The 55901-nt window shown below is 58.6% G+C and carries 57 protein-coding genes and 1 pseudogene (1 of these 58 running past the window's edge); 19 read left to right on the plus strand and 39 right to left on the minus strand.

Translation table 11 applies throughout. From position 1 onward, the window contains the following. Window positions 1-133: 133 nt before the first annotated feature. Window positions 134-334: a hypothetical protein gene (locus ORL50_RS18110; RefSeq protein WP_266016984.1), complete on the minus strand. Its 201-nt coding sequence runs from the start codon at window positions 332-334 to the stop codon at window positions 134-136. A gap of 93 nt (window positions 335-427) precedes the next feature. On the opposite strand from ORL50_RS18110, the gene ORL50_RS18115 reads away from it, so the two are divergent. Further along, the gene (locus ORL50_RS18115; protein ID WP_266016986.1) at window positions 428-1399 is read left to right on the plus strand and encodes a L,D-transpeptidase family protein; all 972 of its coding nucleotides are present in this window, start codon (window positions 428-430) and stop codon (window positions 1397-1399) included. Window positions 1400-1523: 124 nt separating this feature from the next. On the opposite strand, the gene oprI is transcribed toward ORL50_RS18115, so the two are convergent. Beyond that, window positions 1524-1775 (minus strand): outer membrane lipoprotei OprI, encoded by a 252-nt coding sequence (gene oprI, locus ORL50_RS18120; protein ID WP_003199355.1) that lies wholly within the window; start codon window positions 1773-1775, stop codon window positions 1524-1526. Between the two features lie 638 nt (window positions 1776-2413). On the opposite strand from oprI, the gene ORL50_RS18125 reads away from it, so the two are divergent. Beyond that, window positions 2414-2701: a GNAT family N-acetyltransferase gene (locus ORL50_RS18125; protein WP_020800382.1), complete on the plus strand. Its 288-nt coding sequence runs from the start codon at window positions 2414-2416 to the stop codon at window positions 2699-2701. Window positions 2702-2776: 75 nt separating this feature from the next. Here the strand turns inward: ORL50_RS18125 and ORL50_RS18130 are convergent, their stop codons facing one another. Together ORL50_RS18130 and ORL50_RS18135 are read right to left on the minus strand one after the other, a co-directional pair. Continuing rightward, window positions 2777-3853 carry a 3-deoxy-7-phosphoheptulonate synthase gene (locus ORL50_RS18130; protein WP_266016990.1) on the minus strand — a complete coding sequence of 359 codons (1077 nt, stop codon included), beginning with the start codon at window positions 3851-3853 and terminating at the stop codon, window positions 2777-2779. Window positions 3854-3981: 128 nt separating this feature from the next. Beyond that, window positions 3982-4425, minus strand: coding sequence for a PilZ domain-containing protein (locus ORL50_RS18135; protein WP_266016991.1), 444 nt, complete (start codon window positions 4423-4425; stop codon window positions 3982-3984). On the opposite strand from ORL50_RS18135, the gene ORL50_RS18140 reads away from it, so the two are divergent. From ORL50_RS18140 to cysB, 5 genes are all read left to right on the plus strand, one after another. Continuing rightward, complete coding sequence (locus tag ORL50_RS18140) at window positions 4424-4810, plus strand: thioredoxin family protein (protein WP_266016992.1); 387 nt, start codon at window positions 4424-4426, stop codon at window positions 4808-4810. The genes ORL50_RS18135 and ORL50_RS18140 overlap by 2 nt on opposite strands. Further along, a complete protein-coding gene (locus ORL50_RS18145; protein ID WP_266016993.1) occupies window positions 4807-5763 on the plus strand; it encodes a putative 2-dehydropantoate 2-reductase in 957 nt (318 codons plus the stop codon). Before ORL50_RS18140 ends, ORL50_RS18145 begins: the two co-directional genes overlap by 4 nt. Window positions 5764-5787: 24 nt before the next feature. Then, window positions 5788-6693: a 5'-nucleotidase gene (locus ORL50_RS18150; protein WP_266016995.1), complete on the plus strand. Its 906-nt coding sequence runs from the start codon at window positions 5788-5790 to the stop codon at window positions 6691-6693. A gap of 94 nt (window positions 6694-6787) precedes the next feature. Further along, complete coding sequence (locus tag ORL50_RS18155) at window positions 6788-7291, plus strand: universal stress protein (RefSeq protein ID WP_266016997.1); 504 nt, start codon at window positions 6788-6790, stop codon at window positions 7289-7291. A gap of 112 nt (window positions 7292-7403) precedes the next feature. Next, the gene (gene cysB, locus ORL50_RS18160) at window positions 7404-8378 is read left to right on the plus strand and encodes an HTH-type transcriptional regulator CysB (protein WP_008148549.1); all 975 of its coding nucleotides are present in this window, start codon (window positions 7404-7406) and stop codon (window positions 8376-8378) included. Window positions 8379-8386: 8 nt separating this feature from the next. On the opposite strand, the gene ORL50_RS18165 is transcribed toward cysB, so the two are convergent. Both ORL50_RS18165 and ORL50_RS18170 read right to left on the minus strand, forming a co-directional pair. Further along, on the minus strand, window positions 8387-8869 hold the full coding sequence (locus ORL50_RS18165) for a GreA/GreB family elongation factor (protein ID WP_266017004.1): 483 nt from the start codon (window positions 8867-8869) through the stop codon (window positions 8387-8389). An 11-nt stretch (window positions 8870-8880) separates the two neighbouring features. Continuing rightward, on the minus strand, window positions 8881-9297 hold the full coding sequence (locus ORL50_RS18170; RefSeq protein ID WP_266017006.1) for a hypothetical protein: 417 nt from the start codon (window positions 9295-9297) through the stop codon (window positions 8881-8883). 124 nt (window positions 9298-9421) lie between these two features. Between ORL50_RS18170 and earP the strand changes: the two genes are divergently transcribed. Together earP and ORL50_RS18180 are read left to right on the plus strand one after the other, a co-directional pair. Next, window positions 9422-10564, plus strand: a complete 1143-nt coding sequence (gene earP, locus ORL50_RS18175) for an elongation factor P maturation arginine rhamnosyltransferase EarP (RefSeq protein WP_266017007.1) — start codon at window positions 9422-9424, stop codon at window positions 10562-10564. A gap of 48 nt (window positions 10565-10612) precedes the next feature. Further along, complete coding sequence (locus tag ORL50_RS18180) at window positions 10613-11182, plus strand: elongation factor P (RefSeq protein WP_007943632.1); 570 nt, start codon at window positions 10613-10615, stop codon at window positions 11180-11182. A gap of 74 nt (window positions 11183-11256) precedes the next feature. Here the strand turns inward: ORL50_RS18180 and ORL50_RS18185 are convergent, their stop codons facing one another. From ORL50_RS18185 to ORL50_RS18195, 3 genes are all read right to left on the minus strand, one after another. Next, window positions 11257-11676 carry an organic hydroperoxide resistance protein gene (locus tag ORL50_RS18185; protein ID WP_266017012.1) on the minus strand — a complete coding sequence of 140 codons (420 nt, stop codon included), beginning with the start codon at window positions 11674-11676 and terminating at the stop codon, window positions 11257-11259. 229 nt (window positions 11677-11905) lie between these two features. Further along, complete coding sequence (locus ORL50_RS18190; protein WP_266017014.1) at window positions 11906-12367, minus strand: MarR family winged helix-turn-helix transcriptional regulator; 462 nt, start codon at window positions 12365-12367, stop codon at window positions 11906-11908. A 69-nt stretch (window positions 12368-12436) separates the two neighbouring features. Beyond that, window positions 12437-13393 (minus strand): LysR family transcriptional regulator, encoded by a 957-nt coding sequence (locus tag ORL50_RS18195; protein WP_266017182.1) that lies wholly within the window; start codon window positions 13391-13393, stop codon window positions 12437-12439. 107 nt (window positions 13394-13500) lie between these two features. On the opposite strand from ORL50_RS18195, the pseudogene ORL50_RS18200 reads away from it, so the two are divergent. After that, window positions 13501-14249 (plus strand): annotated as a pseudogene (locus tag ORL50_RS18200) (sulfite exporter TauE/SafE family protein). Here ORL50_RS18200 and ORL50_RS18205 read toward each other — a convergent pair. Continuing rightward, a complete protein-coding gene (locus tag ORL50_RS18205) occupies window positions 14239-15093 on the minus strand; it encodes a LysR family transcriptional regulator (protein WP_266017015.1) in 855 nt (284 codons plus the stop codon). The pseudogene ORL50_RS18200 and the gene ORL50_RS18205 overlap by 11 nt on opposite strands. A gap of 96 nt (window positions 15094-15189) precedes the next feature. On the opposite strand from ORL50_RS18205, the gene ORL50_RS18210 reads away from it, so the two are divergent. The 3 genes from ORL50_RS18210 (at window position 15190) to ORL50_RS18220 (ending at window position 17089) form a co-directional block, all read left to right on the plus strand. Further along, complete coding sequence (locus ORL50_RS18210) at window positions 15190-15411, plus strand: DUF1127 domain-containing protein (RefSeq protein WP_266017017.1); 222 nt, start codon at window positions 15190-15192, stop codon at window positions 15409-15411. A 171-nt stretch (window positions 15412-15582) separates the two neighbouring features. Continuing rightward, window positions 15583-15792, plus strand: coding sequence for a DUF1127 domain-containing protein (locus ORL50_RS18215; protein WP_266017183.1), 210 nt, complete (start codon window positions 15583-15585; stop codon window positions 15790-15792). Between the two features lie 67 nt (window positions 15793-15859). After that, window positions 15860-17089 carry a winged helix-turn-helix domain-containing protein gene (locus ORL50_RS18220; RefSeq protein WP_266017019.1) on the plus strand — a complete coding sequence of 410 codons (1230 nt, stop codon included), beginning with the start codon at window positions 15860-15862 and terminating at the stop codon, window positions 17087-17089. Between the two features lie 127 nt (window positions 17090-17216). On the opposite strand, the gene ORL50_RS18225 is transcribed toward ORL50_RS18220, so the two are convergent. Beyond that, entirely contained in the window at window positions 17217-18563 is a 1347-nt protein-coding gene (locus ORL50_RS18225) for a class II 3-deoxy-7-phosphoheptulonate synthase (protein ID WP_266017020.1), read from the minus strand. Window positions 18564-18725: 162 nt separating this feature from the next. Between ORL50_RS18225 and ORL50_RS18230 the strand changes: the two genes are divergently transcribed. Then, window positions 18726-19481 (plus strand): spermidine synthase, encoded by a 756-nt coding sequence (locus ORL50_RS18230; RefSeq protein ID WP_266017023.1) that lies wholly within the window; start codon window positions 18726-18728, stop codon window positions 19479-19481. 69 nt (window positions 19482-19550) lie between these two features. Here ORL50_RS18230 and ORL50_RS18235 read toward each other — a convergent pair whose 3' ends face one another. Beyond that, on the minus strand, window positions 19551-20342 hold the full coding sequence (locus tag ORL50_RS18235; protein WP_266017025.1) for a crotonase/enoyl-CoA hydratase family protein: 792 nt from the start codon (window positions 20340-20342) through the stop codon (window positions 19551-19553). 433 nt (window positions 20343-20775) lie between these two features. On the opposite strand from ORL50_RS18235, the gene ORL50_RS18240 reads away from it, so the two are divergent. Continuing rightward, the gene (locus tag ORL50_RS18240) at window positions 20776-22449 is read left to right on the plus strand and encodes a DEAD/DEAH box helicase (RefSeq protein ID WP_007943712.1); all 1674 of its coding nucleotides are present in this window, start codon (window positions 20776-20778) and stop codon (window positions 22447-22449) included. 206 nt (window positions 22450-22655) lie between these two features. Here the strand turns inward: ORL50_RS18240 and ORL50_RS18245 are convergent, their stop codons facing one another. The 7 genes from ORL50_RS18245 to minC all read right to left on the minus strand — a co-directional run bounded on the left by ORL50_RS18245 (window position 22656) and on the right by minC (window position 29459). Continuing rightward, window positions 22656-24812, minus strand: coding sequence for a mechanosensitive ion channel domain-containing protein (locus ORL50_RS18245; RefSeq protein ID WP_266017028.1), 2157 nt, complete (start codon window positions 24810-24812; stop codon window positions 22656-22658). 77 nt (window positions 24813-24889) lie between these two features. Next, window positions 24890-25066, minus strand: a complete 177-nt coding sequence (locus ORL50_RS18250) for a hypothetical protein (RefSeq protein WP_163019418.1) — start codon at window positions 25064-25066, stop codon at window positions 24890-24892. A 139-nt stretch (window positions 25067-25205) separates the two neighbouring features. Beyond that, a complete protein-coding gene (locus ORL50_RS18255; RefSeq protein WP_266017030.1) occupies window positions 25206-26495 on the minus strand; it encodes a M18 family aminopeptidase in 1290 nt (429 codons plus the stop codon). Between the two features lie 200 nt (window positions 26496-26695). After that, the gene (locus ORL50_RS18260; protein ID WP_266017031.1) at window positions 26696-27331 is read right to left on the minus strand and encodes an RluA family pseudouridine synthase; all 636 of its coding nucleotides are present in this window, start codon (window positions 27329-27331) and stop codon (window positions 26696-26698) included. Window positions 27332-27452: 121 nt separating this feature from the next. Continuing rightward, window positions 27453-27707: a cell division topological specificity factor MinE gene (gene minE / locus ORL50_RS18265; RefSeq protein WP_007944431.1), complete on the minus strand. Its 255-nt coding sequence runs from the start codon at window positions 27705-27707 to the stop codon at window positions 27453-27455. Then, on the minus strand, window positions 27707-28519 hold the full coding sequence (gene minD / locus ORL50_RS18270; protein WP_045060222.1) for a septum site-determining protein MinD: 813 nt from the start codon (window positions 28517-28519) through the stop codon (window positions 27707-27709). The genes minE and minD overlap by 1 nt, the downstream gene beginning before the upstream one ends. Window positions 28520-28721: 202 nt before the next feature. Beyond that, window positions 28722-29459, minus strand: coding sequence for a septum site-determining protein MinC (gene minC / locus ORL50_RS18275; protein WP_045060241.1), 738 nt, complete (start codon window positions 29457-29459; stop codon window positions 28722-28724). 118 nt (window positions 29460-29577) lie between these two features. Between minC and ORL50_RS18280 the strand changes: the two genes are divergently transcribed. Continuing rightward, a complete protein-coding gene (locus tag ORL50_RS18280) occupies window positions 29578-30510 on the plus strand; it encodes a lipid A biosynthesis lauroyl acyltransferase (RefSeq protein ID WP_266017035.1) in 933 nt (310 codons plus the stop codon). A gap of 27 nt (window positions 30511-30537) precedes the next feature. Next, window positions 30538-31695, plus strand: a complete 1158-nt coding sequence (locus ORL50_RS18285; protein ID WP_266017036.1) for a patatin-like phospholipase family protein — start codon at window positions 30538-30540, stop codon at window positions 31693-31695. A gap of 59 nt (window positions 31696-31754) precedes the next feature. On the opposite strand, the gene ORL50_RS18290 is transcribed toward ORL50_RS18285, so the two are convergent. The 9 genes from ORL50_RS18290 to puuE all read right to left on the minus strand — a co-directional run bounded on the left by ORL50_RS18290 (window position 31755) and on the right by puuE (window position 39779). Next, a complete protein-coding gene (locus ORL50_RS18290; protein ID WP_266017038.1) occupies window positions 31755-32540 on the minus strand; it encodes an outer membrane protein OmpK in 786 nt (261 codons plus the stop codon). Window positions 32541-32566: 26 nt separating this feature from the next. Continuing rightward, window positions 32567-32914 carry a hypothetical protein gene (locus ORL50_RS18295; RefSeq protein ID WP_266017039.1) on the minus strand — a complete coding sequence of 116 codons (348 nt, stop codon included), beginning with the start codon at window positions 32912-32914 and terminating at the stop codon, window positions 32567-32569. Between the two features lies 1 nt (window position 32915). Next, the gene (locus ORL50_RS18300; protein WP_266017041.1) at window positions 32916-33701 is read right to left on the minus strand and encodes an outer membrane protein OmpK; all 786 of its coding nucleotides are present in this window, start codon (window positions 33699-33701) and stop codon (window positions 32916-32918) included. Window positions 33702-33776: 75 nt separating this feature from the next. Next, on the minus strand, window positions 33777-35129 hold the full coding sequence (locus ORL50_RS18305; protein ID WP_266017042.1) for a nucleobase:cation symporter-2 family protein: 1353 nt from the start codon (window positions 35127-35129) through the stop codon (window positions 33777-33779). A gap of 137 nt (window positions 35130-35266) precedes the next feature. Then, on the minus strand, window positions 35267-36565 hold the full coding sequence (locus ORL50_RS18310) for a urate hydroxylase PuuD (protein ID WP_266017044.1): 1299 nt from the start codon (window positions 36563-36565) through the stop codon (window positions 35267-35269). Window positions 36566-36615: 50 nt separating this feature from the next. Next, window positions 36616-37119, minus strand: a complete 504-nt coding sequence (locus ORL50_RS18315; RefSeq protein ID WP_008005655.1) for an ureidoglycolate lyase — start codon at window positions 37117-37119, stop codon at window positions 36616-36618. A gap of 136 nt (window positions 37120-37255) precedes the next feature. Further along, window positions 37256-38251 (minus strand): allantoicase, encoded by a 996-nt coding sequence (gene alc, locus ORL50_RS18320; protein ID WP_266017046.1) that lies wholly within the window; start codon window positions 38249-38251, stop codon window positions 37256-37258. Between the two features lie 89 nt (window positions 38252-38340). Then, window positions 38341-38856, minus strand: a complete 516-nt coding sequence (gene uraD / locus ORL50_RS18325) for a 2-oxo-4-hydroxy-4-carboxy-5-ureidoimidazoline decarboxylase (protein ID WP_266017047.1) — start codon at window positions 38854-38856, stop codon at window positions 38341-38343. Further along, complete coding sequence (puuE, locus tag ORL50_RS18330; protein WP_266017048.1) at window positions 38853-39779, minus strand: allantoinase PuuE; 927 nt, start codon at window positions 39777-39779, stop codon at window positions 38853-38855. Before puuE ends, uraD begins: the two co-directional genes overlap by 4 nt. Before the next feature lie 418 nt (window positions 39780-40197). Between puuE and uraH the strand changes: the two genes are divergently transcribed. Further along, the gene (uraH, locus tag ORL50_RS18335; protein ID WP_008031462.1) at window positions 40198-40551 is read left to right on the plus strand and encodes a hydroxyisourate hydrolase; all 354 of its coding nucleotides are present in this window, start codon (window positions 40198-40200) and stop codon (window positions 40549-40551) included. 82 nt (window positions 40552-40633) lie between these two features. Here the strand turns inward: uraH and ORL50_RS18340 are convergent, their stop codons facing one another. From ORL50_RS18340 to ORL50_RS18390, 11 genes are all read right to left on the minus strand, one after another. Next, the gene (locus ORL50_RS18340) at window positions 40634-41647 is read right to left on the minus strand and encodes a hypothetical protein (protein WP_266017050.1); all 1014 of its coding nucleotides are present in this window, start codon (window positions 41645-41647) and stop codon (window positions 40634-40636) included. Between the two features lie 663 nt (window positions 41648-42310). Further along, entirely contained in the window at window positions 42311-43924 is a 1614-nt protein-coding gene (locus ORL50_RS18345) for a hypothetical protein (protein WP_266017052.1), read from the minus strand. 260 nt (window positions 43925-44184) lie between these two features. Further along, window positions 44185-45771, minus strand: a complete 1587-nt coding sequence (locus tag ORL50_RS18350; RefSeq protein WP_266017053.1) for a hypothetical protein — start codon at window positions 45769-45771, stop codon at window positions 44185-44187. Between the two features lie 419 nt (window positions 45772-46190). After that, window positions 46191-49670, minus strand: a complete 3480-nt coding sequence (locus tag ORL50_RS18355; RefSeq protein ID WP_266017054.1) for a calcium-binding protein — start codon at window positions 49668-49670, stop codon at window positions 46191-46193. Window positions 49671-49834: 164 nt separating this feature from the next. Then, window positions 49835-50464, minus strand: a complete 630-nt coding sequence (locus ORL50_RS18360; protein WP_266017056.1) for a LysE family translocator — start codon at window positions 50462-50464, stop codon at window positions 49835-49837. Between the two features lie 72 nt (window positions 50465-50536). Beyond that, window positions 50537-51886, minus strand: coding sequence for an NCS2 family permease (locus ORL50_RS18365; protein WP_266017057.1), 1350 nt, complete (start codon window positions 51884-51886; stop codon window positions 50537-50539). A 485-nt stretch (window positions 51887-52371) separates the two neighbouring features. Continuing rightward, window positions 52372-52743: a glutathione S-transferase N-terminal domain-containing protein gene (locus ORL50_RS18370; RefSeq protein ID WP_266017058.1), complete on the minus strand. Its 372-nt coding sequence runs from the start codon at window positions 52741-52743 to the stop codon at window positions 52372-52374. A 103-nt stretch (window positions 52744-52846) separates the two neighbouring features. Next, entirely contained in the window at window positions 52847-53392 is a 546-nt protein-coding gene (gene folE / locus ORL50_RS18375) for a GTP cyclohydrolase I FolE (protein WP_045059149.1), read from the minus strand. A 77-nt stretch (window positions 53393-53469) separates the two neighbouring features. Continuing rightward, a complete protein-coding gene (locus ORL50_RS18380) occupies window positions 53470-54027 on the minus strand; it encodes a Smr/MutS family protein (protein WP_266017059.1) in 558 nt (185 codons plus the stop codon). Between the two features lie 85 nt (window positions 54028-54112). Then, window positions 54113-54433, minus strand: a complete 321-nt coding sequence (locus ORL50_RS18385) for a hypothetical protein (RefSeq protein WP_266017060.1) — start codon at window positions 54431-54433, stop codon at window positions 54113-54115. A gap of 131 nt (window positions 54434-54564) precedes the next feature. Next, on the minus strand, window positions 54565-55155 hold the full coding sequence (locus tag ORL50_RS18390; RefSeq protein ID WP_266017061.1) for a cysteine hydrolase family protein: 591 nt from the start codon (window positions 55153-55155) through the stop codon (window positions 54565-54567). 240 nt (window positions 55156-55395) lie between these two features. Between ORL50_RS18390 and prmB the strand changes: the two genes are divergently transcribed. Then, window positions 55396-55901 carry the 5' portion of a 50S ribosomal protein L3 N(5)-glutamine methyltransferase gene (gene prmB / locus ORL50_RS18395; protein WP_266017062.1) on the plus strand. It continues 403 nt past the right edge of the window, so 506 of the gene's 909 nt are visible here — the first part of the coding sequence; it begins with the start codon at window positions 55396-55398; its stop codon lies off the right edge, out of view.

Here is a 55901-nt window from a genome sequence, read left to right on the forward strand (position 1 = left end):
TTTTCAAAGTAACCCGCCGTAAGGGCGGAACCAATACAAGCCATGACCGCAAAACCGGATATGTACACCTGAAACCGCCATCGCGAGCAAGCTTTGCTCCCACAGACCCACAGACCCACAGACCCTACAGACCCTACAGACCCCACAGATCCCACAGACCCCACAGATCCAGCAGATCCAACAGATCCAACAGATCCAACAGATCCAACAGATCCAACAGATCCAGCAGATCCAACAGATCCCACACGCCCAACCATCCCAAAAGCCCAGGGGTAAATTCGTTAGCAGGGGTTTCCAAAAAACCAAACACCCCACCCAGCAAGCCCCCAGCCAACGCGCGCTCTATCGGTGCGACTCCCCGAATACCGAAGCGCCAGTGTACAATCGCGTTCTTATACCCTTGTCGATCATGCGAAGGATTTTCCGGATGTTGCCGCGCTTTCCCGCCGTCACCCGCTGCCTGACACTTGCCGCGCTCTGTGCCGCAGGTCCCGTGGCAGCCTTGGAGTTGCCTCTTCCGCCACCCGGTGAAGACATCATTGGCCAGGTCCAAGTGATCAAGGCCAAGTACGAAGATACCTTCGCCGACCTTGGTACCGCCTACGACCTGGGCTATTCGGAAATGGTCGCCGCCAACCCGGGCGTTGACGCCTGGCTGCCTGGCGCCGGCACCGAAATCATCTTGCCGACGCGCTTCATCCTGCCGCCGGGGCCGCGTGAAGGCATCGTGATCAACCTGGCCGAATACCGTCTCTACTACTATCCAAAAGGTCGGGACGTGGTGTACACCTTTCCGTTGGGCATTGGCCGTGAAGGCTGGGGCTCACCGATTGCCCACACCACGATCACTGCCAAGACCCCCAACCCGACCTGGACGCCGCCGGCGTCGATCAAGGCCGAGCACCTTGCCGATGGTGATCCGCTGCCGAACGTCGTGCCGGCGGGTCCGGACAACCCACTGGGCCCGTTCAAGTTCAACCTGGGCACCCCGGGCTACCTGATCCACGGCTCGAACAAGAAATTTGGTATCGGTATGCGCACCAGCCATGGCTGCTTCCGCATGTTCAACAACAACGTCCTGGAAATGGCGAGCATGGTGCCGGTGGGCACCTCCGTGCGCATCATCAACGACCCGTACAAGTTCGGCGTGAGTGGCGGCAAGGTCTACCTCGAGGCGCATACGCCGCTGGACGACAACGGCAACCCGTCGGTGGTCGACAAGCACACGGCAGTGATCAACGCGATGCTCAAGCGTGAGGACATCACCAACAACCTGCGCATGAACTGGGACGTGGTGCGTGATGTAGTTGCCGCCGAAGATGGCTTGCCAGTGGAGATCGCCATACCCAATGGCGCGGCGCCGATGGTGAGCAGTTCGCCGATCGACCTGCAGCAGTAAGCGTCTCTAACAGCCCGTCGACGTGAATCGCGTCGACGGGTTTTTTATTGCCCGCAGGAAAATTCGGGCAATAAAAAAGCCGACCCAAAAAATGGGTCGGCTTGATAACAATCCCGAAGGACTATTACTTGCGGCTAGCTTTGTCGAGCATGCGCAGAGCGCGCTCGTTAGCTTCGTCAGCAGTCTGTTGTGCTTTTTGAGCAGCAGCCAGAGCTTCATCAGCTTTACGGTAAGCTTCGTCTGCACGAGCCTGGGAGCGAGCTGCTGCGTCTTCGGTAGCAGTCAGACGTGCTTCGGTTTCTTTCGATGCGCTGCTGCAACCGGTAGCCAGAACTGCGGCCAGGGCCAGAGCAGAGAATTTCAGAACGTTGTTCATCGTGTTCCCCTTCAAGGACTTTCTATTAAGTAGCTGTCTCCTCAGAGTGAGGAAATAGCCGGCGTACATACTACCCATTACTTGTAGTAAGTAAACTGACGTGTAGCAAGAAGCAAAAAAAATTGTAGGCGTTGATTCTTTTTCGAGCAACTTTTAACTGCGTTGTTTAAAAAATATCCAGCTGCAAGCCCCGATCTGAGCGAGCCGCCCGGAAAAAGTTCCCGGACCCCAGCGCTGTTTTTGCGGTCTTGGCTAAAGTCTTTCTAAATGATTTCGTCTACTCTTTTGTTCGGGATTTGAGCAGCGCCTCGCATATCTTTCTGCTAGTTGAGGTGACTTTAACAACGGGCGCTCGTCTTAAGTCTCAACATCCGGCAATGTTCAGGTAATCGACCGCGGGGAATCCCTGGTCCAGAAGTCCCTGCCTCACCCCGGAGCAGCACCCGCCAACCTGCGTGATGACGAGCGTACCTTGAGCATTTTTGCCAATGGTGCCTACTATTTGTACGTGCCCGGTTGCGCGAGATTGGTGCGGCTCTTCTCGGTGTCCTTTCAGGCACGGGGTGGCGTAGATGTTCCTTCGCCGGAAAAACATCGGTAAGGTAGGGGTCAGAATTCAAGACCCGCGAGGAGTAGTGATGAGCGAGGCGTTGTCCATCCACCATGACCAGGCTGGTCATCAGTTCGAGACCAATGTGGACGGTCATCGTGCCTACCTGACCTATATGGACCTGGGTAAACAGACCCTGGATATTTATCGTACATTTGTGCCCAACGCGCTGCGTGGTCGTGGTATCGCCGCAGCGTTGACCGAGCAGGCGCTGCAATACGCCGAGGAAATGGGCTACACGGTCATTCCATCGTGCTCCTATGTCGAGCGTTACATGGAACGTCACCAGCGGCATGCCGCCAAGCTGAGCCAGTAAACGCAACGCAAAAAAAACGCCGGGCTCCCCCGGCGTTTTTTTATGCTCGACTTTTACTGATCAGCTTGGCCGCGATCAGTTGCGAGAGCGTTTTGGCAACACATCCTTGAGCTTGGCGTGCATGCTGCGCAAGGTGGTCTCGGTGGCAGACCAATCGATGCAGGCATCGGTGATCGAAACGCCATATTGCAGATCGGCCAGATCCTTGGGGATGGCTTGGCAACCCCAGTTCAGATGGCTCTCGACCATCAGGCCGATGATCGACTGGTTGCCTTCGAGGATCTGGTTGGCGACGTTCTCCATCACCAGCGGTTGCAGGGCCGGGTCCTTGTTGGAGTTGGCGTGGCTGCAATCGACCATGATGTTCGGCTTGATCTTCGCTTTGTTCAGCGCCTGCTCGCAGAGCGCGACACTGACGGAGTCGTAGTTGGGCTTGCCATTGCCACCGCGCAGGACCACATGACCGTAAGCATTGCCCTTGGTAGTGACGATCGACACGCCACCTTCCTGGTTGATCCCCAGGAAACGGTGCGGGCTGGAAACCGACTGCAGGGCGTTGATTGCTACGGTCAGGCCACCGTCAGTGCCATTCTTGAAGCCGACAGCCGAGGACAGGCCGGAGGCCATTTCCCGGTGAGTCTGGGATTCGGTGGTGCGCGCGCCGATGGCCGACCAGCTGATCAGGTCCTGCAGGTACTGCGGGGAGATCGGGTCCAGGGCTTCGGTGGCGGTGGGCAGGCCCATCTCCGCCAGGTCCAGCAGCAATTGACGACCGATGTGCAGGCCGTCCTGGATCTTGAAGGAGTCATCCAGGTATGGATCGTTGATCAGGCCCTTCCAGCCAACGGTGGTGCGTGGCTTCTCGAAATACACGCGCATGACCAGATACAGGGTATCGGACACTTCAGCGGCCAGCACCTTGAGGCGCTCGGCGTATTCGTGGGCGGCCTTGAGGTCGTGGATCGAGCAAGGCCCGATAACGACGAACAGGCGGTGGTCGGTCCCATCAAGAATGTTGCGAATGACTTCGCGACCCTTGGTGACGGTGCTCAGGGCAGCGTCGCTCAGGGGAATATCACGCTTGAGCTGGTCAGGAGTGATCAGCGTCTCGTTGGAGGCGACGTTTAGGTCGTTGATCGGTAAATCAGCCATCGTTTACTCGTCAGGTCACGGGTGCCGGCCGCCAGCGAACCCGCGCGGCGGAGCACAGCAAATTAAGCGCGTCGGGGAGCGGAACCTTAGCGCGTTACACCGTGGCTCGACAATGGGCAGAAGTGGCTTTAATCCAGCACAGGCTGTGCAAAAGCCTTACACACCGTGTCGTGGGAGAACTCGTCGGCATGCTGCTGGACCCACTCAAGCGCCAGGGCCTGATTGTCCTGACGCTCGCTTTGCGGCTCATGCAGACGGCAATAGCGCTCGATCTGGCAAGCCTGCTCGCCCATTCTTGCGCTGAACAGCATCTGCTCGTCGACGAACGCAATGCCCACCAGGTAGCCGCGCTTGCGGCGCAGGCACCAGGCTACATAGCCCAGGTAGCGCAGGTCCGGGTTGAGGGTTGGCATGCGCACTTCCAGCGCCGTGCCATGGCGCCACGCGCGGTGGTAATTGCAAGCCATGCCGCCGAGGCTGATAGTGTGCAGCCGTTGCCGTGATATGCATTCATGTTTGAGCAACGTTAATTCAACGGGCACATCGTCAGGGTGAGGAAGAAAACGTCCCATGAACACGGACTCCATGTGTCGGTCATCTGACTGTGTTTCCCCCAGTATAGTGGTCGAATCGGAACTGACCGATTTCGATGCCGACCAACGGCTGCTGGCGCTTGGCGGCATTTCCCTGGTGATTTTCACCAGCGTCGGCTGCGCCAGTTGCCGGTTTGCCCGCGCCCGATTGCCCCAGTTGCAGCTGGCGATAGATCGGCTGTGCTGGATCGACGCCGGCAGCAATGGCGGCGTGGTCGAGCGTTACCAGGTTTTTCACTTGCCAGCGCTGTTTGTAGTGCGCGACGGTGAGTTCTTCGGGGCAGTGAATGCGCGCCTTGATGCGACCGAGCTTAACGAAGCGGTGGCCGTGGCGCTGACCAGAACAGCGGAGGAGTTGCCTTGATGGGAGCAGTAGCCAAGCCGACAATCGGCATTATCGGCACCGGGGCGATCGGTGGATTTTACGGAGCGATGCTGGCGCGGGCCGGTTTCAATGTGCACTTTCTGTTACGTAGCGAGTTCCACGCCGTGGCCGAGCGTGGCCTGCAAGTGCGCAGTGCACAGCATGGCACGCTGAACGTTTACCCGGTCCAGGCCTACTCCTCGGCGCAGGACATGCCGCCCTGTGACTGGTTGCTGGTCGGGACAAAAACTACCAGTAACGCCGACTTGGCGGCGACCATCGTTGGAGCAGCCGCCCCAAACGCCAAGGTGCTGCTGTTGCAAAATGGCCTGGATGTCGAAGACAGCCTGCGCCAATCGCTTTCGGATTCGCTGCATGTGCTCGGTGGGCTCTGCTACATCTGCGTCCACCGCGAGGCGCCCGGAATCATTACTCATCAAGCCCTTGGCGCGGTGCACGTCGGCTACCACAGCGGCCCAGCCGCCGACCCGCAGTCGCGCCGGGCCATAGTCGAAGAGGGTGCCGGGCTATTCCACGACGCCGGCATCGATTCCCAGGCCATGTCCAACCTGCATCAGGCTCGCTGGCAGAAACTGGTCTGGAATATCCCCTACAACGGGCTCTCCGTGCTGCTCCGCGCGAGCACCACGCCGTTGATGGCCGATGCCGACAGCCGGGAATTGATCAAGGCGTTGATGGCCGAAGTGGTGCAGGGCGCCACCGCGTGCGGGTATCAGGTGCCCGCCGGGTACGCCGAGCATCTGTTCACGATGACCGAGAGGATGCCCGATTATTGGCCGAGCATGTACCACGACCACCTGCATGGGCGGCCTCTGGAGCTGGAGGCGATTTACGCCCGGCCCCTGGCTGCCGCGAAGGCGGCAGGCTGCGACTTGCCGCGAATCGAAGCCCTGTTTCGCAGTTTGGCTTTCATCGATCGACATGCCGTTTGAGTCGATCATCCAGAGAGGGAAGGTATGGCGAAGAATATCGATGACAAACTGGTGCTGGCGATTTCCTCGCGAGCGCTGTTCGACCTGAGCGAAAGCCATAAGGTGTACTTGTCCAGCGGCGTGGAAGCGTATCGGCAGTACCAGATCGAGCACGAAGACGAAATCCTCGAACCCGGCGATGCATTTCCCCTGGTGCAGAAACTGCTCAACCTCAACAACAGCCTGGGTCGCGCCCGGGTCGAGGTGATCCTGGTGTCGCGCAACAGTGCAGACACCGGGCTGCGGGTGTTCAACTCGATCCACCATTATGGCCTGGCGATTTCGCGTGCGGCATTTGTCGGCGGGCGCAGTCCTTATCCCTACCTCAAGGCGTTCGGTTGCGACCTGTTCCTGTCGACTCATGCCGAAGACGTGCGCAGTGCGCTGGACGCCGGTTTTGCTGCGGCGACAATCCTGTCCGGCGGTGCCAGCCGCGCGGCCAGCGACGAACTGCGCATCGCCTTCGACGGTGACGCGGTGCTGTTTTCCGATGAATCCGAGCGGGTGTACCAGGCTGGTGGTCTGGAAGCCTTTCAAGCCAGTGAGCGCGAGTCCGCCCGGGAACCGTTGCGCGGCGGACCGTTCAAGGGCTTTCTTGCGGCTCTTAATTTGCTGCAGCGTGAATTCCCGGATGACGCCTGTCCGATCCGCACTGCCCTGGTGACTGCACGTTCGGCGCCCGCTCATGAACGGGTGATCCGCACGTTGCGCGAATGGGATATCCGCCTCGATGAGTCGCTGTTCCTTGGCGGCCTGACCAAGTCGGCTTTTCTCGAAGCCTTCGCCGCCGATGTGTTTTTCGACGATCAGGCCGGGCATTGCGAGTTGGCCCGGGAAGTGGTGGCCACCGGTCATGTGCCCCATGGCATAAGCAATGAGCAAAAAGTTTAAGCCCGCCGTTCAATGCGTTACGCCGGCCGCCGTACTCGCCAAGGCACTGCTAAGCTGAATCAATCTCCGCCATGTTGGCAGACGAGGAGGTCATATGATTCGTTCGATGCTGTATGCCACCGACCTCGGCCTGTACGCACCGTTAGTGATGCAGCACGCCTTGGCCTTGGCTCGGACATTCGATGCCGACTTGTATGTAGTGCATGCGGTGGAGCCGATGGGCCTGTTCGCCGAGTCGGTATTGCAGAGCTACCTTGATGAGCAGGCGTTGAACGATTTCCACAGCCAGGGCCTGAATACGGTAATCGCCAATATCGAGCAGCGGGTACTCGACAGCTTTCGCGAGGAGCTGGGAGAGGAGGGGGACCAGGACCTGGCGCGAATCCAGGCGGTGCGGGTGATCCAGGGCGACCCCTCGCAGGTGATTCTCGAACAGGCGCAGAAACTCTCTGTGGATTTACTGATCGTAGGTAGTCACAGCCACGGTGCGGGTGCGGAAACGCCATTGGGCCGCACGGCTGCGCGGGTGTTGCAACTGGCGAGGGTGCCGGTCTACCTGGTGCCGCTGGTTGAGCGTCGTCGGCAAGGGGATCGCTAGGACACGAATAGTGGCACACTGATAAAAAGTTCTAGATTTATTCTTCAAACCATTAATATAGTTATATACCGTCGCTGATGCCCGTGGCGTCTACCTGCTTTGAGGGATTCATATGAAGCTTCAACAATTGCGCTACATCTGGGAAGTGGCGCACCACGACCTCAACGTTTCAGCTACAGCCCAAAGCCTATACACCTCGCAACCGGGCATCAGTAAACAGATCCGACTGCTGGAAGACGAACTGGGCGTCGAGGTCTTCGCCCGCAGCGGTAAACACCTGACTCGCGTTACCCCGGCCGGCGAGCGCATCATCACCACCGCTGGCGAGATCCTGCGCAAAGTCGAAAGCATCAAGCAGATCGCCCAGGAATTCTCTAACGAGAAAAAGGGCACCCTCTCGATCGCCACCACCCATACCCAGGCGCGCTACGCATTGCCGCCGGTGATCAGCAACTTCATCAAGCAATACCCCGATGTGGCCCTGCACATGCACCAGGGTTCGCCGATGCAGATCGCCGAAATGGCCGCAGACGGCACCGTGGATTTTGCGATAGCGACCGAAGCGCTGGAACTGTTCGGCGACCTGGTGATGATGCCGTGCTACCGCTGGAACCGCTGCGTGGTCGTGCCCCAGGGCCACCCGTTGACCAAGCTGTCGAAGCTGACCCTCGAAGCGCTGGCCGAATACCCGATCGTGACTTATGTGTTCGGCTTCACCGGCCGCTCGAAGCTCGACGAAGCGTTCAGTCACCGTGGCCTGACACCGAAAGTAGTATTTACCGCTGCCGACGCCGACGTGATCAAGACTTACGTTCGCTTGGGCCTGGGCGTCGGTATCGTGGCGAAGATGGCCGTCGACGCCAAGCTCGACAGTGATCTGGTGATGCTCGATGCCAGCGATCTGTTCGAGTCCAGCATCACCAAGATCGGCTTCCGTCGCGGCACTTTCCTGCGCGGGTTCATGTGCGACTTCATCGAGAAATTCGCGCCGCACCTGACTCGCGAAGTCATGGCCAAGGCGATCCAGTGCCACAACAAGCAGGAGCTGGAAGAGCTGTTCGACGGAGTCGAATTGCCGGTGCATTGATCCCCGGTCTAGAACACCTCGGTGACAGCAAACTGTTGCCGGGTTCCCGCCACCAGAATGTCCACTTCGTCCCCTTCGAACTTGCCCAGCAGGCTTTTGCCCAGGGGCGAGCGGGGGGTGATGACGGTAATGATCTGCCCCACCATATCGATCTTCAACCCGGCCGCGTCGGGCGCGAGGAACAGCCACTGCTCGCGACCTTTCTCGTCCTCCAACCCCAGCAAGGCACCGACTTCAATGCCGCGTTGTTCGTCATAGGCCCGCAGGTTCAGGTTCTGGCACAGGGCCAGTGACTGCCTGATTTCTTCTACGCGCCTGGCCTGGCCCGCAGCAAGGTAAGACGCTTCCAGGCCCAGGGTGTCGTATTTGTTCTCGGCGATATTTTCTTCGTGTGTGGCGGTCTCATAGGCGGTCTGCGCCGCGCGTTCGGCGATGTCGAGATCGATGCGCAGCTTGTCGAGTATCAATTGGTGAACGGTTTTCTTGTGCATGGCGGGTTTCATCAATCGCAGAATTGCTGGACGTTGGCGCGGCTTTTTTCGCTCGGTGCGTTCTGGTCCTGCTGCAGCCAGAACTGGCATTTCGGGTTGGCCAGGTTGCGGCTGCTGCCACGGGCCTGATCCAGTCGTTGCTGTTGCTCGTTCTTGCGCAGGTTCTCCTCGTATTGCTCGAACAGCGGACTCTGCGGCGGAATGTCGGGCCGCGGTTGCGTCACCTCCGGCACCGGCGGCCTGGCGAGTTGTTCCACTGCTGCAGCCACGGGTGCCAACTGCGTGCTGAACAACAGGCGTGAGGCCAGCCAGCAGGTCAGCGCGATGGCGAGGAATCCAAGCCACAGGCCCAAGGCAATGCTGGCACTCAGTTGCAGCACGTTGAGTCGTACGGCAAGTGCGCGGCGCGGGTTGGGGCGGTAGGGCATGGCGGCCTCCTGGCGGCTGGTTGCGAGCGATGGGCGATTGTCGCATGAAGATTAATCGCCGTCGGCTCTTCTGCGCGGGGTAATTTATGCGGACAATCGCCACCTTTGCCAACGGGAGCCTGGAATGCCTGAAACGAACACCCGCTGGGACATCTTCTGCACCGTGGTCGACAACTATGGCGACATCGGGGTGACGTGGCGGCTGGCCCGGCAACTGGTAGCCGAGCATTCGGTACAGGTGCGCCTGTGGGTCGATGACCTGCGTGCCTTCGAGCGGATGTGCCCGCAGATCGACATCCAGCTGGCGCAGCAATGGCAACAAGGGGTGGAGGTGCGACACTGGCCTGCGCAATGGCAGCCGGTCGAGGCGGCTGATGTGGTGATCGCCGCGTTTGCCTGTCAGTTGCCGACGCTTTACATGGATGCCATGGCTGCGCGCGAGCAGTCACCCCTGTGGCTAAACCTTGATTACCTCAGCGCCGAAGACTGGGTGGTGGGTTGCCACGGTTTGCCTTCGGTTAAATACCGCCACGTGCAGAAGTACTTTTTCTTCCCGGGGTTTCGCAAGGACACGGGCGGCTTGCTGCGCGAGCGCGACTTGCTCGAGCGACGCCGGCAATTCCAGCAAGATGCCCAAGCCCAGAGCGATTTCCTGCGCAGCCTGGGCATCGATCGAGTCCCGGGTAGCCAGTTGATATCGCTGTTCGCCTATGAGAATGCCGGGTTGGCCAGCTGGCTTGATTGCCTTGCGAGCGATTCGACACCCTCGCACATGTTGGTGCCCGAAGGGCGGATCCTTGGCGACGTCGAACGCTGGCTCGGCGTTGCAGGGCTCGCAGCAGGCGACGTGCATGTGCGCGACGCTTTGACCGTGCAGGTGCTGCCATTCGTCCGACAGGATCAATACGATCTGCTGCTGTGGAGCTGCGATTTTAATGCTGTGCGCGGCGAGGACTCGTTCGTGCGCGCCCAATGGGCGGGTCGTCCGCTGCTGTGGCACATCTATCGGCAGGACGAAGATATCCACCTGGACAAGCTCGAAGCTTTCCTCACTTTGTACACCAAAGGCCTGTCGCCAGCGGCGAGTGAGGCGATCAGCGGTCTGTGGCGAGCCTGGAATCACGGTGCAACAATGACCGATCACTGGCATGCCACCCGCAAATGCGCGCCAGAACTGCAGCATCACGCCGAAGCGTGGTGTCTGGAACAGGCCTTGCAAGATGATCTTGCCGCGGCGCTGGTACAGTTTTATGTAAATTGGATATGATACGCGGCCTAGATTTTTGTAAATCCCATCCAAATTCGGATATTCGCAATGAAAACTGGTAAAGAACTGAAACCCGGTACCGTGATCCGTCTCGAAAACGATCCTTGGCTGGTTCAGAAAGCTGAATTCACCAAATCCGGTCGTAACAGCGCGATCATGAAGACCAAGCTGAAAAACCTGCTGACCGGTTACAAGACCGAGATCGTTTACAGCGCCGACGACAAACTGGACGACGTAATCCTCGACCGCAAAGAAGCGACCCTGTCGTTCATCAGCGGCGACACCTACACGTTCATGGACACCACTGACTACACCATGTACGAGCTGAACGCTGAAGACATCGAAGCCGTTCTGCCTTTCGTTGAAGAAGGCATGACCGATGTTTGCGAAGCGATCTTCTTCGAAGAGCGTCTGGTTTCCGTAGAGCTGCCGACCACTATCGTGCGTCAGGTTGACTACACCGAAGGTTCCGCTCGCGGTGACACTTCCGGCAAGGTGATGAAGCCTGCCAAACTGAAGAACGGTACCGAGCTGTCGGTTGCTGACTTCATCGAAATCGGCGACATGATCGAGATCGATACCCGCGAAGGCGGTTCCTACAAAGGCCGTGCTAAATAAGCACAGCTTGAGGAATGAAAAAGCCCGACCATTGAGTCGGGCTTTTTTGTGTCTGCTTGAAAGATAGCTGGCGCTTAAACCGTCACATGCAGACGCACATCCACATTGCCACGGGTCGCATTCGAATACGGGCATACCTGGTGAGCGGCATCCACCAGCGACTGCGCATCGGCCTGCTCAAGGCCCGGCAAGCTGATATGCAGGTCGATGTCCAGACCAAAACCGCCAGGGATCTGGCCGATGCCGACATGGGCGGTAATTGACGCGTCGTTGGGGATGCTGCGCTTGGTCTGGCTGGCCACGAATTTCAGGGCGCCGATAAAGCAGGCGGAGTAGCCGGCTGCGAACAGTTGCTCGGGGTTAGTCGCAGCGCCGCCGGCACCGCCGAGCTCTTTAGGAGTGGCGAGCTTGACGTCGAGGACGTTGTCGCTGGAAACCGCACGACCATCACGGCCGCCAGTGGAGGTTGCGATTGCGGTGTAGAGAGTTTGCATGATGAAAGCCTCGCCAGATCTGATGGATTTCGCGCTAACTGTTTGCGCGCTAAGTAAGTGCGAAATGAATGTATCGCGCTAATAGTTAGCGCGCAAGATAAATTTCGAAAATTGTTATCGCCGGGATCCTACACAATTGTGTTGATCCTTAGGACGCCATCGGGAGCAAGCTTTGCTCCCATAAAGCTTTGCTCTCCCACAAAGGCTTGCTCGCACATTGTGCGCGCTTTCAGAGGCTATCCTGCAAGTGACTGCGCAACTCCTGCAACTCTGCCTGCAGTTTCTGCAGCTGCTGCAAGGTCTGCCCACTCGCCCCCAGGATGCACTGCGGAATATCCCGCGCCTGGTCCCGCAACGCGCGGCCTGGCCCGGTCAACTCGACAATCACCACCCGCTCATCCTCGCGGCTGCGGGTACGGCTGAGCAAACCCTCGACTTCAAGGCGCTTGAGCAGCGGCGTCAGCGATCCGGGATCGGTCAACAGCCGGGCGCTGATCTCGCTCACGGTCAAGCCATCGCGCTCCCACAACACCAGCATCGCCAGGTACTGCGGATAGGTCAGGCCCAGAGCCTGCAGCAGCGGTTTGTAAACCTTGGTCATCATCAGCGAAGTGGAGTGCAGGGCGAAACACACCTGGTTGTCCAGCAGCAGGTGGTCACAGTTATCCGGGGTGTTGCGCTTGTCAGTCATTTCAAAACCTTGATCAGTGATCGTCATCAATCTAGTGGGCGAATCTTTAATGCGCCAGATAATTCGCGGTCAGTGCCGGCCCAGATTGTTCTGCAGCGCCAGATCCCATGGAGGTATCGGGCTGAAACGGGTCTTCAGGTACTCCAGCAGCAAACGACTGCGTGGGTTGGGTTGCTGCTCCAGGCGCAACGCGTAGATCCCCGTGCTTTCCGGAGCCGGCAGGCCGCTGTCGCAAAACAGCGGTTGCAGTTCGCCGCGCAGCAGGTATTCGCTGGCGAGCCAGGTGGGCAAATGGGCGATGCCCAGCCCGGCCAGCGCGCCGCACACCAACGCCTCGGCATTGTTGGCACTCATGCGGATGCGCGCCGGGCGGTGCAGTTGCAGCTGACCGTCACGTTCGAAGCGCCAGGCGAAGGGCGGAGCCAGGCCGTCCCAGTCCAGGCCGTCATGTTCGATCAGCTGCGCCGGGTCGCTCGGTACGCCACGATGCTTGAGGTAGGCCGGGCTCGCACAGGCGATGCGCACCATGCGCGCCAGTGGCGTGGCAACCAGGCGGGTGTCGGCCATTTGCCCGGCGCGTAGCACCAGGTCGACCTTGCCCAGGTTCAAGCCCTGCATATCGACAAAACTGTCGATCAGATGCAGTTGCACGTCGAGGCCAGGGTAGAGCATCAGGAAGTCTGCAATCACCGGCGCCAGATGCCGCCGCCCGAACGCGGCAGGTGCATCAATGCGGATCAAGCCCTCCGGTGCACTGCTCAGGGAAACGGCTTCGGCCCGCGCCAGGCGCAGTTCCGTGACGATCCGCCGTGCACGCTCGGCAAACGCCAGGCCTGCCGGCGTCGCCCGCACCGCGTGGGTGCTGCGAATGAACAGCTGGCTGCCGACGGCGTTTTCCAGGCTATCGATACGCCGGGCCACTGCGGAGGGTGTCAGCGGATATCGGCGGGAAGCGGCGGAAAAACTGCCGGTTTCCAGCACATCGAGGAACAGCGCAAGCTGTTCGGTTAACTGGTTGGGGTTCATCATCAGGCGCTTATGCGGATTTGGCACAGCCATTGTGCGTTGCTGTGCGTTTCACTGCCAGCCATGAATGCGTAGCATGAACCCCTGACTTCGACAGGAATGTGATCGTGATTGAGTTCTTGATGTATCTGCTGTTTGGCGCGGCCCTGGGCACCTTGGGAGGGCTGTTTGGCATCGGCGGCGGGTTGATCGCGATTCCATTGCTGGGGGTTTTTTTCGGGCTCGACCAGCAAATTGCCCAAGGTACGGCACTGGTCATGGTGGTACCGAACGTGATGCTGGCCTTAGGCGTTATCACCAACGCAACCGCATCGAGTTGCGCCACGCGCTGCCGCTGGCCGTGATGGGCTTCTGTTTTGCCTGGATCGGCTCGATCTGGGCGGTAGGCATTGATGCGCAATCCATGCGCGCCGGATTTGTCGCATTCCTGGTCGCCCTGTCGGCCTATAACCTTGTCCGAATGTTCACCAGCAACCCGCCAGCCACTGCGCAAATGCGCTATTCATGGCACTGGCTGGGTGTACTTGGCGCAGCGTCCGGGACCATGGGCGGTCTGTTCGGAGTCGGTGGGGCGGTGGTGGCAACGCCGGTGTTGACCAGCGTGTTCGGTACTACTCAGGTCGTTGCCCAGGGATTGTCCCTGGCCTTGGCGCTGCCCAGCACCGGCGTGACATTGGTGACCTACGCCGTACACCATCAAGTGGACTGGATGATCGGCGTGCCGTTGGCCATCGGCGGCCTTTTGAGCATCAGCTGGGGAGTGAAGATTGCCCATGCGATGCCGGAGCGCCTGCTGCGCGGATTGTTCTGCGGTTTTCTGGTGCTCTGTGCGGTGATGCTCGCGTTTAAAGTTTAAAACCGTCGACTATATGTTCTGCCAGGCATTCGGTGATGGGCGAGGGGGTGTGCAGGTTGCGCACCAGCATGATGCTGGCCTCGGGCAGCTGCGGCAAACCTTCGGCCTCACCCAGAATGCGCATGTCCGGGGTGATCAGGCTTTCCAGCTGCGCGGTCACCGCCAGGCCGGCGCTGACCACTGCCATGATCGCCGACAGGCTGGAACTGTTGTAGGCCACCCGATAATCACGGCCCATGGCATCCAGTGCATTGCACGCCCATAAGCGGCAGAAACAATCGCTGTTGAACATTGCCAGTGGTAACGGCGTCTGCTCGTGGGCACTGAAACATTGGGCTTCAGCCCAGACAAAACGCTCCTTGCGCAGCAGTTGGCCGATTTCGTTACCGGGTTCGCGGGTGACGATTGAGAGGTCAAGATCCTGGCGCAGCAACAATTGTTTTGATGGTTCGCAATGCACCTCGATCTGGATCAGCGGATAGGACTGGGCAAAGCGCCGCAGGATCCCCGGCAGAAAACGCATCACATAGTCATCCGGCGTGCCGATTCGCACCATGCCCACCATGTGTGGTTCGCGCAGGGTGTTGAACACCTCGCTGTGCAGCTTGAGGATGCGCCTGGCGTAACCCAGCAGCACCTGGCCCTCGGCTGTCAGCCGCACCTGGCGCCCGTCGCGTTGAAAGAGCTGGCGCTGCAGCACGTCCTCTTCAAGCCGTTTCATTTGCATGCTCACGGCCGATTGAGTGCGATTGACCTGCTCGCCCGCGCGGGTGAAGCCACCCTGGTCAGCGATGGCGACGAAGGTGCGCAGCACTTCGGTATCGATACTTGGGTAGGCCGACATACATCAATCTCCGAGATGTATTGCATAAGAAACATTCGTTGGATTGATCTTAGCGCCAGCGCGACACTTGAGCCATCCCAAACGGAGGGCAACAAGATGAAAGGTCAACACGCTGTCAACGCAGTCGAAAAACACTCCATCCATGTCGTATCGGATCTGCTGCACAAGCTGACCCGCTGGTACGAACTGCACCGCGAACGGGAGATGCTGGCGGGCATGAGCGATGAGGCCTTGAAGGACATTGGCCTGAGTCGCGCGGACGTGACGCAGGAAGCAGAGCGGCACTTCTGGCAGGACCCGATGAGCAACGGTAAATGATGGGTAATGCCCATCGTACATGCCTGGTCACAACCCCATGACACGCGGCGAAAGCCCGGGGAATGGGGTTTTTCATGGGCGGCAACAGGCGGTCATATTCAATCGCTGGAACATGGCAAGCAGCCCCTGAAAAATGTCGCCTCGATGTTGAGGAGCACCATCATGAAACGGATGTTGATCGCAAGACCAGGTAACTTCATTTCCTTTTCCAGCGCATTGTCTGGGATAACTTCCCAGATCGGGCGTTGGCGCCAACTGAGCAGGGATCGCGCCGAGCTGGCGCGTTTGAGTGATGACTGTCTGCGGGATATCGGCTTGAGTCGATCTGACGTCAGGCGCGAATGTACCCGGCCATTCTGGGATGATCCACTCAAGCGATGAGTTGACGCCATTGGCGTTTCATCTGCGGACCGCTAAGGTGGGCACAGACCTCTACACGAGTCGTTGAATGCCTACCTCCTCGCACTTCTCCTTGCTGCAAGCCAGGCGCCTGGCGTTGAGCGCCCAGGGTTTCGGCGGGCGTCAGCCGCCGGCCCTGGTCAAATCGACCCAGCTCAATCGATTGATCGAACGGCTGGGTATTCTGCAGATCGATTCAGTCAATGCCCTGGTGCGTTCGCACTACCTTCCGCTGTTTTCGCGGCTGGGCAATTATTCGCCAGACTTGCTCGACCAGGCGGCCTGGAGTTCGGGCCGGCGCCGCACGCTGTTCGAATACTGGGGGCATGAGGCCTCGTTGCTGCCGTTGTCGATGTTCCCGATGATGCGCTGGAGGATGGCGCGGGCCTCCCGTGGCGAAGACATCTATCAGCAGCTGGCGCGATTTGGTCGCGAGCAGCAGGACACCATTCGCCGGGTGCTTGGCTCGGTTCAGCAGCTTGGCGCGTTGGGCGCAGGCAGCCTGTCAACCCGCGAGAATCGTGCCGGACCATGGTGGGACTGGAGCGCGGAAAAACACGCACTGGAATGGTTGTTTGCCGCCGGTGAAGTCACCGTCGCCGGACGGCGCGGATTCGAGCGACTGTACGACTTGCCAGAACGAGTCATTCCTTCGGCCATCCTGCGGCAACCCCTGCTTTCGGAAGCAGAGGCTCAACGCGCACTACTTAAACACGCAGCGAGTGCCTTGGGCGTGGCGACTGAAAAGGACTTGCGCGATTACTTCCGGCTCAACCCCGGCGATGCTCGTGCGCGCCTGGCGGAGTTGGTCGAGTCGGGCGAGTTGCTGATCTGTGAAGTGCAGGGCTGGAAACAAACCACTTACTGCTTGCCGCAGGCAAGGGTGTTGCGCAAGGTTGAAGCCAGTGCGCTGCTTTCGCCTTTCGATTCATTGATCTGGGAGCGCAGTCGCACCGAGCGCCTGTTCGATTTTCGCTACCGCCTGGAGATTTACACGCCGCAAGCCAAGCGCGTGTATGGCTATTACGTGCTGCCATTCCTGCACAACGAACGCATCGCGGCGCGGGTCGATTTACGTGCCGAGCGAGCGTTGGGGCGGTTGGCTGTGCATGCAGTGCACGAGGAAGAGCCGGGGCTGGATGATGAGGGGATGTTCGCACTGGCGTTGAATCTGCGGCGCATGGCTGATTGGTTGGGGCTTGAGCGGGTGCAGTTGAATTGCCAGAGAGAGAGTGCGGGGCGGTTGCGCGAGGTATTGGCGAGGATTGGTTGCGTCTGACATACCGTCATCGCGGGCAAGCCTTGCTCCCACAAGAGTCGTTTACACCACAGATAATGTGGCTAGCTCCTGTGGGAGCAAGGCTTGCCCGCGATGACGGTATCTGGGCAATAAAAAACCTGCAGGCTTACCGCCGAACCTGCTTCAACGTCTCGGCGATCAAAAACGCCAATTCCAGCGACTGGTCAGCATTCATCCGTGGATCACAATGGGTGTGATACCGGTCCGACAGGCCATCCTCGGTAATGGGGCGCGCGCCACCAATGCATTCGGTCACATTCTGCCCGGTCATCTCGATATGAATCCCGCCGGCATAACTGCCTTCGGCTTGGTGAACCTGGAAGAACTGCTTCACTTCGCCGAGGATCTGCGCGAAATCGCGGGTCTTGTAGCCGCTGCTGGCCTTGATGGTATTGCCATGCATCGGGTCGGAGCTCCAGAGCACCTGCTTGCCCTCGCGCTGCACGGCGCGGATCAATGCCGGCAAGTGGTCACCGACCTTGTTGGCGCCCATTCGGGCAATCAGGTTGAGGCGGCCCGGATCGTTTTCGGGGTTGAGCACATCGATCAGGCGGATCAGATCGTCGGGGTTCATGCTCGGGCCGACCTTGACCCCGATCGGATTGTTCACACCACGCAGGAACTCGACGTGAGCACCGTCCAGCTGACGGGTGCGGTCGCCGATCCACAGCATGTGCGCAGAGCAGTCGTAGTAGTCGTTGGTCAGGCTATCGCGCCGTACAAAGGCTTCTTCGTAGTTCAGCAGCAAGGCTTCGTGAGCGGTGAAAAAACTGGTCTCGCGCAGCTGTGGCGAGCTGTCCATGCCGCAAGCGCGCATGAACGCCAGGGTTTCATCGATGCGATCGGCCAGGTGGCTGTATTTTTCAGCCAGTGCCGAATTGGCGATGAAGTCCAGGTTCCATTTATGCACCTGATGCAGGTCGGCAAAACCACCTTGGGCAAACGCGCGCAGCAGATTGAGGGTGGCGGTGGACTGGTGGTAGGACTGCAGCAGGCGTTCCGCGTCGGGCACGCGGCTCTTTTCGTCGAAGCCGATGCCGTTGACGATATCCCCACGGTAGGCCGGCAACGTCACACCGCCGATCGTTTCATCATTGGCCGAACGGGGTTTGGCGAATTGCCCGGCCATGCGCCCGACCTTGACCACCGGGCAGCCGGCGGCGAAGGTCATGACGATCGCCATCTGCAGCAGCACCTTGAAGGTGTCGCGAATCTTCGCTGCGGAGAACTCGGCAAAACTCTCGGCGCAATCTCCGCCCTGCAACAGAAACGCCCGGCCCTGGGTCACTTCGGCAAACTGGCGACGCAACTCCCGCGCTTCACCGGCAAACACCAGCGGCGGATAGCTGGCCAGGGTTTGCTCGACCTGCAGCAAATGTGCCGCATCGGGGTAGGCAGGTTGTTGCTGGATCGGCAGGGCGCGCCAGCTGTCAGGGCTCCAGGGTTGGCTCATCACGGTCTCGGTAGTTTTACGCTCGGGTCCTCATGTTATCAGCAATTAGTGCGTGACCTGTTCCCGTCGCTTCAAGGACAATCGCGCCTTTGCAGCCGCATCTGCGGTTGACTGCACTGCTGTTTCCCCGCGCTGCAGGCCCGATGACGATCAGGAGAGGAAATGACCGAGGAGCGCGTCGAGCATCTGCTCGCCGAAGTACAGGATGAGTTCGGCGTGATACGTGTGCTGGAAGTGGCGGATTACCGATTTCTCGAGTTCGGTGACGCCATCGAACAGAGTTGCGTATTCACCGCCGACCCGAGCTGGCTCGAATACGATTACACCCGTGCGATGCTGATTGGTGCGTTGTGCCATGAGCAGCCGGAGAGTGCGCTGTTCCTGGGGCTGGGCGCCGGTACGTTGACCCAGGCCTGCCTGAAATTCCTGCCTTTGGAAGACGTCGAAGCCATTGAGCTGCGCCCCGATGTGCCGCGCCTGGCCATCGAATACCTGGGGTTGGATGATGATCCCCGGCTGTATATCCGGGTCGGTGATGCGCTGGAGTTGCTCGATACTGCAGAGCCCGCAGACCTGATTTTCGTCGACCTTTATACCGATGTCGGGCCGGGGGTTGGCCACCTGGCCTGGAGCTTTCTGGAAAACTGTCAGAAGCGCCTGAATCCGGGGGGCTGGTTGGTGATCAACCAGTGGGCCACCGACGACGGTAAACCGCTGGGCGCCGCTTTGCTGCGCGGGCTCTATCATCGGCATTACTGGGAGCTGCCGGTCAAAGAGGGCAATGTGATTCTGCTGGTGCCGTCGGAGCTGGATCAGGAGCTGGACCTGGATGGCCTGGTCGCCCGGGCCGAAGAGCTGGCGCCGCGGTTGGGGTATTCGTTGCAGTCGCTGATCAAGGTGATTCGCCCGGCCACCTGAAGGTTGTGAGCTTGCACTGTAGGAGCAGCCTTCGGCAGCTCCTACAGGAGTCGTGTTAACTGCGAGATTTCAGCAGCCCTTGAAGACCCCCGGGCGCTTCTCCAGCATCGAGCGCACACCCTCCTTGGCATCCTCGCTGCCCAACAACTGCTTCACCAGCGGCGCTAGCCCCTGCGCCGCCGCTGTTTCACCTTCATAACGCGCCTGTCGGGCCGACAGCAGGGTTGCCTGAACCCCGAGCGGCGCCTGCCGGGCGATCCGTTCCGCCAGCTCAATCGCCCGTGGCAGCAAATCCTCACTGGCCATGACTTCCTGAACCAGCCCCAGCTTCAACGCTTCATGGGCATCAAAGTCGTCGCCGGTCAGCAGCCAGCGCATCGCATTGCCCCAGCCCGCAACCTGGTGCAGGCGCAGTGTGGCGCCGCCAAACGGGAAGATCCCGCGCTGCACTTCTTTCTGCGCGAAGCGGGTATTGCTCGCGCACAGGTTGATATCGGCGGCCAGCATCAACTCGATGCCAATGGTCAGGCAGTAGCCCTGCGCGGCGACTATCACCGGCTTGCTCACCCGGGGACCGGCCAGGATGCCCCATGGATCGCAGCCGCCGGTGGGAACCTGCCAACCTTCGGCCAGGCTGGCGCTGGCGCTGACCAGGTCGAGCCCGGCGGTGAAGTGCTCGCCATGGCCGAACACCACGGCCACCCGGGCTTCGCCGTCGGCTTCAAACTCGCCGTAGGCCAGGCTGAGTTCGTTCAGCAGCTCGAGATCAAATGCATTCCGCTTGGCCACTCGGTCCAGGCCGATCAACAGCACGTGACCACGGCGTTCGCGGCTGACTCGACTGGAGCAGGGCTGATTCATGGGGTAATTCCTCGTGGCGCAAAGGGGGCGGGCGCCGGGCGCGGGGTATAGGTGATGGGCCATTCGGGTGAACCGTTTTAGCGCCATCTCCAGCAGGGCCGGGCCTTTGAAAAGTAGACCCTGGTTGGATTCTGCGCAAAGCCTGTGACACAACGGCGTATACGTTAGTTTTCCGACAAATAATGCTCCCTTTTTGCCCGAATTCCGGTATAGTGCGCGCCGGCCTTTAACCGGGCCGCGTTTAGGTAGCGCAATTCCCCGAAGTCAGCTTCGGCTGCACGTCCGCACAGCGGACTCTCCCTTGACGAATCTTTTTCATTCATTCGTTTTCGCAAATCCCCGCCGACAAAGCAGCCAGGGCGACTCTTGAGTCTTACACGGCATGCGCAGCTTTGGAGCATGGGTCTTTGCGGATGCACTTAGAGGCAGACCCATGACCCAGGAAACCGGCGGCTTCGCCGCTTTTAATCTTAATCCGAATATCCTTGCAGCCGTCATCGCGACCGGCTACGAAGAGCCTTCGGCTATTCAGCAGCAATCGATCCCGATCATCATGGCCGGCCACGACATGATTGGCCAGGCGCAAACCGGTACGGGTAAAACCGCCGCTTTCGCCCTGCCGATCCTGCATCGCATCGATCCTGCAAAGCGCGAGCCGCAAGCCCTGATCCTGGCGCCAACCCGTGAGTTGGCGCTGCAAGTAGCAACCGCTTTCGAAACCTACGCCAAGCAAATGCCGGGCGTTACCGTTGTGGCCGTTTACGGCGGCGCCCCTATGGGCCCACAACTGAAAGCAATCCGTAATGGCGCACAGATTGTTGTCGCCACTCCGGGTCGTCTGTGCGACCACCTGCGTCGCGACGAAAAAGTATTGGCTACCGTGAACCACCTGGTTCTCGACGAAGCTGACGAAATGCTCAAACTGGGTTTCATGGACGACCTCGAAGTCATCTTCAAGGCCCTGCCTGCAACCCGTCAGACCGTATTGTTCTCGGCAACCTTGCCACAGTCGATCCGTGCCATTGCCGAACGCCATCTGCGCGATCCGCAACACGTGAAGATCCAGACCAAGACTCAGACCGTTACCGCGATCGAACAGGCTCACCTGTTGGTTCACGCTGACCAGAAGACCTCGGCTGTATTGAGCCTGCTGGAAGTTGAAGATTTCGACGCGCTGATCATGTTCGTGCGTACCAAGCAAGCGACCCTGGACCTGGCCAGCGCCCTGGAAGCCAAAGGCTACAAAGCCGCTGCGCTGAACGGTGACATTGCCCAGAACCAACGTGAGCGCGTAATCGAATCCCTCAAGGATGGCCGTCTGGACATCGTTGTGGCGACCGACGTTGCTGCTCGTGGCCTGGACGTTCCGCGCATCACTCACGTTTTCAACGTTGACATGCCGTACGACCCAGAGTCCTACGTTCACCGTATCGGCCGTACTGGCCGTGCCGGTCGCGAAGGTCGTGCGCTGTTGCTGGTGACTCCACGTGAGCGCCGCATGCTGCAAGTGATCGAGCGTGTAACCGGTCAAAAGGTTGCCGAAGTTCGCCTGCCGGACGCCCAAGCTGTTCTTGATGCTCGCATCAAGAAGTTGACCAACAGCCTGTCGCCGCTGGTAGCTGACGCCGAGTCGACCCACGGTGATCTGCTGGATCGCCTGACCGCCGACATCGGTTGCACTCCACGTGCACTGGCCGCTGCTCTGCTGCGCAAGGCAACCAATGCTCAGGCGTTGACCCTGGCTGCAATCGAGAAAGAACGTCCATTGGTGCCGAACAACGCACCGCGTGGCGATCGTCCAGAGCGTACTGGTGACCGTCCAGACCGTGGTGATCGCGAGCGTCGTGCTCCGGTTCCATTGGCTGAAGGTCGTGCTCGTTGCCGTACCGCGCTGGGTGCGCGTGATGGTATCGCTGCCAAGAACCTGCTGGGCGCCATCCTGAATGAAGGCGGTTTGGCTCGTGAAGCCATCGGTCGCATCCAGGTACGTGACAGCTTCAGCCTCGTCGAGCTGCCGGAAGATGGTCTGGAAAAACTCCTGACCAAGCTGAAGGACACTCGCGTTGCCGGTAAGCAGTTGAAGCTGCGTCGCTATCGCGAAGATTGATCAACCCTTGGGTTGATTGAAAGAACATAAAAAATCCCCGACTGGTTCGGGGATTTTTTTTGCACTTTTTTATCATCTCGGTCCGTGTAGCAGCTGCCGAGCCTGCGAGGCTGCGTTCGAGTGCGCAGCGCTCGCTGATGGGGTGGCGAATACTGCGCATTCGGACGCAGGCTTCGCCAGCTGCTACAAAAGATAGGGTGTTAGTGTTACTCCGCCACCGGGCCGCCTCCGGCTGTGACCACTTGCACACTCATGCGCGGCGTCGCCAGGTCCAGCCCGGCCTCATCCAGATGGCGCTTCAACGACAGGTTGAACGCCCTGGACACTTCCCACTGCTTGATCGGTGCCGTCTTGAACCGGGCGCGCAGGATGGCGTTGCCTGACTCGAAGCTTTCGACGCCCTGGATTTCCAGCGGGGACCAGATGTTGCGTCGTTGCAGCGGGTCGGTGCGCATTTTCTGGCCGACGTCGCGCATCAGTTTGATCGCTTCGTCGATGTCCATGCTCGACGGCACGGCCACGCGGAAAATGGCATAGCCGAATTCCCGGGAGTAGTTCTTGATGCTTTTGATTTCGCTGAACGGGATCGTATGGACGATACCGTCGATGTCCCGCAGGCGTACCGTGCGGATGGTCAGGCCTTCGACGGTGCCCAGGTGCCCACCGACGTCTACGTAGTCGTCGATTGCCAGCGAATCTTCAATGATGATGAACAAGCCGGTGATCAGGTCGGCGACCAGGGATTGCGCGCCGAAACCGATAGCCAGGCCGATTACGCCGGCACCCGCCAGCAGCGGCGTGACGTTCATCCCCATGTTCGCCAGGGCGACGATCAGCGCGATGATGAAAATTGCCACGAACAGCACGTTGCGAATCAGCGGCATCATCGTCTGCGCGCGGGCATTGGCCAGGCCTTTGCGCGAGCGGGTGAGGGCGTGGTGCACCGCGGTGTCGCTGAGAATCCAGATCAGCCAGGCGAAAATCAACGTGCCGGCCAGGCTGAACAGCTTGACGCTGATTTCATGCCCCTCACCCTCGGTGAAGGCAATCAGCGACATGCCCCAGACTCGCAGGCCAAGTTCGATAAATGCCAGCCAGACCACCAGGTGCGCCAGGGTGTAGAAGAAGCTTTTCAGGCGATCCGAATACAGCGCGTGGCGCTTTACCCCGCGTTGCGGCTTGAGCGAGTGACGGCGTACCAGGCCGTTGATCACCATGCACAACACCAGCAGCACGGTGCAGATCAGCGACTGGCGCAAGGCGGTGCTGGTATCTCCAGCCGACACGAACGTGGCAAACAGTGAGATCGCCACCAACACCAGCGCCGGTACGTACCAGAAGGTGCCGAGGATATCGATGCTGTCGCTAAGTGCGCGGCGGGTCAGGCGGCGCGACAGTGGCTGGTTGCGGATCAGGTGGGCGATGGGCCGGCGAAAACGCAGGATGAACAGGCCGGTGGACAGCGCCGCCAGGACATTGGCGATGGTGGCCGCGGTATGCGCCAGGTGGCTGCCGAGGCTTTCGACCAGCCGCGGGTCGCTCAGTGCCTCGCCGAACGCGGCGAAACTGCCGATCAGCCACAACGGCCGGAAGGCCTGGTGCCGCAAGATGTACAAGGCGCGGTGGCGGTGCGGGCCGTCCAGGACGGAAAAGGCAATCACGCAGATGGCCGAGAAGCAGGTGCCGACCACCAGCGCATAGGCCAGGACCATGGCCAGGCTTTTGCCCAGTGACGAGGGCAGGGCGTAGGTCATGTAGACGGTCATGACCAGGGCGATCAACCAGGGGCCGAGTTTGCGTAGGGCAAAGCGCAACATGTCCAGCGCCTTGGGGTGCTGGGGCAGCTCTTCGGTCAGGCCAAAACGCATGCGTACGCGGTGGCCGAGCCAGATCAGCACGGCGGCGAGCAGGCTCCAGACCATGAGGATCATGGCGAAGGCGAAGATGATCGGCAGCCATTCATTGGCCGGCACAATCAAGGCTTGCAGCTCGTCCTTGGCCAGGTCGTATTCTTCAGACCAGCGTGTGATCGGGCTATCGGCTCCGGAAAACTGCTTCTCGAAACTGGCCAGCGTGCCGCCGATCAATCCCAGTACACCCGGTTCAGCTGCGGGCTGGGCTTGCTTGGTGGCATCGCGGAGTTTTTTCAGGTCGGCCAGCAACTTGCTGCGTTGCTGATCGTTTTCCAGCGACTTGATCACTTCGTCGAGGGACTGCCCGAGAGGCTCTTGCGCCTCCGGCTGGGTTTTCGCCGAGCCGTTTAGCAGGCCAGGCAGGCCGACCGCCTGGGCAGGCGTCAGCGGCAGCAGCGTCATCAGGCAGATGAGCAGGAAATACGGGAGGGCAAAAAGACGTACAGACACTAGGCGGTCAACCTCGGGAAGAGCGGATTGACCGAGTGTACGAGCCCGCCAAAATCAATGCGAGTCGGGGCGAGTATTTATTCGTTGAGTTTGGCCAGGATCTTGAACACCACAGTGCCAAGGATCGTCAGCATGCCAATCCACATCGCAAACACGCCGGCATTCTTGTCGCGGAAATTGAAGCCTATAGCCAGCAGGATCATCCCGGTGAGAATCGGGATGAGCATGGCGTGGAAGGATTGCATGGTGATCATGGCGACGGCCTTGTCGAAAAGGGTTACTTGAATTCTAGGTGGGTTTGGGGAATCGAACACCGGCCTGTAGGAGCCTGGCTTGCCGGCGATGGCGATGATGATGACGCCATCGCCGGCAAGCCAGGCTCCTACAAGGGCATCATGGCAACTCGTGGCTGGCGTAAAACGCGCTCAGCACCTTCACCAGATGCGCCAGGTCATGGCTGCCGCACAGCTCGCGGATCGAGTGCATGGCAAACGTCGGCAAGCCGATGTCGACGGTGCGCACGCCCAAATGGCTGGCAGTGATCGGGCCGATGGTCGAGCCGCAGCCCATGTCGCTGCGCACTACAAAACTTTGGACTGGCACTTCCTCGGCCATGCACAGGTGGCGGAAGAACCCGGCGGTTTCGCTGTTGGTCGCATAGCGCTGGTTGCTGTTGACCTTGATGACCGGGCCGGCATTGAGTTTCGGGCCGTGGTTGGCGTCGTGCTTGTCCGCGTAGTTGGGGTGTACGCCATGGGCGTTGTCTGCCGACACCAGCAGGGATTTCTGGATGGTGCGGACGAACTCGTCGCCCTCGGGCAGCAAGCGGCGCAAGGTTTGCTCGAGCATCGGACCATCGGCACCGCAGGCCGAGCAGGAGCCGACTTCTTCGTGGTCGTTGGCCACCAGCACGCAGGTTTCATCGGTCTCGGCGGTGAGCAGCGCCTGCAGGCCGGCATAACACGACAGCAGGTTATCCAGGCGCGCGCCGGCAATGAAGTCGCCATGCAGGCCGATGATTGCAGCGCTCTGGGTGTCGTAGAAGCTCAGCTCGTAGTCGAGCACCACGTCAGCGTTGAGCCCATGTTCCTGGGCCAGCTGGTTGGTGAGCACCGCGCGGAAATCCACGCGGTCCTCGCCGGCAAACTGCGCCAGGATCGGCGGCAGCTCGGTCTGGGCGTTGATCGCCCAACCCATGTTGGCTTCACGGTTGAGGTGAATCGCCAGGTTGGGAATGGTGGCAATCGGCAACTTGAAATCGATCAGCTGGCTCTCGACCTTGCCATCTCGGCGGAACGTCACGCGGCCGGCCAGTGACAGGTCGCGGTCGAACCAGGGGGCGAGCAGGGCGCCGCCGTAGACTTCAACACCCAGCTGCCAGAAACCCTGGCGCTGCAGTTCCGGCTGCGGTTTGACGCGCAGGCACGGGCTGTCGGTGTGCGCGCCCACCAGGCGGATGCCGCTGTTGAGCGGGGAGTGGCGGCCCATCTTGATCGCGACGATCGAAGAGTCGTTACGGGTGACGTAGTAGCGACCGTTCGCTTCGGTATTCCACGACTCGCGCTCGTCCAGGCGCTGGTAGCCCGCCGCTTCCAGGCGCTGTACAAGGCTGGCAGTGGCATGAAAGGGGGTAGGGGAGGCCTTGAGGAAGTCGATCAGGCCTTGGTTCAACTCTTCGCGCATAAAAAGCTCCAGACAGCAGTGGCGCCAGTTTAACGTATTGGCTGGAGAATTGGCGCTGGACTGGTGTCGGGGCTGCCCTCAGATTGGCTGGATGCGCGTAGGAGCCCGGCTTGCCGGCGATTGCGATGGTGAATGTCACGCCGCCATCGCTGGCAAGCCAGGCTCCTACAGTTTTCCGATTCCCGCGAACAATGAGCGGCCTAGAACGGCGCAGGGCACTCGAATCGCAGGCGCTCGCCCGTTTGCGGGTGGGTGAAGCTGAGCATGCTGGCGTGCAGGCACAGGCGTGGCCAAGCGGCCAGTGCCTGTTCGTGGGCATACAGCCCGTCACCCAGCAGCGGATGGCCGATGGAGAGCATGTGCACTCGCAACTGGTGGGAGCGTCCGGTGATCGGTGTCAGTTCGACCCGGCACCAGTCGCCGCAACGTTCCAGCACGCGCCAGAAGGTCAGCGCGTGCTTGCCGAATTCATGATCCACCACATGCCGGGGTTTAGTCGGCGGGTCGTAGCGCAGGGGCAAGTCAATGCTGCCACTGTCCAGCTGCGGTTGGCCCCAGCAAAGGGCGGTGTAGGCTTTTTCGGTTTCGCGGTCGTGAAACTGCCGGGATAACTCGCGATGAGTGTCCGGGTCACGCGCCAGCAGGATGATGCCCGACGTCTCCCAGTCCAGCCTGTGGACAATACGGGCTTCGGGGTAGCCGTTTTCCTGCAGGCGGGTGATCAGGCAGTCCTTGTTGTCTTCCGCCCGGCCAGGCACGGAGAGCAGCAAGGTCGGTTTGTTCACTACCAGGACGGCGGCGTCCTGGTGAATGATCTGGATGTTGGACAGCGGCATTAAAACAGCCTCGTAACAAACGCCAACGGCGACTCAGGCGTCGCAGTTCCTGTAGGAGCGAGCAAGCTCGCTCCTACAGGAACTGCGACGCCTGAGCCGCCGTGGCTCCAGCCGGATCGACTCAGCGATCGGGCAGGGTGATATTGAGTTCCAGAATCGAGCAGCTGCCCTGGTTTTCCAGAGCGACATGCACGTCATCGGACCCGATATTGACGTACTTGCGGATCACTTCCACCAGTTCCTTCTGCAAGGCTGGCAGGTAGTCCGGAGTACTGCGTTGGCCGCGTTCATGCGCCACGATGATCTGTAGACGCTCTTTCGCTACCGAGGCTGTGCTTGGCTTCTTGTTGGCTCGAAAGAAGTCAAAAATGTTCATTACCTACCTCCAAACAGGCGCTCGAAGAATCCCTTCTTCGTGACATCGAGGAAACGATGCTCCACGGTTTTGCCCAGCAGACGATCGACGGCATCGCTGTATGCCTGGCCGGCATCGCTCTGGTCGTCGAGAATCACCGGTACACCCGAGTTGGAAGCCTTGAGCACAGCCTGGGATTCCGGAATCACACCCAGCAGGGTAACGGAAAGGATTTCCTTGACGTCTTCGACGCCGAGCATTTCGCCGTCGTTCACCCGTTGTGGGTTGTAACGGGTCAGCAGCAGGTGTTCCTTGATTGGATCTTCGCCTTTTTCGGCGCGGCGCGACTTGCTGGCCAGCAGGCCCAGCATGCGGTCCGAGTCACGTACCGAGGACACTTCCGGGTTGGTCACGATGATCGCTTCATCAGCGAAATACATGGCCAGGTGGGCGCCTTTCTCGATGCCTGCCGGGGAGTCGCAGACCACGAATTCGAAGTCTTCCTTCAGCGCCATCAGGACTTTTTCCACGCCTTCGACGGTCAGCGCGTCTTTGTCGCGGGTCTGGCTGGCGGCCAGTACGTACAGGTTTTCCAGGCGCTTGTCTTTGATCAGGGCCTGCTGCAGGTTGGCTTCGCCGTTGACCACGTTGACGAAGTCATACACCACGCGGCGTTCGCAACCCATGATCAGGTCGAGGTTACGCAGACCCACGTCGAAGTCGACGATAACTGTCTTGTGGCCGCGCAGTGCGAGGCCGGTACCGATAGCGGCACTGGTGGTGGTCTTACCCACACCACCCTTGCCGGATGTAACCACGAGAATCTTGGCCAAGGTGTTTCACCCCTAAGGAAAAAGGACATTTAGCCCCTGAAAAAACATCTCTGGAAAACTACTGCAGTCGGACAGCCTTGGCTGGAATCCGGCCCTGAACGGCACTCACCTTGGGTAAGCACTGCTTTGTGGCCGTTTTCCGACTTCGTTCAAGCCGTTTTCGCTACGTTTTAGAGATGCTTGGAAAATGCGGCAGTATCCGTTAAAGCCGAATGATGTTCAACACATCGCCCGACAGGCTGACCTGAACGCCCGAACCCCATAAGGGGTCGCGCCGCAGGTCCTCCGAAACCTTGTAGTGGCCTGCAATGGAGACCAGTTCAGCGCTCATCTGCTGACAGAAAATCCTGGCCTTGGTGTCGCCTTTGACCCCGGCCAGCACGCGACCGCGCATCGGGCCGTATACATGGATGTTGCCATCGGCAAGAAGTTCCGCCCCCGGGCTGACGGAGGAGATCACCACCAGATCGCAACCCTGGGCGTAGATCTGCTGGCCACCACGCACGGGGGAGGTGATGATTTTGGTTGGCTTGATCGTCGGCTCCGGCGGTTTTTCCGGTTTTTTCACCACCACCCCTTCATTCGGGTCAAGGGCTCGCTCACGGGCACCGGACGGCGGCAGGACCGGCAGATCGACCGCGATGGCCGCAGCGATGTCCTCGATCCGACTGGCGCGGATCGCCAGGGTGCGCAGGCCATGCTGACGGCACACACGCATCAGGCCCGGCAGGTCAACGGCGCCTTCGCCCGGCGGCAGTTTGTCCAGGGCCAGCACCAGTGGCGCGTTGCTGAAAAAGTTAGGCGCCTGGGCGACCTTGGCGGCCAGTTGTCGATCGAGGTTCTCGAGGTCGTTACGGGCCAGTTCCAGCACCGTAATGGCGAGCATGCTGCCCTTCAACTGGAACACGGGATCTTTGTCTAGCGGTTCGGTTTGGCTCATGGTCGGCATACAACGACTTGTCACTAAAAGTGCCGAGACTTATAACGAGAACGCCCGCGAGCCGCAAGCCGGCTCTAACGATGTAGAATGCGCGGCCATTGTCTTGACGGAACCTTTAATGGATCGCCCGCGTTTTCGAAGAGCATTTCTTTCCCCGCGTTTCTGGCCGCTGTGGTGTGGTCTGGGGCTATTGTGGCTGATCGTCCAGCTGCCTTATCCGGCGTTGCTGTCCATCGGTCGGCTGCTCGGCGCAGTCATGTATCGCCTGGCCGGCGACAGACGGCGCATCGCCAGACGCAATCTCGAATTGTGTTTTCCGGAAAAATCCGCCGCCGAACGCAAGCGCCTGCTCAAGGAAAATTTCGCTTCAACCGGCATCGCCTTCTTCGAAATGGCCATGAGCTGGTGGTGGTCCCGAGAAAGGTTGGCAAAGCTGGCCCATGTGGAAGGCCTGGAGCATTTGCAAAAAGCCCAGCGCGAAGGCAAGGGCGTGATCCTGATGGCGGTGCATTTCACTACCCTGGAAATCGGCGCGGCACTGCTCGGCCAGCAGCACACCATTGACGGCATGTATCGCGAACACAAAAACCCGCTGTTCGACTATATCCAGCGCCAGGGCCGCGAGCGCCACAACCTCGATTCCCTGGCAGTGGAGCGTGACGACGTGCGCGGCATGCTCAAGCTGCTGCGGGCCGGGCGTGCCATCTGGTATGCACCGGACCAGGACTACGGCGCCAAGCAAAGCATCTTCGTGCCGCTGTTTGGCATTCAGGCGGCCACCGTGACGGCCACCAGCAAGTTTGCGCGACTGGGCAAGGCGCTGGTGGTGCCGTTCACCCAGGAACGTCTGGCGGACGGCAGCGGTTATCGACTGGTGATCCATGCGCCGCTCGAAGGTTTTCCCGGCGAATCCGAGGAAGCCGATTGCCTGCGCATCAATCAATGGGTCGAAGGCGTGCTGCGAGAATGTCCGGAGCAGTACTTGTGGGCGCATCGGCGCTTCAAGAGCCGGCCACCCGGTGAGCCCAAGTTGTACGCCAAACGCGGTTGAAAATAATCGGCACCATGGAGCGTTGCGATGAGTCCTGCTGAACCGGTTACAGGCTTGATTCTTTCCGGCGGCGGGGCTCGGGCGGCCTATCAGGTGGGCGTGCTGGCGGCGATTGCCGAACTGCTGCCGGAAGGTGCGAGCAATCCCTTTCCCGTGATAGTCGGGACCTCAGCGGGTGCGATCAATGCGGTCAGCCTGGCCAGTGGCGCGCTGGATTTTCGCGGCGCCATCGAACGCCTGACCGCGTTCTGGCAAGGTTTTCGCAGTCATCTGGTGTTGCGCAGCGACTGGCCGGGGGTGATTCATCAGGCCAGCCGTTTTGTCGGCCACAGCCTGCTGGGGATCGGTGCCCAGGTGCCGGTGGCCTTGCTCAACAGCTCGCCATTGCGTGGGCTGCTCGACGACAAATTGCAGCTGTCGGGGATTGCCGAGGCGATCGCGCAGAAACAGCTGCAGGCCGTCGCCGTGACTGCGTTCGGTTATGAGTCTGGTCAGGCGGTCACGTTCTATCAGGGCGGTGGCACCATCGACGCCTGGTTGCGCCATCGACGTATCGGTGTGCCTACGCAGCTGACGGTCGAGCACCTGCTCGCCAGTTCCGCCATTCCGCTGTTGTTCGCCCCGGTGAAAATCGGCGAAGAGTATTTCGGCGACGGCGCGGTTCGCCAATCAGCGCCAATCAGCCCGGCCCTGCACCTGGGAGCCAGCCGTGTGCTGGTAGTGGGCGTCAGCGGCAACCCGCGCGGAGTCGACCCCGAGCAACCGCTGCAACGCGCCTACACCGGCCAGCAGCCGACCCTGGCGCAGATTGGCGGGCACATGCTCAACAGCACCTTCATCGACAGCCTGGAAAGTGACATCGAACTGCTGCAGCGGCTCAACCAGTTCAGTCATCTGCTGCCCGATGGCACTCCGACCCGTGCGCTCGGGGTGGCGCCGGTGGAGGTGCTGGTGATTTCCCCGAGCCAGCCGATCGATGAAATTGCCGCACGCCATCGCCAGGAATTACCGGCGGCGCTGCGCCTGTTCCTGCGCGGGCCGGGGGCGACCAAGACGAGTGGGGCAGGGGTGTTGAGTTATCTGTTGTTCGAGGCGGGGTATTGCAGCGAGTTGATTGAACTGGGGCGGCGGGATGCGTTGGCCAAGCGCGGGGAGTTGTCGCGGTTTCTGGGGTTGACCGTTTAAAGCAAAAGATCGCAGCCTTCGGCAGCTCCTACCGCAGCCTGCGATCTTTTGATGTTAAATCAGAAGTGCACCTTGACCAGGAAGCTGGTCACGCTCTGGTCGGTCTTGAAGCCCTGGCTGTCTTCGATACCGTACTTGTTTTTCCAGTAGTCGTACTCGACACCTACGTACAACTGCTTGGCACCCAGGTTCAGGGCTTTGCCCAAGTCGTATTTGACCTGCGGGTTGAAGTGCAGGTTGGCGTGGTATTCGCCTTTGTCGTTCACGTCGTTGTCGACGACCCAGTCCATGAAGCCGTCGATCAGCACGTCCGAGTCACCTACCGGGATGGTGTAGGACCAGGCCGGAGTGATCTGCCACACATCGTCACCCGGACGGTCGCCTTCGGTGTGACGGTTGTAGAAGTTCAGCTGGAAGTAGTCGAAGCCGGGGATGGCCAGGTCGAAACCCGGGCCGATCAGGTACGACTCGGTGTCGTCTTCGCCGAACTCATAGGTCATGGCCAGCAGCACGTCCTTGATCGGACCGAACTCCAGCTTCTGGTTGAAAATCTTGTTGAACGACAAACGCGGGCTGAATTCACCGTAGTGAGTGTTCTCGCCTGCGAAAGCATCTTCCTTGCCGTTGTAGAAGATCTTGTCGATGAAGAAGAAGTTGTCGCCGTATTTCCAGCCGTCGGCGTGTTCGAACGTCACGGTCTGCTGGATGCGCGGGTTGACCTGGAAGTCCTTGCCATACAGGTAGGTCAGGCTGTTGTCCTGCCACTGCAGCAAGTCGCCTGCCATGGCCTGGCCCCCCGCCAGCAACGATCCCGCCAGCATCAGGCTAGTGCACGTACGTTTCATTCGGTTGCTCCCAAAAAGTAGTGGTATCACGTTATTTTTTTAAGGTCGGCGCTCTGGTGTGGCGCCTTTTTCTTTAGCTGCAAAAAATCATCCATTCGGTCAGCTTTATTGCTGTTAGCAAAAGCTGCGCCAAGGCTTTCAGAAAACCAAAAAACTCCCGCTCGGCTGCGTAAAAACAGTCGATTGAGAGTGGTTTGGTGATGCCTTGATACCGTCCAGGGCCGGGATAAGTTGGCTTTCTGGTCAGGAATTAAATCCGGGCTTTTTTTTAAAGCGGATTCAGGCGGCCGCGGAGAATACTGGCTCCGTGGCAAGGTCTCAAGTGCCCCGCAACAGCGCACTGACGACAGGTTTGGGGCACGGTTGCGGGTCATGTCAGAAGTGCACCTTCACCAGCAGGCTGGTGGTGTTTTCGTTGGTGTCGAAATTGGCGCTGTTTTCGATGCCGTACTTGTCTTTCCAGTAGCTGTATTCGACGCCGACGTACACCTGTTTCTCCCGCCAACCCATGGCCTTGCCCAGGTCGTACTTGATCTGCGGGTTGAAGTGCAGGTTGGCGTGATAAGTGCCACGGGAGTTCTGGTCGTTATCCACCACCCAGTCCAGGTAGCCGTCGATCAGCACGCTCGAGCTGCCCAGTGGAACGGTGTAGGACCAGGCGGGGCTGACCTGCCAGACACCGTCACCGGCGCGCGAGCCTTCGGTCTTGCGATAATAAAAATTCAAGGTGAAGAAGTTGAAGCCCGGTACCGCGAGGTCGAAACCTGGGCCGATCAGGTAGGCCTCGCTGTCGTCTTCGCCATTCTCGTAGGTCAGGGCCAGCAACACATCCTTGATCGGGCCGAATTCGAAGCGTCGGTCGAGGATCTTGCCCAAGGAGAGTCGCGGGCTGAACTCGCCGTAATAGGCGTGAACGCCCTTGTTCCGGTCTTGCTCGCCGTTGTAGTAAGTACTGTCGATGAACATGAAGTTGTCGCCGTACTTCCATTTGTCGGCATGCTCGAACGTCACCGTCTGCTGGATCGACGGATTGACCGCGAAGTCCTTGCCATACAGATAGCTCAGGCTGTTGGTCTGCCATAGCAGCAGGTCACCGGCCATGGCCTGGCTCGCGGTCAGGAGGGTAGCGCTCAACAGCAGGTTTTTCTGAGTTCTGATCATCTGGTGCTCCTTCTTGTTTTTATTGTTCAAGGTGCAGGTTGACGCCGACCCTGTACGGGTCGTGTCGGTTATCTGTCAGTGCGCGTGGCAGTCATTGATCGCGGCGCGTTCCTTGCCGCCGAGGATGTTGAACAGCAGGTTCAGCGCCAGGGCACTCAAGGTCGCCATGGCGATGCCGCTGTGGGTAATCGGGCTCATCCACAACGGCAGGTGGGCGAAAAATTCGGGACGCACCACCGGGATCAACCCCATGCCGATGCTCACCGCCACCAGCAACTGGTTGCGCCGGTCACCGATATCGGCCTCCTGCAGAATCTTGATCCCGGTCGCAGCGACCATGCCGAACATCGCAATGGCTGCACCGCCCAATACCGCCGGCGGAATTGACGCGACCAGGAACGCCGCTTTCGGCAGCAGGCTCAGCACGATCAGCAAGCCACCGGCGACGATGGTCACTGAGCGACACCGCACACCGGTCATTTGCACCAGGCCGATGTTCTGGGCGAACGAGGAGTGGGTGAAGGTGTTGAAGAAACCGGCGAAGAACGAAGCACCGGCATCGCACAACAGGCCGCGCCGGAGCATCCGCGGGCAGACTTCCTGACCGGTGATCTTGCCCAGCGCGAGGAACATGCCGGTGGACTCGACGAAGATGATCACTACCACCAGGCACATCGACAGGATCGGTGCGAGTTCAAATTTGGGCATGCCGAAGTGCAGCGGCGTGACAATTTGCACCCAGGGCGCCTGGGCCATGCCACTGAGGTCGACCATGCCGATCAGGCCGCAGATCACGTAGCCCAGGCACATACCGATGAGTACCGAAATGTTGACCCAGAAGCCGCGCATAAAACGGTGCACCAGCAAAATAGTGCCCAGCACCAGGGCGGCGATGCCCAGGTAGATGGGCGAACCGAATTGCGTTGCACCGGCGCCACCGCCAGCCCAGTTGACGGCCACGGGGAACAGCGACAAACCGATCGAAGTGATGACCGTGCCGGTCACCAGTGGCGGGAAGAAGCGTACGACTTTGGACATGAACGGGGCGATGAGCATGCCAAAAAAGCCGGCGGCAATGGTCGCGCCGAAGATGCCTTGCAGGCCGATGCCAGGCATTCCAGCCATGGCGACCATGCTGCCGACAGCGGCGAAACTGGCGCCCATCATCACCGGCATGCGGATGCCCATCGGGCCGATGCCCAGGGACTGCACGATGGTGGCGATGCCGGCGACCAGCAGGTCGGCGTTGATCAGGAAGGCGATTTCTTCGCGGCTCAGGCCGGCGGCCTGTCCGATGATCAGCGGCACCGCAATGGCCCCACCGTACATCAGCAGAACGTGTTGCAGTCCGACCAGAATCAGTTGCAACAGGGGCAAGCGCTGAATAGCGGGTGCGGCGGGGATGCGCGCTTCGGATAGCTCGGACATGCAACACCTCGGATCTTTTTTATTCTTGTGATTTTGTGCATCAGGGGACCGCAGTGCGGCCGATCGCCGGCAAGCCGGCTCCTGCAGGTCATGTGCAACCTGTGTAGGAGCCGGCTTGCCGGCGATGCTTTCAGCGGTTAATTGGTCTGGGCTCCCTGCACAATCCAGGCGCCGATCAGGTCTCGCTCCTGCTGGGTCATCTGGGTGATGTTGCCCAGTGGCATGATCTGGCTGGTGACCGCTTGCGCCTGGATACGCGGGGCGTTCTGGCGGATCTGATCAGGAGTGTCGAACATCACGCCGGCCGGTGCAGCACTGAACAACGGGCTGGTGGGCTTGGCGGAATGGCAGACGGTGCAGCGTTCCTGGATCACGTTGTGCACCTTGTCAAACCCCGGGCCGGCGTTGGCTGCCTGGGTTGGTGCAGTTTCAGGAGCAGGTGCCGGTGCAGCTTCAGCCGGCTTCTTGCCACCGCCCACGGCGGTTTCCGGCAGTGGCTGATACTCGATGGCGGCCTTGGCGACTTCAGGCGCGCTGGACATCGGCTTCGGACCCGACACATAGGCCAGGCAAATCATGCCCACCGCTGCCACTGGCAGGGTCCAGGCAAATTTGTGGCTGTCGTGACGGGTGTTGAAGTAGTGACGCACCAACACCGCCAGCACCGCGATCCCGGCCAGGATCAACCAGTTGTACTGGCTGCCATAGGTGCTCGGAAAGTGGTTGCTGATCATGATGAACAGCACTGGCAAGGTGAAGTAGTTGTTGTGTCGTGAACGCAGCAAGCCTTTGGCCGGCAGTGCCGGATCGGGCGTGCGGTTTTCGGCGATCGCCGCCACCAGTGCACGTTGCGCCGGCATGATGATGCGGAACACGTTGCCGACCATGATGGTGCCGATGATCGCGCCGACGTGCAGGTACGCACCACGACCGCTGAACACTTTACTGAAGCCGTAAGCGGCGCCAATGATCAGCACGAACAGGATGAAACCCAGCAGGGCAGGGCGTTTGCCCAGGGCCGAGTCGCAGAGGAAGGAATAAACGAACCAGCCGACGAACAGTGAGCCGATGCCCAGCAGGACACCCTCAGGGCCGGTCAGGCTGCTGCCGGGAGCCAGCAGGTAGAGCGTCGGGTTGGAGTAGAACACCACGCACAGCAGCGCGATCCCTGACATCCAGGTGAAGTAGGCTTCCCATTTAAACCAGTGCAGGTTGTCCGGCATGGTTGGTGGAGCCAGTTTGTATTTTTCCAGGTGATAGATACCGCCGCCATGGATCGCCCACAAATCACCGGCCAAACCGCTTTTCGGGTTAACCCGATTGAGGTTGTTTTCCAGCCAGACGAAATAGAACGACGCACCGATCCAGGCCACGCCAGTAATCATGTGAACCCAGCGCACGCTCAGGTTCAGCCATTCCAACAGATGTGCTTCCACAGTCTTTACCTCTCGCCTGTCACTCTGTATTCGAGTGATCAGACCTTCTCTTATTGGTGGGGGGCGAGGATCAAACGCTCATCCTCTTTGAAAAAATGCTCATCGCAGTTATTGCCTGTGCCACTGCGATCAACCACCAGGAAGTCATCCCGCTTTTCGATCGTCAGCACCGGATGGTGCCAAACGCCGCGATGGTAATTAATGCCCTGCCTGCCGTTGGTGACGAAGGCGCGGACCAAGCCTGATACAGGTTCATCGCCAAGTGGCGCGACCACGATCAGAAAGGGGTTGCCGAGCAGCGGAATGAAAGCCTGGCTGCCCAGCGGATGGCGCTCCAGCATGCAAACGGTCAGTGGCATGTCCTGCGCGTCGGCGCGGAAAATGCTGATGATCGCGTTGTCCTCCGGCGTAGCGGTTTCAACCGTCGCCAGTTTATGGAAGCGCATGGTCGAACCGTTGTTGATCATGAAGTGATCGCTGCCGTCGGTTTCGATCACGTCACCGAAAGGGGCGAAGGCTTCTTTGGTCAGCGGTTCAATCGTCAGTGTGCGCATGCTGTTCTTCTTATCCAAATTCGTTATCGGTTCACTGCGCCCCTGTAGGAGCTGGCGAAGCCTGCGATCTTTTGATTTTGACCTTAAAAACAAGATCAAAAGATCGCAGCCTGCGGCAGCTCCTACAGGCTCAGCATTACTTCGCTACCTTGCCCAATACCCGCAGGCGGCTCACACCACCGTCCGGGAAGACGTTCAGGCGGATGTGGGTGATTGGCCCCAGCGCCTTGATCTGCTCGGCGAAAGTGTGTTCAGCGTGCATTTCCAGTTTCTGTGCTGGCAACAGCTCACGCCAGAACAGCGACTGGGTTTCGATCTGGCTGTCGGTACCGCCCTTCACGAACGCGCCCTGGATCGAGCAGGTGTCCGGGTAGTTGCCCTTGAAGTGCAGGGTGTCGACGATGACTTTTTCGATCTCGCCCGGGTGACCCAGTGCGACGATGACCCAGTCGTTGCCCGGGGTACGACGACGTGCGGTTTCCCAGCCGTCGCCCATGTTGATGCCACGGCCCGGGTTGAGGATGTTGCTCATGCGTCCGAAGTGTTCATCGGAGCAGGCGAGGGCGCGGCCACCGTTGAGGGCTGCAGCCAGGTCGACTTGCTCATTGTCGCCAACGGCCGACCAATCGCGGAACGGAATGCCGTACACACGCAGACGGGCTACACCACCATCAGGGTAGATGTTGAAGCGCAGATGGCTGAACGACTGGTCGTTACTGATTTCGTGGTAGTGGTGGCTGTTGCCCTGCAGCTCGACAGCCGACAGCACTTCGGTCCACTGGGTGTTGTCGTCCGGTTCGCCCGAGGCCAGGAAGCAGGCTTCCAGGGAGGCCGACGGCGGGAAGTTGCCGGTGAAGAATGAAGTGTCGATGTCCACGCCCTTGATCGAACCCGGTACACCCAGGCGGATCACTGCGCTGTCGTAGCCTTCGAAGCGCTTGCGGCGCGACTCCCAGCCGTCCATCCACTTGCCGTTGTCATCGAACACGCCCTCCTTCCATACGGCCGGGGTCGGTTGGAACAGACGGTTGGCGTCGGCGAACCAGTCATCGGTGACCGAGATGATTTTGGTGCCCAGACGGGCGTCGGCCAGGTTGACGAACTTCTCGAAAGGTACGGCGTAAGCTTTCATTCTTCTTGTCTGCCTTTAATAAGTTGGCTTGGGATGCTTGCGAGGCGCCGGGTGTCATTTGCGTTTGAGGACACCAGAGCCAGGCTCGCTTATAGGGTCAGTAATCGGAACAGGGCGATCTTGTTGATCTCCGCCAGCGCGCATTTGAATTCGGTGTCGACCGAGTTGTTGATGCGCGTTTCGAACGCCGCGAGGATCTGATGCCGGTTGCTGCCTTTTACCGCCATGATGAAGGGAAACTTGAACTTGGCTTTATAGGCGTCGTTCAGCTCGGTGAAGCGTTGGAACTCTTCGGCCGTGCATTGGTGAATACCGGCGCCAGCCTGTTCATTGGTGCTGGCTTCGGTCAGTTGGCCCTGGACGGCAGCTTTGCCGGCCAGGTCCGGGTGAGCGTTGATCAATGCCAATTGGCTGGCGTGATCGGCGCTCAACAGGATGTCGCTCATGCGCTGGTGCAGGTTTTCGATCTGGTCGATCGACACGTCCTGACCCAGGTCGAAGGCCTTTTCGGCCACCCATGGCGAGTGTTCGTAGATGTCGGCGAAGGCGTTGACGAAGGCGTCGCGGCTCAGGGTCGAGGGTTTCAGCGTTTGAAAGGTGCTCATTTGGCAGCCCCTTGGTACGGGTGGGTTTCATGCCAGTGGCGGGCAATGTCAACGCGACGGCTGAACCACACCTGTTCATGACTTTTAGCGTATTCGATAAAGCGTTTGAGCGAGGCCAGACGCGCCGGACGGCCGATGAGGCGGCAGTGCAGGCCGATCGACAACATTTTCGGTGCTTCGGCGCCTTCGGCGTACAGCACATCGAAAGCGTCCTTGAGGTATTCGAAGAAATCGTCGCCCTTGTTGAAACCCTGGACCTGGGTGAAGCGCATGTCGTTGGTGTCCAGTGTGTATGGGATCACCAGGTGCGGCTTGCCGGTCGGGTTGTTCGGTTCCCAGTAGGGCAGGTCGTCGTCGTAGGTGTCGCAGTCGTAGAGAAAGCCGCCTTCCTCCATCACCAGGCGCCGGGTGTTCGGGCCGGTGCGACCGGTGTACCAGCCCAGCGGGCGTTCACCGGTGATTTCGGTGAGCACGCGGATCGCTTCAAGCATGTGCTCGCGTTCCTGTGCTTCGTCCATGTACTGGTAGTCGATCCAGCGATAGCCGTGGCTGCAGATCTCGTGGCCGGCATCGACCATGGCGCGAATCACGTCCGGATGGCGCTGAGCCGCCATGGCGACGGCAAAGATAGTCAGCGGAATGTCGAATTCCTTGAACAGCTTGAGGATCCGCCACACGCCAGCGCGGCTGCCATACTCGTAAAGGGATTCCATGCTCATGTTGCGCGCGCCTTGCAGCGGCTGCGCCGAGACCATTTCCGAGAGGAAGGCTTCAGACTCTTTATCGCCATGCAGAATGTTGCGCTCGCCACCTTCCTCGTAGTTGAGTACGAAGGACAAGGCGATGCGGGCGTTGCCCGGCCAGTGTGGGTGCGGAGGGTTACTGCCGTAACCGACCAGGTCGCGTGGGTAGTCAGCGCTCACTGCAGTCTTCCTTCTTGTTCGTTGACAGGTTGTGTGGCGGCCTGGCGGTAGAATCGCAGGCTGGCGTCACAGCGATGGGGTGATTGTATACAACTTTATGCGCACATTGTAAGTCTGAATTTTTGCATTTTTCACCTGTGGCCATCTTGCAGTAGCAGTGCAAGAAACCTGCCTGATTGGTCAGCTAATGGATCGAAGGTCCTGTATTCCTCTGCTCAGTAGGCAGATTCGGCGCAGATCGCCGGTTGGCGGGCGGAGGATGAAAAATGTCGTTTTTATTGTGTACAATTTTTTTGAAAAGTGTCTTAATCAGTTCCTCGCCGCAGCGTTTCGTGCTCCGAACCGGTGCGGTCTCCGTTTAACTGACTTCGGGAGGCGCGAGGCCTGACTGCTCAAAGCAGGTGGGTGCGCAGAATCAATGGGACGTTTGACTACTCACGTTTTGGACGCAGCACACGGTTGCCCAGGCAGCTCGATCAAGGTCGAACTGTACCGCGTTGAAGGCTCGCAGCTGGAATTGGTCGCCAGCGCGATAACCAACAGCGACGGCCGTGTCGATGCACCGCTGCTGCAAGGCGATGACTATCGGACCGGGGTTTACCAGGTGCAGTTTCATGCAGGCGATTATTACCGTGCCCGCGGCGTGCAGCTGCCCGAGCCGGCATTCCTGGATGTAGTGGTGCTGCGGTTTGGGATCTCTGCCGAGCAGGATCACTACCACGTGCCGTTACTGATTTCGCCGTATAGCTATTCCACGTACCGCGGCAGCTGATCCCCCAAGCAGCTGCCCAACCTGGAAGCGACTGCGCATATAGCTTCTTTGGTATTTCGCCCGCTCACACTGCGGGCTTTTTTTATGGTGTTTCAACCAAAGCTGCCCGCATGGCGTGCTCGTTGAGCGCCAGCAAATAATCGCCTTTGGCATTATCGTTGCTCGCCCTGGATTTTTTGAAAGTGGAGAATCCGAGCGTGTTGAACGCAGTCTCCTTGTAATGTGAAAAAGAGTTGGTAATTATAATACTTGCGCCATTTTCACTGAGTGGCATGACGTGCCGCATGATTTTTTTGATAAAGTCCCTTTCGGTCAGGTAAATATCGCTGAAGTGGCCGCTGAGTATGATCAAGTCGCTGGTGTGCAAGTCGCTGATGTAGTTTATGTGCCCGTTGTTGACTAATCCGCTTTTAAGTAATCGTACTTTGACATCTTCCTTGTACATTGTGGTGACAGGAAAGTGAAAACTATACTGGCCATTGTTCAATTGCTTTATTTCTACAGTGCCCGAATTTTTTGTGTTGTTGTTTTGCGCAATATAGATGACGGCGGCAAGAAATGCTTTGCCATTGTCCGAGGTGGGCGGAGCGCTGATAATTATTTCACTGCCTTGTGCCCTGACGATGACTGAAGCTCTTTCAGTGGGAGGTCGGGTGATTTCGATATGCCCATCGTTCAAATCCACTACCACATCAATGATTTCGTCGAAATAGCTTTTAACTGCGCCCCGGTATTCTCTAACTTTCGCCGATTGGGTGAAAGCCTTGCTAGCTTGGAAGCCGACTGTCCTTGCATAATTGGTATAAAAGCCTGATCCGGACATGGGTTCTATGAAGCGTTGAATCGTTGGTTGGCCATGGACCTTATGACCGAGAATGTCAGCAATCAGGCCACCGTTCATGTCCAGTACTTCGGTCACTACCTGTCCCGGCACTTTGAGGAAGCGTAACGCATGCAGATCGATTTTCGGGCCCCACTGTGTGAGCGTCTGTACGAATTGCGCCTCCCGCAGTTGGTTGCCACGTGCCATCCCAGACAGTTGTCGGTTGCAAGGGCTCAGGCTGCGCAGGTAAGGCGTTGCTGGGTTCGTCGACACGCGGTCGCTTGCTCGGGCCGGGTCCGTCTTGCTCGATTCGCCATACTGCAGATGTGATCGCAATGAAAAGTCTATCGAGAGGGACAGGAAAACTGGAACTTGTCATTGACTCGCCCCGACTCACCCCTGGATCAGAAAGGGACACTTTCTTTTGCCATTGAGGGGTGCCTTCTATTTGTTCCAGTACCATGCGGTATTGGGACCCCGTGGCAATTTCAAACTGACCCTTGGAGTTTATTTGTATAGCAATCTCGCCAATGTGTGTCAGATGAGCATGTCTTCAGGGAAATCAGGTGCCGAGTCCGACCGATGGAAGATCCGTAACAACAACGACCGGATCAGTGGGCCGAGTGTTCTCGGGTGTCGAGTTCGCTGGCGGTTTGTTCGTGGTTCTATCTGTACCCGGCAAATGATAGTCAGGCAAACGAACAGTGCCTTGGCCATCTGTTTGATGGGAAACGTCTGGTCGGGGGCTTTGTGGGGTGAAGTCGATGGCGGTTTGTTGTTGTCAGGGGTTGTAACCTTAATCGGTGGTTTGGCCATGTCAATTTCCTCATAAATATTCCAATGAGTAATAGTTAATTTCTTGATGTTGGTCGGTTCGATATTGCGTAACTATGACGATCATGTGCCCATTGGCGGCAATGATTACAAGAATCCGTGTCAGCGTTCCTTGATAATGAAGACTGTTGGATCTGCCCCGGGCAAATGCTGCACACCGCCAATCAACCAGACCACATCACCCCGCGCATCCGCTGCCAATAGTGCCTGATGGCCGTCGGCGCCAATTCGCCGGTGCAGCATGGGGTCCGCCAGTTCTGGCAAATTCGGGTGGTAGATTTCGAGCGTGTCAGTGGTCAGATAGCCTATTTTCAAAAAGTAGACCTTCTGATGATTGTCCCTCTTAAATACCAGCGTCTGCGGATTGAGCCCAAGGCCCTCGCCGGAGGGCAGGAAGACTTTGTAATTGCTCTGGCTGAGCAGGCTCGAAAGCAGCAACGAGATACGGCCAGGTGCTTCAAGCTGGTCTTTGAACAGGTTCCAGGTCGGGGATGTTTCTGGGCTTAAATTCAGTTGTTGTAACGGCATATTTGAACCCGGAGGATGTAATTGCACTCTTCGCGTCGGTCCTGCGCTGCCTGCTGCGACCGGCAACAGGTCCATCGGGTCCCCCATCCCTTTTACAGAGATGCTGGATTTGCCCTCCCAGTGGCGCAAGGCCTGCATCATGCGCGCCATCCCGCTACCATCGATGTCCAGCGAGCCGCTGGAGACTTCGAACAAACGCTTGGCTACCGCACGTGATGTGTTTGGCGTGAAGCTTTTGAATACGTCGCCGACGTGGTCAGTCAGTGGCTTGGAAAACGGCCGGATGGCACTGCTGGCGACCTGAGGCGTCGAGCGCAAAGCGATAACAGGTTGCAGTGAAGGCAGTTCCTGCAACATGCGTTCGAAAGGTTCGAAACGCCCAGGCGCAAAATTGGGGTGTTCAAGGAATGCCAAAGGGAAGTGGCCGGTCAATGAACCCTTGGGCAAGATCCGGTAGAACAGCTGTCCAATTTGGATGGACTCTCCTGACACGGGCTTACTGGTTTTACCCCAGGATGCCCACAAATAGGGGTTGCTTGCGGTGATGTCAGTATCGGCGTTCTGGCCGGGTGTATCCAAATCCTCTTGCGGGCGAGGTCGTTTGCTCGGACCTGGGCCTGCGTCTTCCGGCTCTGGAATGGCATCTGGTAACTTGCGTTGCCAGAGCGTCATCCCTTCGATGATTTCGAGTACCGGGCCCGAAAGTGTCGACTCGTTGTTCGAGCAAGCTTGGAAATCGCCTTGGGCGTTTTTACGAACCAGCACTGTGCCTCCGTCTGCCAGATCGACGTAGGCTCTTTTCAGCTTGTCGAAGCGCAGGCCATTTGAGTCCGGTTTTGTCAGCTTTTCAGCTAGATGCGCTGCAATCACCTCGAAGGTCGCGGGTGCTGCGGGAGGGGCGACTGGATTGACCTGCCCAGGGATGGCGATCCGCCAATGCGGCTGCCCTGGCACTTTCTTCAGAATCGGCCCGGCTTGCCCGGGAGCAAATGGCAAGGGCACCTGGAACTGGTCGTTGGCATTTGTTTCGACACGAAATATGCCCTCTGCGCCCAGGTCCGCGTAAAGGTTGTCCTGGTTATCCATGAACAGGCCGGTGTTGTCGATACGGAACAACTGGTCGACCTGCTCGCGTGGCCACGAAATCATGCGAGTTGCATCAGCGAGATTACTGGTCGCAGTCGGCATCTCGGTAATCACTACCGGGCGATGTGGCGCAGTGCCTGATGCATCACTTGCCGGGGCCAAGGTGTCCGGGCCGGAAGGGCGCTCAATGTCCGGTAGAGGCCGCGGAACGTGTGTCGAGCTTTCACCACGATTGCGGGTGTCGCCCCCTGAGGGCCTGGAGGAGTCAGTGTTACTGCCGGGTTTGGTGGTTTTGGGTGGTTTGGTCATAATTAATTACCGTAGATGAATGCATCTGTCATTTGTTTGAATGCGAGGCGCGATCAACGCTCTTTTATAATGAAGACTGATCGCCATCCTGACGAGGTTGTCTGCACACCACCCAGTAACCAGACCACATTGTTTCGCGCATTGGCGGCGGACAGTTCAAGTACAGCCTCCACGCCGACCTGCGAAGGTAGCAGCGGATTAGCCAGTTCCGGGGTCGGAGCGGAGTTAAGCCGGATCACTTCTCTTTCGGATACTCCGAGTTTCAGAAAATAAATTTTGTCGTGGCCTGGTCGTTTGAAAACCAGTTTCGGATATCGGTGTTGGCTTTGCATGGGGAATACGTCGTAGCCATTACGAATAAGCACAGTGCCAACCAGCCGTTTGAGACTTTCATCGGAACGATCAGCCATGTAGGTATCCCATTCCTTTTTGAAATGCACTGGAGCAAAATCCAGCCTGTACAATGGATCTTCCACTGTTGGAGGCGTCATGCTGATCGCGTTGGCTTGGCTTGGTTCGCGTGGCGCTACAGGTAATAGCTCAATAGGATTTTCGAAATCAGGATCAAATATTCCTATTGGTTCCTTCCAGTGACGGAGCGCCGTTGAGATGTCATAGATGCTGTCTCGATTTATTCGGTTGTTCTCAGCGGATAGCTCATATAGTTTTTTGGCAGCGGCCGGCGCGGTGACTGGCGTGAAGTCCGGAAAGGATTGCGCCACGGTATTAACCATTGTGTTATCAAATATCCGCCTGCCGGCGTCCACGGCCCATTGACCCTCTTTGGTAGACAGTACGGGTACGGGTTGTAACCAAGGCTTGGTATGCAGAAGTTGTTCGAAGTTTTCGTAGCTCGTGGGGGTAAACTCCGGGTGCTGGAGATATGCGACGAACTGACGTTTTTTTGCACCAGCTGGAAACACTTGGTAATGTAATCCGCTTATTTGGATGGATTCGGTTCCCAGAGTTTTTTCGAGCTTTCCCCATGACACCCACAGGTACGGATTCTGACTCGAAGGGAAGTTCGCCGAAAGAGAGAAGTGTAGATCGACCGGCGCGCCTGGCAGGGCAGGTTCGTCACTCACTTCCAATCGCGGCCGCTTGTCAGGGGGTACATCGGAGTCCAGTGCCTTGCGCTGCCATAATTGAGTCTGCCCGATTCTTTCAAGCACAGGACCGGAAGGCGTCAGTTCCTGGGTGTGTGTTGCCTGATAGTGTCCCTCAGCATTCCTGGCAACTTGCACGACACCTTCATCGATCAAATCGACATAACTTCTCAAGTTGTGCCAGCGTATTCCCGATTCGTTCGCCAGCGGTAAGCGTTGTGCAACTAGGGAATTGATCAGGTGCACGCCTGGCTTTTCGACCTGGCGTATAGCGCTGGAAGACCCGGGCGCTGAAGTCGAATCAGGCGACACGATCCGCCAGGCTGATCGGCCTTCGATTTTTATCACCACCGGGCCGGCCTGGGTGGCCATCTGCGGCATGTGAACCTGATAATGTCCATTCTCACCAGGCTCCACTCGGCCGATGCCTGCTGCGTCCATATCCGCGTACAGATGCTGGTCCTTGCTCATGAAAAGCCCGCTATCGCCAATCTGGATCAACTGGTCGACCTGCTCGCGGGGCCAGGTGATCATTGCGTCCAGGTTTGGCGATGGTCGAGTAGTGCTGGAAGGTAAGTCAGTCACTACGACTGGTTTGGGAGTCGTCTCCCCTGGAATATTCGTGCCTGATACACCGGGCTTCGGAGCTCCATCACGAGGCGGTGTGACGGGGCGGCTTATAGGCGTCCCACCGGGTGTATTGTCCGGGGATGGCACCCTGGGATGCGGGGGGGAAGGGGTAGACGTTACCGGCTGTTTGATAGGTGGTTTAGCCATAATGATGCCTCTAATACCAGTCTCATAAAATAATGAAAATGCTCCGTGCTGACTTATTTGATGGTTGTCAAATGGGTCGGCACGGTTAGCGAAAGACAGTATTGATTGAGATGAAAAGAGCAGTGCGTTATATGGTTATACCCCTGCGCACCTGCTTGGGCATTCATCGTTGCGTATCAATGCACGAGTTGATGCATACACCGGTTGAGAGGTGATAAATCCTTCATATCTATGAGTCGTGAAAGATCGCTATCGAGAATCCAGCGCTGTGTCGATGGGTTGTAAGATATCGTGCCTGAGGTACCGTCTTTCATTGTGATATTTCGCACACTGATTGACGTCTTTTTAATACTCGCCATTTCGTTGATCAAGGTCGTCGGTGCTTGAGCTTGATCATCGAAAAAGCGGCCGTCCAGATAATCGATATATAGCGCGTCGAAGGCCAGGTCGACGACATATACGATTCCCTCGGCAGTGATGACCCGTATCAAGTCAATCAAGTCGTCTGGACTGTCGTAGCGGGGCAGCTGAACAGTGGCCGAACCGATCACCAATTGATTGTCGACGAGTTTCGGGTTGCTGGTGCCTAGCGCCTCGGCGTCAAATTCCCAGGTGGAGGCTGTGGGCAGACGAATGTTCGCATTTGCATAAGCCCCGGGAGTTGTGACACGCAATGTCATATTTTTGCTCAAGTGAATCAGATATCTACAGCCCGCGCCTTCTAAAACTTCAACAAATGTTTGTTCGGCCGGGGCGGTGAGATTGACACATTGATCTACTTCATCCAATGCATGAGGTTCATTTTCTTCCGGCGGCTTGAAACTATACAGTCCCTGCCTGCGAATAAGCGCAGTAGGAGTGTCTCGGGGAATATGGCCAGGGCCGGGCATGTTGACTATATCTTGATCACTCAATTCTGGCGTATATGGGCGATACGACACTCCATCGTTCATGATTATAATGAGTTGATGATGCAGCTCCAGAAAGGGGCGGGTGCGTTGGTTTGACAATACAACGTGGCCACGGGTAGGAGAGCTGGCAAGGTTGTATAAGGCTACATGCTTTTTGCCAAAGTTTAGGAACAGATCGCAACTCTTGTATAGCGGATGCGCAATATCTTTGCGCGCTTCGAGCTCCATCGAGTAGTGCGTCTTGATTGATGTCAATTCGGTACTGGCGAAATCGATATACAAAAAGCTGATCGCGTTTTCTCTTTTATGGTTTATGCGCAGCGTCGCGAGCTCCAGGTGACTGGGGATGAAATAGTTTCTGTTGCCATCCGCTGCAATGGCAATGCCCGCCGTGTTTACCAGGCTCGATGGTCTCGCTTTGCCCGGTGCAGTAATGACTGCATCGACGTAAAAAGGAAAATCATCGGCAACGCTTTCGGGGCAATCCGGTACCAGTTGGAAGCCATCTGAAGTCACGAAAGTCAGCAGGCGATTTTGCAGTATGCGATTCGAACCTTCGAGCCTGTATACACCCTCTATGATCAACTGGCGTTTCAAATGATCGTTGCTGTCGAATTTCGACGTGATGATCAAGTTGTTCGCGACGATGCGCCAGCCGTCGATTAGCTCCATTCGCCAGTCCAGTACGATGACGCTGTCGTCTTTGCCATCCTCGATAACATAGACCGTCCCTGCCTTGTGCGCGATCAGATAACGATCTTTGCCGGGGCCGCCATCCACGATTCCATCGCCATTGAGTATGGAGATCTGATCATCGCCGGCGCCCGCCAGGATCTGGTCATTGCCGTGGGCTACGATGGTATTGTCGCCCGCCGTACCGATGACTTTGTTGGAGGCGCCCGCCAGGGTCTCGACATTCTCGATGCTATCAAGAACCGCGAGGGTGTGGCGCGGGCCTTGTTCTGTAGCGGTTTTGAGTAGTTCCAGCTTCCCGTTCGGTAAATCGATGAGATACCCGGAGCTCTGCGCACTGGATTTATCTGCCTTGCCTGCGAGCACGAGGGTGTCGGTTCCGTCTCCCCCTTTAATGATGCTCTGACGCAAATTCGTACTGGCAGCTGACAATGCAGCGCCGGCCCCTTCGTATATGAATTCGTCCGCTTTCAGGCCCCCCTCAAGCGTTTTTTTCCCTGGGCCAAAATAAAAGCTGTTGGGTTTGTTTTTAACACCCCGAATCGTGTCATCTCCGCCGCCGATGAACCAGGCGACACCTTTTGCGGCACCTTCGGTGCCGAAGTTTGCACCGGGGGTGTCAATTGGCACTCCGTAACGCGCATCAATGGTGTCGTCCCCGTCGATGATCTTCGGGCTTTTGATTATTTTGTGACTGTCCTTGTTGGCGTCCCAGTCGTAAAAACGCACTTGAGTGGGCGCCATTTCAACGTCGAATTTACCGTTGACGATAACTTCAATGCGTTCTTTCAATCTGCCGTCGAGCATCTCTCGTGCAGTCGCCTGCAGTAACTTCGAATGAGCAGTGGTTGCCTTGGCGATCGCCACACGGTCTTCGATGCTTTCATCGGGGCTGATGCCCCAAAATGCGAACCAGCCGGTACGCAGCCGTTCATGAGTACTCAGTTCAATGTAATCGTCGATTTCGTCAACTATGCGCACTGCCGCATATATCTGGGAACCTGCGACCAGCAACAGCCCGGCCGCCAGGCCGATCGGCCCAGCCATGGAAAAGCCCGCCAGTGCAGCGCCTCCAAGGATCAGGGACATGGCGGCGCTGACTACGCTCATGCCGCCGCTCACATAATGATCGATCGCTTCCTTGCCCGTCGTGTTGGCGGCGTTATTGAACGATTTGACGGCGGAAATAATGTCGAATGGCAAGGTCACGGCGGCGCCAATCAATCCCCCGCCTCGAGCCAGGCGCACACCCATGCTGGTTTTGGCAAAGTCGCCGAAGGCTTTTTGCCCGGCATTGATCATGTACTTCGCTTGTCTCGTCACGGCTAATTCGATGCCCAGGGAGACGAACTCACTCGAAATGCTCAGGCTGTTGAAGATGATTTCACCTTCGTCCTTGCGTGCCACTGCGTCCTGAAGTCCGCGCAGGCCGCTGTAAATACCGAAGGCCTGAAGTCCGACACCAACGCCGAGCATGCCGCTGCTTTTCACCCGGTTGGCCCAGTGTGGAGTGTGTTTGGGCAGGTGATGGTGACCGATATCGAGCTTCTGTGCCGACTTCAGCAGTTTGTCCAGTTTGCGTCGATACTGTGCGGAATCCGCAAGGGAAGCTGAAACATTGGTTAACAGCGGGGGCGATGTGAGGGGGCGTCGGGAAGCCATCTCGAACAAAAGCGATGTCAGTCTGTAGTCGTCGCCTGTCGAATAGGAGCGCAGGCGCGCTTCGACTTGTAGCGGGTCGAATTGGATGGAGTGGATGAATGACCGCTTGGCATGTCGGAAGAACGTGTTGTTTCCGTCCAGTCGCTGGCCATTGGTAGTGGCGCCCAACGAGTCCAGGGCTTTTCGGGTAATGGAGAACGGTCCAATCCTGATTGGACCCAACAACTCATCTACGACTTTAAGCTGCGCGCGCTGAGGGTTTGTTGTTTGAATACTGTCGTTTTCGAAGCTGATGGTGGAGGGCGAGGGCTGTCGGGCTATCGGATGAATATCGTTGATTTCGACGATGTTGTAATTGTCGGCATCGGGAGAGGTGTGATCGGCTGCCATTTGATTTCCTTATCATGTCCTTGGGTGCAAAAACGCAGGATCATGTTAGGGAACGCTCGTGTTTGTCCGATGTAGATATCCATATTGCGTGTTTCGAGACGTTGCGTGGCGCGTGCGAATTGTTGCCATCCATGGCGAACAATCCTGGGTGCTTTTTTAAAGTATCAGTGGCTGCTCAACAAAGAAGCAGCGCCCGCACCACCGAACAACCCGGCGCTTATACGGTTGAACCAACTTTGGCCCTTGCCGCTGCGCAAGTACCTGGCCGCGCCGTGTGCTCCCAGCCCGTATGCCAATTTGCACAACAGGTCCAGCACAGTCCAGGTCGCAATCATTACCAGTAACTGCGGCAGGAACGGCTGTTCAGCGCTGAGAAACTGCGGCAGGAAAGCGGCAAAAAACAGGATGTCCTTCGGATTGCTGGCGCCCAGCACAAACGCCCGGCCGAACAATGCGCGAAACCGCGGCACCGGCGCGGCCTGGGGCACTTCGGCACCCTGGGAGGGTTGGCGCGATTGCTGCCAGCTCTGCCAGGCGAGGTAGAAAAGGTACAGCGCGCCGACGATCTTCAGCGCGCTGAACAGCTGTTCCGACGCCAGCAGCAGGGCGCCCAGGCCCAGTGCCGAGGCGCTGAGCAGGCAGATCGAGGCAATCACGCCTCCCAGGAATGCCGGGTAAGAACGCCGTAACCCGTAATTCAGACTGTTGCTGATCATCAGCAACGACAGCGGTCCCGGGATCAGGATCACTACCAGTGCAGCGCCGCTGAACAGCAGCCAGGTTTCCAGACTCATCACTTTCCTCCATTTGCGCAAAAGCCCCACCCGACGGGGTGAGGCTGGTTCGAAACGCTTACTGCGTAACGCTTACAAGAAAACGAACTTGGCGATAAAGATCGCGCACAACACCCACAGGCTGACGGAAATTTCCTTGTACTTGCCAGTGCCGGCTTTCAGTGCCACGTAGGTGATGAAACCCAGGGCGATACCGTCGGCGACCGAGAAGGTCAGGGGCATCATGATTGCGGTGACAATCGCCGGAATGCTATCGGTCGCTTCGTCCCATTCGATGTGGGCCATGCCGCCCATCATCAGCATCGCGACATAGATCAGGGCACCGGCGGTGGCGTAGGCGGGAATCATGCCGGCCAGCGGTGCAAAGAACATCGCAGCAATAAATAGCACACCCACCGTGACTGCGGTAAGACCCGTGCGACCACCTGCGGCAACGCCGGCGGCACTTTCCACGTAGCTGGTGACAGGCGGAACACCGACCACCGCGCCGAATACACTGGAAGCACTGTCGGCCTTGAGGGCGCGGGAGAGGTTTTCGATCTTGCCGTCGGCATTCACCAGGCCAGCGCGCTGGGCTACGCCCATCAGGGTGCCGGCGGTGTCGAACATGTGCACAAAGAGGAAGGCCAGCACTACGCTGATCATGCTGATGTTGAACACTCCGGCGACGTCCATGGCCATCCAGGTCGGGGCCAGGCTTGGCGGGGCCGACATGATGCCTTCGTAATGAACGAGGCCCAGACCCCAACCGGCCAGGGTCACGGTGATGATGCTGATCAGGATCGCGCCAAATACCCGATGATAGCTGAGCACCGCAATCATCAGGAAGCAGATGGCCGCCAACAGTGGGCCGGGTTCGCGCAGGGAGCCCAGCTTGATCAGGGTCGCCGGGCTATCGACGACGATGCCTGCGGTTTTCAGCCCGATCAGCCCCAGGAACAAGCCAACACCCGCGCCCATGGCGTAACGCAAGCTGACTGGAATGCTGTTAAGCAGCCATTCGCGGATTCGCGAGAACGTCAGGAACATGAACAGCACACCGGAAACGAATACCGCGCCGAGGGCGGTTTCCCAGTTGTAGCCCATGGTGCCGACTACGGTGTAGGTGAAGAATGCGTTGAGTCCCATGCCTGGTGCCAGGCCGACCGGCCAGTTGGCATACAGGCCCATCAGCAGGCAGCCCAGCGCGGCAGCGATGCAGGTAGCGACGAACGCGGCGCCGTGGTCAATCCCGGCATCCGCCATGATGTTGGGGTTGACGAAGATGATGTAAGCCATGGTGATAAAGGTTGTCAGACCGGCAATCAGCTCGGTCTTCACCGTGGTGCCATGCAAGCTGAGTTTAAACAGACGCTCCAGCAAGCCAGTAGGGGCGGGCGGCGAGAGGTCCAGCGTCGATGCTTCGGATTTGCGGCTTTCCACAGCGAGTACTCCTCAAGAGTTTTATTGTTATTTCCAGGACCGGACCCATGAGGGCGGCAGCGGTCCTTTGAGGCACTTGCGAATTTGTTGACCGCTTGGTCAGGAACTCGCACGAAGTGGATTATGCTTTTGTGTACAAATAAAGCAAATATTGTTTTTGCTTTTGTAGACGAAAAGTTTGGCGATCGGAGTATATCGCCTGCAGGGCCCCATCGCGAGCAGGCTCACTCCTACAGAGACCGCGCTGACCCTATAGCAGCGAGCCTGCTCGCGATGGGGCCTACACAGGCACCACCACACCGCAGCCAAACTCATTCAACCGCGGCCCAGAAACAAATAAACCGGCGCAAGGGCCGGTTTATTTTTTTCCAGGATTTGTGGCGCTGTACTGGCCTCATCGTCCAAACGACGACCGGAGCAGCCTCACCCCCATCCTATGGGCGCAAGGCTTGCCCGCGATGGCGTCAGGCAGACAACTCAATGAATCAGGCCGCAGCAAACCGCTTATCCAGATAATCGATGATCACCTTGGACTCATACATCCAGGTCGTCTGCCCGTTCTCTTCGATGCGCAGGCACGGCACTTTGATTTTGCCGCCGTGCTCCAGCAGCGCCTGGCGATCCTGTTCGTTGTTCTTCGCATCGCGCAGCGCTACCGGCACATTCAGGCGGCGCAGGGTGCGGCGGGTTTTCACGCAGAACGGGCAGGCGTGGAACTGATACAGGGTCAGGCCTTTGGCGGCGGCGTTGACCTGCGCCTGAACCTCGGCAGGGCGTTGTTTCTTGCCCGGACGAGTGATGAAGTCGATGAAGATGATCAGTTGGCCTAGGCCGACACGAAGCGCTTTGACGAACACGGTATAAGCCTCACTGGGGGCAAGCGGAAGGCGCGCAGCTTACCTGATTTTTGCCGGACGAAAAAAAACCGGCGATGAATGCCGGTTTTCTTCGTGACGCGTATTACTTGATCAGGCTGAGAAACTCGCTGCGAGTCGCGGCGTTTTCACGGAACTCGCCCAGCATCACCGAAGTGATCATCGACGAATTCTGTTTCTCCACACCGCGCATCATCATGCACATGTGCTTGGCCTCGATCACCACCGCAACGCCCAGGGCGCCGGTGACTTCCATTACCGCATCGGCGATCTGGCGGCTGAGGTTTTCCTGGATCTGCAGGCGGCGAGCGTACATATCGACGATCCGCGCGACTTTCGACAGGCCCAGCACCTTGCCACTCGGGATGTAAGCGACATGGGCTTTGCCGATGAACGGCAGCAGGTGATGCTCGCACAACGAGTAGAGCTCGATGTCCTTAACCAGCACCATTTCGCTGTTGTCGGAGCTGAACAAGGCACCATTGGTGACTTCTTCCAGCGTCTGTTCATAGCCGCGGCAGAGGTACTGCATGGCTTTGGCGGCACGCTTTGGCGTGTCGAGCAGGCCCTCGCGGGAAACGTCCTCGCCCAGTTGGCCGAGAATCGCGGTGTAATTCTGTTCCAGGGACATGAAACTACCTGTGGGATTTTACGCAAAGGGCAAGGGTACGGTGGCGGACACGGCGCTGCAAGCGTGAAGCGACAGGTTTACTCGTCGCGACCTTCCATCATGGTGCGTTTGAGCATCACATAAACCGCTCCGGCGCCGCCGTGTCGGGGCTGGCACGAGGTGAAGCCGAGCACCTGGGAGTGCTGGCGCAGCCAGGTGTTGACGTGGCTTTTGATCATCGGGCGCTTACCGTCCAGGCGCACTGCCTTGCCATGGGTGACGCGCACGCAGCGGATTTCGAATTTGGTTGCTTCGGCGAGGAACGCCCAGAGGGTCTCCCGGGCTTTTTCCACTGTCATGCCATGCAAGTCGAGGCTGCCTTCGAAAGGGATCTGGCCGACCTTGAGCTTGCGCATCTGGCTTTCCTGCACGCCGTCGCGGGCCCACATCAGCTCGTCTTCGGGACCGACGTCGATCACGAACTGGTCGGACAGGCCGTCAACAGTGGTGGCATCGGTGCGCACGGTGGCGGCCTGGCGCAGCTTGGCGATCTGCGCGCGGTCAGCCTTGGGTTTGCCGGTTTCGGCGCGATCGTGCTTGATCGGCTTGACGCCTTGGATCGCACTTTTGAATAGGGAAAAATCGTCGTCTTGCATGTCAGCCTCCGCGAAGGGCGGCCAGTTTACCCAAGTCGAGGCGTGAGCCATAACAATTGCGACCCGTCAGCGCCGGGCCGGTGCATCAATCGTGTTTTTTCATCAGGTGCGGCGACATGTTGAGTTCCCGCGACTGCCGCGCGCGACGGCGGCAGCGGCGCCACAACCAAATGCCCAGGTACAGCACGAACAGCCCGACCGCCAGGATGATGGCCGAGCCCAGCGGGCTTGCATTCAGTTCGCCAAGTGCGGGTGGGCGGCCGAGCAGGCTGGCCGCGCCGGCCATGGCCAGCAGTACGCCGCAGGTCGCCAGCAATGCGGCAAACGCGGCGCCAAAACGAAAACGCCAGTTGCTTTGGCCTTTGGGGCGCAGGCGGCGAGCGTCAAAACCATCGGATAACTTCATTCCGACCTTCCTCAATGGGTATCGGCCCTTCGACCGGGAGTTGACCGGGATGTTCCTGAGGCTAAGACAATTACAGCTAATGAGAGGCTTTTGCGGATGAGCGGCGATGTGCGCCGCTCACCAGGTTTCGATCAAATCAGCTCATGAGTCAGGGCGAGGGTGGCAAAATTGTCCGCCATGATCGCCATTTCGGTCTGCTGCACGTGTTCGGCGCTGAGCACTGTGCCTTTGTAGGGCAGGTCGCGGGTGGCGCAGGCATCTTCGACCAGGGTGCAGCGAAACCCCAGGTTTTTCGCTGCACGCACAGTGGTGCTGACGCTGGAATGGCTCATGAAGCCGCACACGATCAGGTCCAGCGAGCCAAGAGTCTGCAGGCGCTCCAACAGTTCGGTGCCGTGAAATGCACTGGGCAGCAATTTGCCGATGATGGTTTCGTCGGCGAGTGGCTCCAGGCCCGGAATGAATTCGCCGCGTTCACCCTGGGGGTCGAACAGCCCACCCACGGTACCAAGGTGGCGTACATGCACGATCGGCCGACCGGCTGCGCGGGCAGCAGTCACCAGTTGCTTGATGTTCGCGACGGCAGCATCCATGCCGGTCAGGGCCAGGGGGCCGCTGAGGTATTCCTTCTGGGCATCGATGATGACAAGGGTCGCATGACTCAGGTTGGCTGCTGCATAACCGCGGCCGCTGAGTTGAAACATCGTTTTTGGAACGGACATTCTGGGGCTCCTTCGGGTGGGGCTTTTGCGACATTGTCCTCTGGCTGAGCGGTTCTGTGAATCGCTACCATCGCAGATGCCGTCTTTACTGGCTCGCAGCCTTGTCAATACTCACGATTTGTTCAATAGCCTAGCGAAAAAACAGAAAAGTCCTACATTTGTCCGGATGATTTTACGGCGTCGTCGCCAGGCGTTTTGGCTGGTAGAATTGCCAGTCGTTTTTTCAGAGAGTTTGCCCCCGTGATCACTTCCCGACTTCGTACCCTGCGCGACCATATCCGTTGGGCCGTCAGCCGCTTCCATGGGGAGGATCTGTTCTTCGGCCATGGGACCGACAACGCCTGGGACGAAGCCCGTCAACTGGTGCTGGGTGCATTGCACCTGCCGTGGGAAATGGCCGACAGCTATCTTGACTGCAACCTGGAAGAGGACGAGTTGGTCAACCTCCAGCGCCTGCTCAAGCGTCGGATCGAAGAGCGTATTCCCACCGTCTATCTGCTCGGCGAAGCGTGGTTCTGCGGCATGTCGTTCATCGTCGACGAACGCGTGCTGATCCCGCGTTCGCCGATTGGCGAGTTGATCGAAAAACGCTTCGAGCCATGGCTGGGCAGCGAGCCTGCGCGCATCCTCGACCTGTGTACCGGCTCCGGCTGCATCGGGATTGCCTGTGCCTACGAGTTCCAGAACGCAGAGGTGGTGCTGGCCGACCTGTCCTTCGAAGCGCTGGAAGTGGCAAACCAGAATAT

The organism is Pseudomonas sp. RIT-562, from assembly GCF_026241895.1.
Taxonomy (GTDB): Bacteria; Pseudomonadota; Gammaproteobacteria; order Pseudomonadales; family Pseudomonadaceae; genus Aquipseudomonas; species Aquipseudomonas mandelii_F.

What these genes read in the sequence shown, in the direction of transcription:
- cysB (WP_008148549.1), top strand. Translation starts at nt 7,404, where the DNA reads ATGAAGCTTCAACAATTGCGCTACATCTGGGAAGTGGCGCACCACGAC.
- ORL50_RS18150 (WP_266016995.1), top strand. Translation starts at nt 5,788, where the DNA reads ATGGCGAAGAATATCGATGACAAACTGGTGCTGGCGATTTCCTCGCGA.
- ORL50_RS18250 (WP_163019418.1), bottom strand. Translation starts at nt 25,066, where the DNA reads ATGATCACCATGCAATCCTTCCACGCCATGCTCATCCCGATTCTCACC.
- ORL50_RS18130 (WP_266016990.1), bottom strand. Translation starts at nt 3,853, where the DNA reads ATGGCTGATTTACCGATCAACGACCTAAACGTCGCCTCCAACGAGACG.
- ORL50_RS18240 (WP_007943712.1), top strand. Translation starts at nt 20,776, where the DNA reads ATGACCCAGGAAACCGGCGGCTTCGCCGCTTTTAATCTTAATCCGAAT.
- ORL50_RS18210 (WP_266017017.1), top strand. Translation starts at nt 15,190, where the DNA reads ATGAAAGGTCAACACGCTGTCAACGCAGTCGAAAAACACTCCATCCAT.
- ORL50_RS18205 (WP_266017015.1), bottom strand. Translation starts at nt 15,093, where the DNA reads ATGTCGGCCTACCCAAGTATCGATACCGAAGTGCTGCGCACCTTCGTC.
- ORL50_RS18305 (WP_266017042.1), bottom strand. Translation starts at nt 35,129, where the DNA reads ATGTCCGAGCTATCCGAAGCGCGCATCCCCGCCGCACCCGCTATTCAG.
- ORL50_RS18165 (WP_266017004.1), bottom strand. Translation starts at nt 8,869, where the DNA reads ATGCACAAGAAAACCGTTCACCAATTGATACTCGACAAGCTGCGCATC.
- ORL50_RS18290 (WP_266017038.1), bottom strand. Translation starts at nt 32,540, where the DNA reads ATGAAACGTACGTGCACTAGCCTGATGCTGGCGGGATCGTTGCTGGCG.
- ORL50_RS18125 (WP_020800382.1), top strand. Translation starts at nt 2,414, where the DNA reads ATGAGCGAGGCGTTGTCCATCCACCATGACCAGGCTGGTCATCAGTTC.
- ORL50_RS18220 (WP_266017019.1), top strand. Translation starts at nt 15,860, where the DNA reads ATGCCTACCTCCTCGCACTTCTCCTTGCTGCAAGCCAGGCGCCTGGCG.
- ORL50_RS18180 (WP_007943632.1), top strand. Translation starts at nt 10,613, where the DNA reads ATGAAAACTGGTAAAGAACTGAAACCCGGTACCGTGATCCGTCTCGAA.
- ORL50_RS18280 (WP_266017035.1), top strand. Translation starts at nt 29,578, where the DNA reads ATGGATCGCCCGCGTTTTCGAAGAGCATTTCTTTCCCCGCGTTTCTGG.
- folE (WP_045059149.1), bottom strand. Translation starts at nt 53,392, where the DNA reads ATGTCCCTGGAACAGAATTACACCGCGATTCTCGGCCAACTGGGCGAG.
- ORL50_RS18140 (WP_266016992.1), top strand. Translation starts at nt 4,424, where the DNA reads ATGAACACGGACTCCATGTGTCGGTCATCTGACTGTGTTTCCCCCAGT.
- ORL50_RS18350 (WP_266017053.1), bottom strand. Translation starts at nt 45,771, where the DNA reads ATGATCACCTGGCCCCGCGAGCAGGTCGACCAGTTGATCCAGATTGGC.
- uraD (WP_266017047.1), bottom strand. Translation starts at nt 38,856, where the DNA reads ATGAGCACCTTTCAAACGCTGAAACCCTCGACCCTGAGCCGCGACGCC.
- earP (WP_266017007.1), top strand. Translation starts at nt 9,422, where the DNA reads ATGCCTGAAACGAACACCCGCTGGGACATCTTCTGCACCGTGGTCGAC.
- ORL50_RS18185 (WP_266017012.1), bottom strand. Translation starts at nt 11,676, where the DNA reads ATGCAAACTCTCTACACCGCAATCGCAACCTCCACTGGCGGCCGTGAT.
- ORL50_RS18235 (WP_266017025.1), bottom strand. Translation starts at nt 20,342, where the DNA reads ATGAATCAGCCCTGCTCCAGTCGAGTCAGCCGCGAACGCCGTGGTCAC.
- ORL50_RS18295 (WP_266017039.1), bottom strand. Translation starts at nt 32,914, where the DNA reads ATGACCCGCAACCGTGCCCCAAACCTGTCGTCAGTGCGCTGTTGCGGG.
- ORL50_RS18155 (WP_266016997.1), top strand. Translation starts at nt 6,788, where the DNA reads ATGATTCGTTCGATGCTGTATGCCACCGACCTCGGCCTGTACGCACCG.
- ORL50_RS18390 (WP_266017061.1), bottom strand. Translation starts at nt 55,155, where the DNA reads ATGTCCGTTCCAAAAACGATGTTTCAACTCAGCGGCCGCGGTTATGCA.
- ORL50_RS18115 (WP_266016986.1), top strand. Translation starts at nt 428, where the DNA reads ATGTTGCCGCGCTTTCCCGCCGTCACCCGCTGCCTGACACTTGCCGCG.
- ORL50_RS18260 (WP_266017031.1), bottom strand. Translation starts at nt 27,331, where the DNA reads ATGCCGCTGTCCAACATCCAGATCATTCACCAGGACGCCGCCGTCCTG.
- ORL50_RS18190 (WP_266017014.1), bottom strand. Translation starts at nt 12,367, where the DNA reads ATGACTGACAAGCGCAACACCCCGGATAACTGTGACCACCTGCTGCTG.
- ORL50_RS18170 (WP_266017006.1), bottom strand. Translation starts at nt 9,297, where the DNA reads ATGCCCTACCGCCCCAACCCGCGCCGCGCACTTGCCGTACGACTCAAC.
- alc (WP_266017046.1), bottom strand. Translation starts at nt 38,251, where the DNA reads ATGAAAGCTTACGCCGTACCTTTCGAGAAGTTCGTCAACCTGGCCGAC.
- ORL50_RS18300 (WP_266017041.1), bottom strand. Translation starts at nt 33,701, where the DNA reads ATGATCAGAACTCAGAAAAACCTGCTGTTGAGCGCTACCCTCCTGACC.
- minE (WP_007944431.1), bottom strand. Translation starts at nt 27,707, where the DNA reads ATGAACATTTTTGACTTCTTTCGAGCCAACAAGAAGCCAAGCACAGCC.
- minC (WP_045060241.1), bottom strand. Translation starts at nt 29,459, where the DNA reads ATGAGCCAAACCGAACCGCTAGACAAAGATCCCGTGTTCCAGTTGAAG.
- ORL50_RS18380 (WP_266017059.1), bottom strand. Translation starts at nt 54,027, where the DNA reads ATGCAAGACGACGATTTTTCCCTATTCAAAAGTGCGATCCAAGGCGTC.
- ORL50_RS18385 (WP_266017060.1), bottom strand. Translation starts at nt 54,433, where the DNA reads ATGAAGTTATCCGATGGTTTTGACGCTCGCCGCCTGCGCCCCAAAGGC.
- ORL50_RS18355 (WP_266017054.1), bottom strand. Translation starts at nt 49,670, where the DNA reads ATGGCAGCCGATCACACCTCTCCCGATGCCGACAATTACAACATCGTC.
- ORL50_RS18225 (WP_266017020.1), bottom strand. Translation starts at nt 18,563, where the DNA reads ATGAGCCAACCCTGGAGCCCTGACAGCTGGCGCGCCCTGCCGATCCAG.
- ORL50_RS18255 (WP_266017030.1), bottom strand. Translation starts at nt 26,495, where the DNA reads ATGCGCGAAGAGTTGAACCAAGGCCTGATCGACTTCCTCAAGGCCTCC.
- ORL50_RS18230 (WP_266017023.1), top strand. Translation starts at nt 18,726, where the DNA reads ATGACCGAGGAGCGCGTCGAGCATCTGCTCGCCGAAGTACAGGATGAG.
- uraH (WP_008031462.1), top strand. Translation starts at nt 40,198, where the DNA reads ATGGGACGTTTGACTACTCACGTTTTGGACGCAGCACACGGTTGCCCA.
- ORL50_RS18285 (WP_266017036.1), top strand. Translation starts at nt 30,538, where the DNA reads ATGAGTCCTGCTGAACCGGTTACAGGCTTGATTCTTTCCGGCGGCGGG.
- ORL50_RS18215 (WP_266017183.1), top strand. Translation starts at nt 15,583, where the DNA reads ATGTTGATCGCAAGACCAGGTAACTTCATTTCCTTTTCCAGCGCATTG.
- ORL50_RS18135 (WP_266016991.1), bottom strand. Translation starts at nt 4,425, where the DNA reads ATGGGACGTTTTCTTCCTCACCCTGACGATGTGCCCGTTGAATTAACG.
- ORL50_RS18315 (WP_008005655.1), bottom strand. Translation starts at nt 37,119, where the DNA reads ATGCGCACACTGACGATTGAACCGCTGACCAAAGAAGCCTTCGCCCCT.
- ORL50_RS18345 (WP_266017052.1), bottom strand. Translation starts at nt 43,924, where the DNA reads ATGCCGACTGCGACCAGTAATCTCGCTGATGCAACTCGCATGATTTCG.
- oprI (WP_003199355.1), bottom strand. Translation starts at nt 1,775, where the DNA reads ATGAACAACGTTCTGAAATTCTCTGCTCTGGCCCTGGCCGCAGTTCTG.
- ORL50_RS18195 (WP_266017182.1), bottom strand. Translation starts at nt 13,393, where the DNA reads ATGAACCCCAACCAGTTAACCGAACAGCTTGCGCTGTTCCTCGATGTG.
- ORL50_RS18360 (WP_266017056.1), bottom strand. Translation starts at nt 50,464, where the DNA reads ATGAGTCTGGAAACCTGGCTGCTGTTCAGCGGCGCTGCACTGGTAGTG.